Source organism: Streptomyces sp. NPDC051740, assembly GCF_044453165.1.
GTDB classification, from domain to species: Bacteria; Actinomycetota; Actinomycetes; order Streptomycetales; family Streptomycetaceae; genus Streptomyces; species Streptomyces atrovirens.
The window spans coordinates 56659-111961 of the sequence record NZ_JBITCL010000001.1; the positions used below are offsets into that span (position 1 = coordinate 56659).

59 protein-coding genes and 1 pseudogene (2 of these 60 running past the window's edge) are annotated in these 55303 nt (G+C 69.8%); 37 read left to right on the top strand and 23 right to left on the bottom strand.

Features of this window, described 5'->3' with window-relative positions; all coding sequences use genetic code 11:
* From ACIA6T_RS00255 to ACIA6T_RS00315, 13 genes are all read right to left on the bottom strand, one after another.
* Positions 1–415, bottom strand: the 5' end (the start) of a protein-coding gene (locus tag ACIA6T_RS00255; protein ID WP_399444336.1) for a hypothetical protein. It extends 842 nt beyond the left edge of the window; 415 of the gene's 1257 nt are visible here — the first part of the coding sequence; the start codon lies at positions 413–415; its stop codon lies beyond the left edge, outside the window.
* Positions 416–448: 33 nt separating this feature from the next.
* Positions 449–913, bottom strand: coding sequence for an RDD family protein (locus tag ACIA6T_RS00260; RefSeq protein WP_399444337.1), 465 nt, complete (start codon positions 911–913; stop codon positions 449–451).
* Positions 914–917: 4 nt separating this feature from the next.
* On the bottom strand, positions 918–1184 hold the full coding sequence (locus ACIA6T_RS00265; protein WP_399444338.1) for a hypothetical protein: 267 nt from the start codon (positions 1182–1184) through the stop codon (positions 918–920).
* Complete coding sequence (locus ACIA6T_RS00270) at positions 1181–2032, bottom strand: hypothetical protein (RefSeq protein ID WP_399444339.1); 852 nt, start codon at positions 2030–2032, stop codon at positions 1181–1183. The genes ACIA6T_RS00265 and ACIA6T_RS00270 overlap by 4 nt, the downstream gene beginning before the upstream one ends.
* Positions 2033–2074: 42 nt before the next feature.
* Positions 2075–3112, bottom strand: a complete 1038-nt coding sequence (locus tag ACIA6T_RS00275; protein ID WP_399444340.1) for a hypothetical protein — start codon at positions 3110–3112, stop codon at positions 2075–2077.
* A 41-nt stretch (positions 3113–3153) separates the two neighbouring features.
* Positions 3154–4236, bottom strand: coding sequence for a hypothetical protein (locus ACIA6T_RS00280; protein WP_399444795.1), 1083 nt, complete (start codon positions 4234–4236; stop codon positions 3154–3156).
* Complete coding sequence (locus ACIA6T_RS00285) at positions 4233–4904, bottom strand: hypothetical protein (RefSeq protein ID WP_399444341.1); 672 nt, start codon at positions 4902–4904, stop codon at positions 4233–4235. Before ACIA6T_RS00285 ends, ACIA6T_RS00280 begins: the two co-directional genes overlap by 4 nt.
* A 312-nt stretch (positions 4905–5216) precedes the next feature.
* Positions 5217–6143, bottom strand: a complete 927-nt coding sequence (locus ACIA6T_RS00290; RefSeq protein WP_399444342.1) for a hypothetical protein — start codon at positions 6141–6143, stop codon at positions 5217–5219.
* A 120-nt stretch (positions 6144–6263) separates the two neighbouring features.
* Positions 6264–7519 (bottom strand): IS3 family transposase gene (locus ACIA6T_RS00295; protein ID WP_399444343.1). Its coding sequence is split into 2 segments (ribosomal slippage): positions 6264–7237 and positions 7237–7519, totalling 1257 coding nucleotides; the frame shifts between segments, so codons are not numbered across the junction.
* A gap of 12 nt (positions 7520–7531) precedes the next feature.
* A complete protein-coding gene (locus tag ACIA6T_RS00300; protein WP_399444344.1) occupies positions 7532–7888 on the bottom strand; it encodes a hypothetical protein in 357 nt (118 codons plus the stop codon).
* Positions 7876–8550: a hypothetical protein gene (locus tag ACIA6T_RS00305; RefSeq protein WP_399444346.1), complete on the bottom strand. Its 675-nt coding sequence runs from the start codon at positions 8548–8550 to the stop codon at positions 7876–7878. Before ACIA6T_RS00305 ends, ACIA6T_RS00300 begins: the two co-directional genes overlap by 13 nt.
* A gap of 241 nt (positions 8551–8791) precedes the next feature.
* Positions 8792–9358, bottom strand: a complete 567-nt coding sequence (locus tag ACIA6T_RS00310; protein ID WP_399444796.1) for a transposase — start codon at positions 9356–9358, stop codon at positions 8792–8794.
* Complete coding sequence (locus ACIA6T_RS00315) at positions 9274–9870, bottom strand: transposase (protein ID WP_399444347.1); 597 nt, start codon at positions 9868–9870, stop codon at positions 9274–9276. Before ACIA6T_RS00315 ends, ACIA6T_RS00310 begins: the two co-directional genes overlap by 85 nt.
* Before the next feature lie 237 nt (positions 9871–10107).
* On the opposite strand from ACIA6T_RS00315, the gene ACIA6T_RS00320 reads away from it, so the two are divergent.
* On the top strand, positions 10108–10647 hold the full coding sequence (locus tag ACIA6T_RS00320) for a Uma2 family endonuclease (RefSeq protein ID WP_399444348.1): 540 nt from the start codon (positions 10108–10110) through the stop codon (positions 10645–10647).
* 148 nt (positions 10648–10795) lie between these two features.
* On the top strand, positions 10796–11395 hold the full coding sequence (locus ACIA6T_RS00325; RefSeq protein WP_399444349.1) for a hypothetical protein: 600 nt from the start codon (positions 10796–10798) through the stop codon (positions 11393–11395).
* A 101-nt stretch (positions 11396–11496) separates the two neighbouring features.
* Here the strand turns inward: ACIA6T_RS00325 and ACIA6T_RS00330 are convergent, their stop codons facing one another.
* The 3 genes from ACIA6T_RS00330 to ACIA6T_RS00340 all read right to left on the bottom strand — a co-directional run bounded on the left by ACIA6T_RS00330 (position 11497) and on the right by ACIA6T_RS00340 (position 14014).
* Positions 11497–12168, bottom strand: a complete 672-nt coding sequence (locus tag ACIA6T_RS00330; RefSeq protein WP_399444797.1) for a hypothetical protein — start codon at positions 12166–12168, stop codon at positions 11497–11499.
* 162 nt (positions 12169–12330) lie between these two features.
* Positions 12331–13290: a hypothetical protein gene (locus tag ACIA6T_RS00335; protein ID WP_399444350.1), complete on the bottom strand. Its 960-nt coding sequence runs from the start codon at positions 13288–13290 to the stop codon at positions 12331–12333.
* A 7-nt stretch (positions 13291–13297) separates the two neighbouring features.
* The gene (locus ACIA6T_RS00340; protein WP_399444351.1) at positions 13298–14014 is read right to left on the bottom strand and encodes a hypothetical protein; all 717 of its coding nucleotides are present in this window, start codon (positions 14012–14014) and stop codon (positions 13298–13300) included.
* Positions 14015–14479: 465 nt separating this feature from the next.
* Between ACIA6T_RS00340 and ACIA6T_RS00345 the strand changes: the two genes are divergently transcribed.
* The 10 genes from ACIA6T_RS00345 (at position 14480) to ACIA6T_RS00390 (ending at position 21607) form a co-directional block, all read left to right on the top strand.
* Positions 14480–15205: a hypothetical protein gene (locus tag ACIA6T_RS00345; protein WP_399444353.1), complete on the top strand. Its 726-nt coding sequence runs from the start codon at positions 14480–14482 to the stop codon at positions 15203–15205.
* Between the two features lie 17 nt (positions 15206–15222).
* Positions 15223–16080 (top strand): hypothetical protein, encoded by an 858-nt coding sequence (locus ACIA6T_RS00350; protein WP_383613593.1) that lies wholly within the window; start codon positions 15223–15225, stop codon positions 16078–16080.
* Positions 16077–17384 carry a CpaF family protein gene (locus ACIA6T_RS00355; RefSeq protein ID WP_399444354.1) on the top strand — a complete coding sequence of 436 codons (1308 nt, stop codon included), beginning with the start codon at positions 16077–16079 and terminating at the stop codon, positions 17382–17384. The genes ACIA6T_RS00350 and ACIA6T_RS00355 overlap by 4 nt, the downstream gene beginning before the upstream one ends.
* A 55-nt stretch (positions 17385–17439) precedes the next feature.
* Complete coding sequence (locus tag ACIA6T_RS00360) at positions 17440–18402, top strand: type II secretion system F family protein (protein ID WP_399444798.1); 963 nt, start codon at positions 17440–17442, stop codon at positions 18400–18402.
* Between the two features lie 14 nt (positions 18403–18416).
* Positions 18417–19328 (top strand): type II secretion system F family protein, encoded by a 912-nt coding sequence (locus tag ACIA6T_RS00365; protein WP_399444799.1) that lies wholly within the window; start codon positions 18417–18419, stop codon positions 19326–19328.
* Between the two features lie 64 nt (positions 19329–19392).
* Positions 19393–19644, top strand: coding sequence for a hypothetical protein (locus ACIA6T_RS00370; protein ID WP_385045511.1), 252 nt, complete (start codon positions 19393–19395; stop codon positions 19642–19644).
* A gap of 23 nt (positions 19645–19667) precedes the next feature.
* Positions 19668–20117 carry a TadE family protein gene (locus tag ACIA6T_RS00375; protein WP_399444356.1) on the top strand — a complete coding sequence of 150 codons (450 nt, stop codon included), beginning with the start codon at positions 19668–19670 and terminating at the stop codon, positions 20115–20117.
* Positions 20118–20555 carry a TadE/TadG family type IV pilus assembly protein gene (locus ACIA6T_RS00380; RefSeq protein WP_385045516.1) on the top strand — a complete coding sequence of 146 codons (438 nt, stop codon included), beginning with the start codon at positions 20118–20120 and terminating at the stop codon, positions 20553–20555. It abuts the gene before it with no gap.
* A complete protein-coding gene (locus ACIA6T_RS00385) occupies positions 20552–21019 on the top strand; it encodes a pilus assembly protein TadG-related protein (protein ID WP_399444357.1) in 468 nt (155 codons plus the stop codon). The genes ACIA6T_RS00380 and ACIA6T_RS00385 overlap by 4 nt, the downstream gene beginning before the upstream one ends.
* Positions 21020–21379: 360 nt before the next feature.
* Positions 21380–21607, top strand: a complete 228-nt coding sequence (locus tag ACIA6T_RS00390) for a hypothetical protein (RefSeq protein WP_399444358.1) — start codon at positions 21380–21382, stop codon at positions 21605–21607.
* A 43-nt stretch (positions 21608–21650) separates the two neighbouring features.
* Here ACIA6T_RS00390 and ACIA6T_RS00395 read toward each other — a convergent pair whose 3' ends face one another.
* Genes ACIA6T_RS00395 through ACIA6T_RS00405 form a run of 3 tightly spaced genes read right to left on the bottom strand, consistent with a single transcriptional unit; the run spans position 21651 to position 22998 of the window.
* Positions 21651–21977, bottom strand: coding sequence for a hypothetical protein (locus tag ACIA6T_RS00395; protein ID WP_399444359.1), 327 nt, complete (start codon positions 21975–21977; stop codon positions 21651–21653).
* Positions 21974–22171: a DUF397 domain-containing protein gene (locus tag ACIA6T_RS00400; RefSeq protein WP_399444360.1), complete on the bottom strand. Its 198-nt coding sequence runs from the start codon at positions 22169–22171 to the stop codon at positions 21974–21976. Before ACIA6T_RS00400 ends, ACIA6T_RS00395 begins: the two co-directional genes overlap by 4 nt.
* Before the next feature lie 8 nt (positions 22172–22179).
* Positions 22180–22998, bottom strand: a complete 819-nt coding sequence (locus ACIA6T_RS00405) for a helix-turn-helix domain-containing protein (RefSeq protein ID WP_399444361.1) — start codon at positions 22996–22998, stop codon at positions 22180–22182.
* Between the two features lie 269 nt (positions 22999–23267).
* On the opposite strand from ACIA6T_RS00405, the gene ACIA6T_RS00410 reads away from it, so the two are divergent.
* From ACIA6T_RS00410 to ACIA6T_RS00435, 6 genes and pseudogenes are all read left to right on the top strand, one after another.
* Entirely contained in the window at positions 23268–23693 is a 426-nt protein-coding gene (locus ACIA6T_RS00410) for an ATP-binding protein (protein ID WP_399444362.1), read from the top strand.
* 27 nt (positions 23694–23720) lie between these two features.
* Positions 23721–23969, top strand: a pseudogene (locus ACIA6T_RS00415) (hypothetical protein); the annotation flags it as partial.
* Between the two features lie 128 nt (positions 23970–24097).
* On the top strand, positions 24098–27052 hold the full coding sequence (locus ACIA6T_RS00420) for a BTAD domain-containing putative transcriptional regulator (RefSeq protein WP_399444363.1): 2955 nt from the start codon (positions 24098–24100) through the stop codon (positions 27050–27052).
* A complete protein-coding gene (locus ACIA6T_RS00425) occupies positions 27049–27879 on the top strand; it encodes a prepilin peptidase (RefSeq protein ID WP_399444364.1) in 831 nt (276 codons plus the stop codon). Before ACIA6T_RS00420 ends, ACIA6T_RS00425 begins: the two co-directional genes overlap by 4 nt.
* A gap of 69 nt (positions 27880–27948) precedes the next feature.
* Complete coding sequence (gene mqnC / locus ACIA6T_RS00430; protein WP_399444365.1) at positions 27949–29148, top strand: cyclic dehypoxanthinyl futalosine synthase; 1200 nt, start codon at positions 27949–27951, stop codon at positions 29146–29148.
* 7 nt (positions 29149–29155) lie between these two features.
* Entirely contained in the window at positions 29156–29755 is a 600-nt protein-coding gene (locus ACIA6T_RS00435) for an imidazolonepropionase-like domain-containing protein (protein WP_399444367.1), read from the top strand.
* Between the two features lie 131 nt (positions 29756–29886).
* Here the strand turns inward: ACIA6T_RS00435 and ACIA6T_RS00440 are convergent, their stop codons facing one another.
* Positions 29887–30912: a chitinase gene (locus ACIA6T_RS00440; RefSeq protein ID WP_399444368.1), complete on the bottom strand. Its 1026-nt coding sequence runs from the start codon at positions 30910–30912 to the stop codon at positions 29887–29889.
* Between the two features lie 187 nt (positions 30913–31099).
* Here ACIA6T_RS00440 and ACIA6T_RS00445 point away from each other — a divergent pair, with 187 nt between their 5' ends.
* The 4 genes from ACIA6T_RS00445 to ACIA6T_RS00460 are packed head-to-tail and all read left to right on the top strand — an operon-like array spanning position 31100 to position 35641.
* Positions 31100–31471: a hypothetical protein gene (locus tag ACIA6T_RS00445; RefSeq protein ID WP_399444369.1), complete on the top strand. Its 372-nt coding sequence runs from the start codon at positions 31100–31102 to the stop codon at positions 31469–31471.
* Positions 31468–33729, top strand: a complete 2262-nt coding sequence (locus ACIA6T_RS00450) for a bifunctional polysaccharide deacetylase/glycosyltransferase family 2 protein (protein ID WP_399444370.1) — start codon at positions 31468–31470, stop codon at positions 33727–33729. Before ACIA6T_RS00445 ends, ACIA6T_RS00450 begins: the two co-directional genes overlap by 4 nt.
* Positions 33729–34949, top strand: coding sequence for an acyltransferase (locus ACIA6T_RS00455; RefSeq protein WP_399444371.1), 1221 nt, complete (start codon positions 33729–33731; stop codon positions 34947–34949). The genes ACIA6T_RS00450 and ACIA6T_RS00455 overlap by 1 nt, the downstream gene beginning before the upstream one ends.
* Positions 34946–35641 carry a demethylmenaquinone methyltransferase gene (locus tag ACIA6T_RS00460; RefSeq protein ID WP_399444372.1) on the top strand — a complete coding sequence of 232 codons (696 nt, stop codon included), beginning with the start codon at positions 34946–34948 and terminating at the stop codon, positions 35639–35641. The genes ACIA6T_RS00455 and ACIA6T_RS00460 overlap by 4 nt, the downstream gene beginning before the upstream one ends.
* Here ACIA6T_RS00460 and ACIA6T_RS00465 read toward each other — a convergent pair.
* Complete coding sequence (locus ACIA6T_RS00465; protein ID WP_399444373.1) at positions 35628–35969, bottom strand: PASTA domain-containing protein; 342 nt, start codon at positions 35967–35969, stop codon at positions 35628–35630. The two genes, ACIA6T_RS00460 and ACIA6T_RS00465, sit on opposite strands and share 14 nt — an antisense overlap.
* A gap of 119 nt (positions 35970–36088) precedes the next feature.
* Positions 36089–36595: a GNAT family N-acetyltransferase gene (locus ACIA6T_RS00470; protein WP_399444374.1), complete on the bottom strand. Its 507-nt coding sequence runs from the start codon at positions 36593–36595 to the stop codon at positions 36089–36091.
* Positions 36596–36693: 98 nt separating this feature from the next.
* Here ACIA6T_RS00470 and ACIA6T_RS00475 point away from each other — a divergent pair, with 98 nt between their 5' ends.
* Positions 36694–37977, top strand: a complete 1284-nt coding sequence (locus ACIA6T_RS00475) for a geranylgeranyl reductase family protein (RefSeq protein WP_399444375.1) — start codon at positions 36694–36696, stop codon at positions 37975–37977.
* A gap of 133 nt (positions 37978–38110) precedes the next feature.
* Positions 38111–39802 carry a hypothetical protein gene (locus ACIA6T_RS00480; protein WP_399444376.1) on the top strand — a complete coding sequence of 564 codons (1692 nt, stop codon included), beginning with the start codon at positions 38111–38113 and terminating at the stop codon, positions 39800–39802.
* Between the two features lie 279 nt (positions 39803–40081).
* Here ACIA6T_RS00480 and ACIA6T_RS00485 read toward each other — a convergent pair whose 3' ends face one another.
* On the bottom strand, positions 40082–40915 hold the full coding sequence (locus ACIA6T_RS00485; protein WP_399444377.1) for a C40 family peptidase: 834 nt from the start codon (positions 40913–40915) through the stop codon (positions 40082–40084).
* Positions 40916–41882: 967 nt separating this feature from the next.
* On the opposite strand from ACIA6T_RS00485, the gene ACIA6T_RS00490 reads away from it, so the two are divergent.
* The 13 genes in view from ACIA6T_RS00490 to ACIA6T_RS00550 are tightly spaced (at most 14 nt apart) and all read left to right on the top strand, a layout consistent with a single transcriptional unit that may run on beyond the window.
* On the top strand, positions 41883–42242 hold the full coding sequence (locus ACIA6T_RS00490) for an NADH-quinone oxidoreductase subunit A (RefSeq protein WP_003974383.1): 360 nt from the start codon (positions 41883–41885) through the stop codon (positions 42240–42242).
* A gap of 13 nt (positions 42243–42255) precedes the next feature.
* Positions 42256–42810, top strand: coding sequence for an NADH-quinone oxidoreductase subunit B family protein (locus ACIA6T_RS00495; RefSeq protein WP_016640165.1), 555 nt, complete (start codon positions 42256–42258; stop codon positions 42808–42810).
* Entirely contained in the window at positions 42807–43559 is a 753-nt protein-coding gene (locus ACIA6T_RS00500; RefSeq protein ID WP_399444378.1) for an NADH-quinone oxidoreductase subunit C, read from the top strand. Before ACIA6T_RS00495 ends, ACIA6T_RS00500 begins: the two co-directional genes overlap by 4 nt.
* The gene (locus ACIA6T_RS00505; RefSeq protein ID WP_385045579.1) at positions 43556–44878 is read left to right on the top strand and encodes an NADH-quinone oxidoreductase subunit D; all 1323 of its coding nucleotides are present in this window, start codon (positions 43556–43558) and stop codon (positions 44876–44878) included. Before ACIA6T_RS00500 ends, ACIA6T_RS00505 begins: the two co-directional genes overlap by 4 nt.
* Positions 44875–45744: an NADH-quinone oxidoreductase subunit NuoE gene (gene nuoE, locus ACIA6T_RS00510; protein WP_399444379.1), complete on the top strand. Its 870-nt coding sequence runs from the start codon at positions 44875–44877 to the stop codon at positions 45742–45744. Before ACIA6T_RS00505 ends, nuoE begins: the two co-directional genes overlap by 4 nt.
* Complete coding sequence (gene nuoF, locus ACIA6T_RS00515; protein WP_399444380.1) at positions 45744–47093, top strand: NADH-quinone oxidoreductase subunit NuoF; 1350 nt, start codon at positions 45744–45746, stop codon at positions 47091–47093. The genes nuoE and nuoF overlap by 1 nt, the downstream gene beginning before the upstream one ends.
* Positions 47090–49618 (top strand): NADH-quinone oxidoreductase subunit G, encoded by a 2529-nt coding sequence (locus tag ACIA6T_RS00520; RefSeq protein WP_399444381.1) that lies wholly within the window; start codon positions 47090–47092, stop codon positions 49616–49618. Before nuoF ends, ACIA6T_RS00520 begins: the two co-directional genes overlap by 4 nt.
* Positions 49615–50991 (top strand): NADH-quinone oxidoreductase subunit NuoH, encoded by a 1377-nt coding sequence (gene nuoH / locus ACIA6T_RS00525; RefSeq protein ID WP_399444382.1) that lies wholly within the window; start codon positions 49615–49617, stop codon positions 50989–50991. The genes ACIA6T_RS00520 and nuoH overlap by 4 nt, the downstream gene beginning before the upstream one ends.
* Entirely contained in the window at positions 50984–51625 is a 642-nt protein-coding gene (gene nuoI, locus ACIA6T_RS00530; protein WP_399444383.1) for an NADH-quinone oxidoreductase subunit NuoI, read from the top strand. The genes nuoH and nuoI overlap by 8 nt, the downstream gene beginning before the upstream one ends.
* Positions 51622–52479, top strand: coding sequence for an NADH-quinone oxidoreductase subunit J (locus ACIA6T_RS00535; protein ID WP_399444384.1), 858 nt, complete (start codon positions 51622–51624; stop codon positions 52477–52479). The genes nuoI and ACIA6T_RS00535 overlap by 4 nt, the downstream gene beginning before the upstream one ends.
* On the top strand, positions 52476–52775 hold the full coding sequence (gene nuoK, locus ACIA6T_RS00540) for an NADH-quinone oxidoreductase subunit NuoK (protein ID WP_004927567.1): 300 nt from the start codon (positions 52476–52478) through the stop codon (positions 52773–52775). The genes ACIA6T_RS00535 and nuoK overlap by 4 nt, the downstream gene beginning before the upstream one ends.
* A 14-nt stretch (positions 52776–52789) precedes the next feature.
* A complete protein-coding gene (gene nuoL, locus ACIA6T_RS00545) occupies positions 52790–54754 on the top strand; it encodes an NADH-quinone oxidoreductase subunit L (RefSeq protein ID WP_399444385.1) in 1965 nt (654 codons plus the stop codon).
* Between the two features lie 5 nt (positions 54755–54759).
* Positions 54760–55303 carry the 5' end (the start) of an NADH-quinone oxidoreductase subunit M gene (locus tag ACIA6T_RS00550; protein ID WP_399444386.1) on the top strand. It continues 1028 nt past the right edge of the window, so only the first 544 of its 1572 coding nucleotides appear in the window; its start codon is at positions 54760–54762; its stop codon lies off the right edge, out of view.

Below are 55303 nucleotides of genomic sequence, written 5' to 3' on the forward strand. Positions count from 1 at the left end.
TCCACAGGCTGTCTCCGGTAGCCAGGTAGATGGACCCGTCGGATGCCACCGCTGTCTGTTCAGCTGTCTGATTGTCGACTCCGGTGAGAGGGATCCTGGTTGTGGAGCCAGAGGTCGCCCGCTTCCACATCACCATCCCCTGGTCCTCCTGGGTGAACAGGTAGACCGTGCCGTCAGCCGCCGCCGCGAGCCCACTGAACGAGCCTTGAATCGCGAGTCCCGTGCCCTGAGGGGAGCCTCCGACTGCTTTCTTCACTTTGGACCCGCCGCCGAGCACGAAGGTGACGTTGACCGGGGGGCTGCCCGCGTCGCCGGAGGCCGCTCGGTAGATCCCGAACGCGGACACGGTCGCGAGGGCGACGCCGAGGCCGATCAGGGCCCGGCGCCGGCCGCGCGGAAGGGAGGTGAAAGGCATCACAGAGCTCCGTCTCTTCTGTCCATCGGTAACTCAGGAACGCACTGCGCGGCGCACGATACGCATGCCCACCGCGTCTTGTTGCTCCACATTGCTGTCCGTTGCCAGATGGAGAGGAACGAAGACGATCAACCAGTAGAAGCCGAAGAGCCATCGCCCCACGAGACGGACGAATCCGGCACGGCCTCCGTCGGATGACCGGACGACCCGTAGGCCCGCGACCAACTTTCCGAGACTGGCTCTCGTCGCCAGCGTGAGCAGGACCTGGTTGGCGAAGGACAGGGCGATGATCGCTCCAGCCACGGGCCCCCAGAACCCAGGAGACGCCGGTTGCAGTTCCGTCACCCCGGAGCCTGCGGCCGTGCCGACGGCGACTGCGGCTCCCGCGACGCCACCACCCATGAGAGCGATGACGGCGTCCAGGGACACAGCGGCAAGACGACGTGCCTCGGATGGTGATGCGGTGACCCCGGAAGCGGCCTGGTTCCTGGCTGTCATCGGGCTAACTCCCGTTCGCCGTCTTCTTCTTGTCGGCTTCTTCCTGCTCCACCCGCTTCAGCGCACTGGCCATGGCGGCCCGTGCATCGGTCAGGGCTTTCTTGATCTCTTTCTTGTGCTTGGCGAACTCGCTGCGGAAACGCTCGCTCTTCGGCCCTTTCCAGGTGTCCTCTCCACAGAGGAGCTGCACGTTGTCGACGGCACGATCGAGCTCGTCCGCATACTTCTTGAGCTTGCGCAGGTCCTCTCGGCACTCGGCCTCCCGGTTCACTTCTCCTCCGGGCCGTCAGGAAGGGTGATGAGGCGCCTGATCATCCTGTTCAGAGTGGACTTGCCGACCGGGCGGGCCTCGATGCCCTTGGGCGCGTTCGGCTGTTCGACGAACACGGTCCAGAGTGCACGGTCCGTCGCGTACGTCGTCAGCAGAGGGCCGGGCGCATCGGAGAGGAGGACGATCTGTCCGACCACGAGGGCGGAATCGATTGCCTCGCCGAGGAGGCGTCCCACGTTGTCGTCGGCGATCTGCTGTGGCGTGAGCTGCTGGGTCCGGCCGTCCTTGTCCGCCACATCGAAGGGGTCCACGAGAAGCTGCACCACGTGAGCGGCGTCCTTCGCGGAGCCGGCGAGCGTGAATATGTGCAGGCCACCCGCGGTGACTCGCTCCACGAGGTAGAGATCCGCCGAGTGGATGTAGACGACGGCGTGGGTGACCCCGCCGGATGTGTGCTGCTCGACCACGAGCGCTCTGGACGCCGTGCGTCGCAGAGTCAGAGCGAGGCTCACCTCGGGAGTGATCCGCAGATCGAATCCGACACCGGAGGGAGTGTCCGCCGCGGCCTCGGCTGCCGCGTCCTGGGCCTGCCGTAGGACGGCATCCAGTTCATCGATGTTGGCTACCTCCACCACCTCTCGTGAGACGAGGGAGCGCAGTGCGGTGACGTAGGACCACTCCCGCTCCTGCGCGGAGAGCTCCGTGAGTCTCGGGGTGGGAGCGACGCACTCGTCGAGAGACTCCGGGTCGAGGACCGCTATCTCCTCGTCCGTGAGTCTCAGAAGGTGCTGGCTTCCGCCCTCAGCCAAAGCTTCCCCCAGGATCGTGCGAAATTCCTGGAGATCCATGTCGATTTTACGACTGTGCATGATTATTGATCCGATACTCGGTTACCAGAACTTGTATTTACGAATGGTGTTGGGGACCAGGTTCGTGACAGCGCTCTTGGCGCCGTTGACGATCTCCTCGGCTTTGTCCTTGGTCTCGCCTGCCCATTCAGTAGTGGCTTTCCATGCGTCCTTGGCGCCGGCTGTAATGTCATCGCCCCATTTGTCCCAGGCCCAACTGCCCAGGAAGTAGGCGCCGGTCACACCGAGAGCGACCCAGCCGACGACCGGTACCGCCGCCGCCACCGTCGCGGACGCGCCGAGCGCGGTGGCCATGCCGGCACCACCGAGCACGGCAACGGCGCCGGCTGCTTCGATGCCGCCCATGCCTCGGTCCACCCAGCCCTGTGCCCCCTGGTGGTCAGGGATGAACATCTGCTTCACGCCGTGCAGGACACTGAGAGGCAGGAGCACCCTACGGGCCAGCACTCCCGTCCCAGGCGCTTTCTGGAAAAGTTTCGAGGCGTAAGGGATCTTGAGGCGCATGGCGGTGTTACGCACCGCCTGCTGCCACTGCCAGGGTTCCTTGTACAGATTGCGCAGTCGTTGCGCCTGGAGAAGCTCCTTCAGCAACTCCCCGCGAGTGGCGCGGATGCGGGCAGCTTCCGATCCGAAGTACTTGTTCAGTTCATAAACGGCACGAGCCCCGTCGATGTTCTGCCCCTGTGCCCACATCTTGTACAGCCGGAGCGAGCCTTCGATCGCGGTGGGGATCTTGAGGAGCTTCAGAGGGGTCTTGATGTCCTTGAGTGTGCCGTCCTTGAACTCCTGCCAGGTCTCCAGCGCACCGGCCAGCCCGGCGAACGTCAGGACGGCCTCGGGGTCGTCCTGCGCGATGCCCAGGCGGCGCCGGATGTCCTTCGCCTCGTCGCTCGCCCATTGAGCTTTCTTGGGGAAGTCCGAGACTCCCTCGGCCGTGGCATTCCACTTGGCCAGAATGCCACTGATCAATCCTCCCTGAATGCTGAGGGTTCCGCCCATCACATCGACGGCAGCCCCGAGTTTGGGAGCCTGGACCTCGTCCATGCCCTTGAAGCCCACGACTACGCTCCTTGGTTGTACTGGAAATGCCCGGATGATATTCAGCGGTTGATGGCTTGGATTTCCTGGACGGTGACGTCCTGGTCGTTGCCGAAGGTGCCGTCAGGAAGGTCACCGCCGGCGCCGCCAGTTCCGGTCCAGGCGATCTCCCACGTGATGGTGGCCTGAAGGTTGTAGGTTCCGTTGCCGGAGGAGCGGAGGTAGGTGATTCCGCAGGGCGGGGTCCGGTCGGCCTTGCCCTTGGCGTAGGGCTCGCCGATGGAACCGTCGGCGTTGATGGTGCACTCGCCCGAGGCGGGGTAGGTCTCGGCGTCGTCGGTGCCCGGCTCCAGCTTGAGGGAGACCGGCTTGGCGGTCGTCGTGGCCTGGAGGGCGAAGCCGGGGACGGCGATGGACGCCGTGGCCTGGACCTCGTCGAAGACGGCCTTGTCGAGCCAGGCCCAGGTCGGCAGGTTGACCTTGGTGGTTCCCTCGGGCTTGAGACTGACCTCGGTGTCGGGCAGCTGCATGTGCTGGTAGGCGAGGGCGGCGAGTATCTCCGGGGTGATGGCCTCCTCGTACTGGGGTGGCGGGGCCTCGCCGTTGTCGACCCAGAAGGGGAGGTCGGTGCAGGAACTCCGCTTGAGGAGGTCGGGCTCGTTGGGGTTCTCGACACCGGCCCAGAACATCCCCTCGCCGTCCTTCTCGACGTTGTAGTCCTTGTAGCCGGGGGTGTCGGTCCAGCCGTAGTCGTCCTCGTAGTGGCGCTGCAACTCGTTGAGTGCCGCGCCCGCGTGGCCGCCCATGCCGGGCGCGTTCATCTGGCCTTCGATGTCCTTGGACATCTTTTTCTTGAAGTCCTTGGCACCGAGGTACGGGGCGTACCAGCAGGGCGGTGGCGTCCAGTTGACGTCGGCGGACGTCACATTGCCGGCGCCGCCGTTCTTGGCGACGGAGCCGGAGTACTGGATGCGGGCGGCGGCGTAGATGCCGGTTTCGTCGTTGCCGCCGGACTGTTCTGTGTTGGAGCCCTGGGTGTTACTCGGCTGCTCTCCCGCGTAGGCCGGTTCCGCGAAGGCGACGCCCAAGGCCAGTGTCAGGGCAGCCGCGCCGGTGCTGAGGGCCGTACGCCGTGACCTGATCACTGGCACTTCGCAGCCTTCCCCTCGACGTACACCTTGGACGCCTGCCACAAACCTTCACCAGTCGGGTACTTGACCATGATGATTTTGAAGTAGTCGAAGTCCGTGATGCTGGGCGTACCCTTCAGGACCTTTCCGGTCTTGACCTCTTTGGAGTAGAACTTGCTTGAGTCCACGCAGAACGCGACCTCCACCGAGTTGCCGTTCGACGCGGACCGGGTGGTCGCCTGGTAGTGGCGCCGGGTGCCGGTTGCCGTCCAGTCACCTTCGAGCCTGGCGTCGATCTGCGTCCTCGCGTACTTCAGGCCATCGCCCGTGGAGTAGGCGACCAAGGCGGCGTCCTCGGTCGTGCGCTTGTCGACGCCCCGGTAGATGGCGCGGACGTAGTTGGCCGCGTCTTCTATGGCCGCCGCCTCGTTCTCGTCCTCCGGCTTTTCCCAGTCGAAGACCAGGTTCATGTCCGCGGGCAGGGACACGTCCACGCCGTCCGGCTTGTCCTGTGCCGGTGCTCCCGAGGGATCCGCCGACTTGCTCGGCTTCTCCGTTCCCTGGTCGGCGCCGGCGATCTTGTCGCTGTCGCCGGACTTGTCGTCCCCACCTCCGCAGGCCGTCAGCATCAAGGTCGCGGTGGCGGCGAACGCGACGGCAACGGGCAAAGTGCGACGCTTCACAGTGGGCTCCCCGTGAGACGAAACGTTTCCAGTGCAGTGACGATATCGGTGGGGTTCTCGGTTTCACCAACGCGAACTGTCCAACAAACAGACCGAAACGACAGTTACCGGAAGCTTCGACGGAACACAGGGCGGGGAGCTGCTCCGCCTGCGCTGCTGTCGTGGTCTTCATCTCACACCGCCTTCTGCGAAGGCGGTGTGAGGAAGTGGTGACCGAGCCGGATCCCGTGCTCTGACCGCGCGAACGGGATGGCGTCCATGGGCGCTATCCCGTGTTGCGCCCGACCTCGGCAGGACGGTTCAAGGACGGGTTCACGAGCCTGATGGGCCCTCGTGGAGCCGTACGGTGGCGGCGATTTTCCGCACGGTCGCGTCCGGTACCTCGTCGGTCACGCCCTTGGCCCCGAAGAACGACCAGGAGACCAGGCCGCCTTCGGTGTCCTTGAAGGCGAATGTCAACGCTTTGCCCTTCGTTGTGCACTTCTTGGAATTTTCCACGCCTTCGGACCAGGCGGTGCCCAGAGTGCCTTCGATGCCGGAAGTGGTGGTGAACGGCTCCGCGGTGGCCGACTTCACCTTTGCCTCGTCGGGCTGGGCATACCGCCCGTACACCCAGGCTTTCGGGTCGGCGGCGGCTATTTCCTCGGTACTCCGGGCGTCGCTGTTGCGCCTGGAGCCCGCCGCGGCCAGCGGTGCGTGCTCCAGATCGCCGTTCCTGTCGTCGTCCGAGCTGCACCACTCTTCCTGGAGGAAGGCGGGGGCGCGCATCGCGATCAGCGGCTTGTCCTCCGGGTCGTCGTTCTCGGAGGCGTACGTGACCCAGTCGGTGGACTTGGGTGCCCACTGCGGCGGAACGTCGAACGCGATACCCGCACTCGGGTTCACCACGACCTTCCAGCCCTCGACCGTGGCGGTTTCGGTGTCTGTGTCCCGAGGGCTGCTGGAACTTCCCTGCGGCGAAGTGGGCTTGGTGGGACCCGGGCCCGCCTCGTTGTCCTTGCTGCCACCGAGCAGGGCGTAGCCGGTCACCGCCGCCGCGACCACGACAACTGCTGCTGCCATGACGGCGATGAGCTTGGTCCGGTTCCGGCCGCCGTCCATCGGTGGGGCCTGTGGCATGCCGGCCGGCTGCGTCGGCGCGTTCCACGGCTGGGGCTGCTGGTACGGGTTCGCCTGCTGCCCGGCCGAGGGCTGCTGCGGTTTTTGCCCGCCCCCAGGCGGCTGCTCTCCTGACCACATACGCCGAAACGATACGGTGGTCAACTCTGACGCGTGGCCGCGGGGTGAGGTTCCCTCTCTACTCGAGAGGGGCTGATCAGCTGGTCAGTGAACCGTTCCGGGTTCGGTAGAGACTTCAGATTATGGTTGTGACCTGGGGTTTCGGGGTTTCGGGGTTTCGCGGTAGTAGTTGGCCTCGTATTCGGCGGGTGGGATGTGCCCGATTTCACCATGAAGCCGGCGGTGGCAGTACCAGTCGATCCACTCGGCGGTGGCGAGTTCGACCTGGGAAAGGGTTCGCCAGGGCCGTCCGGGCTTGATCAGTTCGGTCTTGAACAAGCCGATCGTGGACTCCATGAGGGCGTTGTCGTAGGCGTCGCCAACCGAGCCGATCGAGGCCGCTATGCCGACGGCGTCCAGGTGCTCGGCGAGCCGGAAACTCGTATATTGCGACCCGGCATCGGAGTGATGTATCAACTCACCTGCCTGGTGCGGCTGTTCGTCGCGGTCGCGTTGCCACAGAGCCATGTCCAGGGCGTCCAGAACGAGCCTGGTCTCCTTCGACAAGGCAGCAGACCAGCCGACGATCCTGCGGGAGAAGGTGTCCACGACGAAAGCGACGTAGACCACTCCCGACCACGTGCTGATGTGGGTGAAGTCCGCGACCCAGCACCGGTTGGGGGCCGGCGCGACGAAGTTGCGGTCCAACAGGTCAGGCGCCCGCTCGACGGAGCCGTCCGGGATCGTGGTGATGATCTTTTTCCCGCGGACGGCACCGGTGATGCCGAGCTCGCGCATGAGGCGTTCGACCGTGCACCGGGCCACGATGTGGCCCTGGCGGTGCAGCTCACGCCAGATCTTCCTGGCCCCGTAGACACGGTAGTCGGCCTCGAAGATCTGCTGGATGAGCGGCTTCAGCTCGGCGTCGCGGACAGTGCGGGCAGACGGGGCCCAAAGTCGCTTGCGGTGGACGTAATAGGTGGAGGGGGCGATCTTGCAGTCGTGCTCGGTGAGCACACGGCAGATCGGCTCGACACCGCCGAAGCGGGCCCGGTACTCGTCGATGAACGCTACGAGCGTGTGTGTGGCCGGTCGAGCTCGGCCGCGAAGAAAGACGCCGCAGCCTTCAAGATGTCGTTCGCCCGCTTCAGCTCGGCGATCTCCTTCTTCATCGCCTTGATCTGAGCGGACTCCTCCGTGGTCGTCCCCGGCCGCTGCCCGGAATCGACCTCGTCGCGCCTGACCCAGTTCCGCAGGGTCTCGGCCGAACCGATGCCCAGCTTCTGGGCGACCGCTCGCAGCGCGGCCGACTCGTTCGGATAGTCACCACGGACCTCGGCGACCATACGGACCGCTCGTTTGCGCAGCTCAACGGGATAGGAGGAGGGACGTGCCATGACTCGATCCTTTCACGGAATCGAGTCTCTACCGAACCCGGAACGGTTCACACCGGAGATCTGCTTGTAACCGGACTCGGTCTCCTTGGCGAACTGCTTCGCAGTCCACTTGGGTGCCAGCCAGCATGCCGGGGGCGTCCAGGAACCTCCCGCGACCGTCACGGATCCGGCGGCGGGGCCGGAACCGTTCTTCGAGGTGTCGTACGAGATCGCCGTGGCCCTGGCGTAGAGGTCGTCGCCCTTGAGACCGGCATCGGTTTCCGTGCCCTTGTCGACGGGGCCGCCGGCGAACGCACTGTGCGCGGGTGCCAGGAGCAGAGTGGCTGCGAGGTTGATTGTGCACAGGCTGCGGTGGGTTACGCCTTGCACTGCGTGGCCTCCTTCTGGACCTCGATGGTGTCAGTGGTCCACAGGCCTTTTGCCTCCTGGGACGCCGTCATGACGATGTCGAAGAAGTAGTAGTCCTTGTCGCTCGGCTCGGTTTTGAGGATCTTTTTGGTCTTGACCTCTTTGCCGTAGAACTTCGAGTCGTCGTCGCAGAAGGAGACCGATGCGCGGCTGCCGTCGCCCGCCATCTCGACCTTGGCCCGCGTGTAGCGTTGGACTCCGGTGATGGTCCAGCCGCCGTCGACGTACTGCTGAATCTGCTTCTTCGCATACGCCTGGGCGCTGCCGCCGGGTGTGGAGTAGAACTTGTACCCCGCGTCCTCCGCGTCCTGTCGAACGATGCCGTAGTTGATGGCACGCACGAAGTTCTCCGCGTCGGTGAGTGCCGCTGCCTGCTTGGCGTCGGACGGCACGGCGCGGTCGAACTCCATCGTGAAGTCCGAAGGGAAGACCATCTTCGGACGCTTGATGTCCGGGGTGTTCTCGGACGTACTGGGCGATGTCGAGGGACTGGCGTTGCCGGTGTCGGCTCCGGCGATCTTGTCGCTGTTGTTCGAGCCGTCGTCTCCGCTGCCGCAGGCCGTCAGCAACAGGGCTGCTGTTGCGGCGAACGAGGCGGCAACGAGCAAAGTGCGGCGCTTCACAGTGAGCTCCCCGTGAGACAAAGGTTCAGTCAGGAGTACAGACGCTAGCCATGAGGTTGCTGGTTTCGCCAGAGCGAACCATCCCGAGAATCGGGGCATTTCGGTTGTTCGATGTCATTGTTGCGATGAGCTGTGTCCTGATTATGCCCAGGCGAGCGACGGGCCCGGACGTCTCGATGTGCTGCCTCCGGAGCCGTCGCTGTTCCTGTGAGTGCTTCCGCTCGTTACTGACTTCGGCTGGTCAAGGTGATGTGGGTTCGTCGAGGATCAGGCCGGTGCCGGCTATGAAGCCGTCGAGGGTGCCGGGCCGGTACTGAAGGCGCTTGAGCCGGTTACGGACGAGGGCTTCGAGCCGGTCGAGCGCGACCACGGCGAGGTTGGCCAGGCTGCGCTTGACGTGAGCCCATACCCACTCGACGGGGTTGAGGTCGGGCGAATAGGCGGGCAGCAGGAACACCGTCAGCCACTCACGCTCGTCGATCAGCTCGCGCATGGCGCGGGAGACGTGGGTGTTCAGCCGGTCCCAGACCAGCACGATCGGTGCCTTGACGAGCTGGTGGACGCCGTCGACGAGCGCGATGAAGTCCCGCTCGCCCATGCTGCGGCGTGCGCTGCTGCCCGCTCGGTGAGTGCGCAGACGGTGGCACAGCCGGGTGCGCGAGCCCGGCCGTATCGCGATCAGCCCGGCCACCGACAGACGCCCCGAGCGGCGCCCGCTGACGGTCACGACCGGGGTGCGCCCTCGCCGGCCCCAGGTGCGTCCCCGGGGCGGCTTCCGGGTGAACCCTGCTTCGTCCTCGAAGCAGATGTAGCCCCCGCAGGCCGCCCGGGCCCTTTTACCTCCGCCCAGGTCCCCTCCTTCCACGCGGTCACGGCCTGCTCGTCGCGCTCGGCAACCCTGCGTGCGGGCACCTGCGGACTGAAGCCGAGCCGGTGCATCAGCCTCGTGGCGCCGGAGACGCTGTAGGAGACGTGGAACTTTCTGCCGATCAGCGTGGCCACCCTCGAGGCGGTCCACACCTGGTCCTCCACCCAGCCGTGGGCAGCCGGGCCCTCATCGAGGTACGCGGCCAGTTTCTCCAGGCAGCGCGGGGACAGCCGGCAACGGGATCCGCTCGGGCCGCGGGAAGCAAGAGCTTCACGACCGCCATCCCGCCACAACTGGTGCCAGTGGTAAGCCGACTTCACGCTCACCCGCAGCCGCCGTGCGACCTCCGACGGCTTGATCTCCTGCTCGAACCACTCGGCCGCCTGCATCCGTACTGATTCACGGCGCCGACGTCCCGCAGGGGACAGCCCGCCCCCATCCGCATATCTCACACCACACGGATACAGCCGCCCACCCACACCCATCAGAGGCTTCGCAAAGATTCACCCCGACGAGCTGAAGTCAGTATGGCGCGGGCACGCGCACGGCGGGTACGTCAGCGAACAGGGGAGCGGTTCCACTCAGTCGCCGACCAGGAGCAGGAGTAGCCGGGCCGGCCGGTCGGAAGCCGCCCCCGTCCCGCCCCGGCCAGCCATAATGCCGGTAGGAGGTGAGCTGCCGTGTCAGTGATGAGCGAGCTGATCGAGCGGGGTGCCGTCCCCGAGGGGTACAAGGTCGAGGTGTTCGACGGCAGGGTGATCATGACGCCACAGAGTCCGGAGCAGGACTGGACCGTTTCCGACGTCAAGGACGCGGTCAAAGCCTCCGGCATCGCGCGGGAACGTGTCTTCGGTGACGTGCTCATCATGTTCCCCGGGGAGAACGACGCGGCGCCGGATCTGACGGTCGTCGACTTCGATGCCGAGCGCCGGAAGAACAGCTATTCGTGCCTCGACGTGCTGGCGGTGGTCGAGGTCCCGTCGGAACCGGAGGACGAGAAGGACTACGTTCGGAACGTCCGGAAGTACGGTCGCTTCGGGATCGACTTCTACATGATCGCCGACCCTTTCAAGACGATGGTCACCTTGATGTCGGAGCCGCACGCCTCGGGATACGGGCGGGTCGTCGAGGTCCCGTACGGCGAGCCGGTCAGTTTCACGCTGGCCACCGGGGAGCGGGTCGAGATCGACACAGGGACCTTCCCGACGCGTGATGCGGGGGGAGCGTGACCTCGGACCGGTGCCTGGGCTGCTGCGGGCAGTTGCGGCGATACCGCGCTCGTTAGGGTGATCCCTCGGACACGAGAAGTGTGACTGAGGGGGCGAGTGCCACGTGGCAGAGGGCATATCCGGGGCCGGTACGGGCGTCCGGTGGCGGGTGGATGCGATCCGTTGGCTGCTGTTCAGTCTGGTGTGTGCCGGTGGTTCGCTCGGGCTGTCCTGGGTCGGGCCGGTCGTGCCGTTGCCGAGTCTGTTGCGGGGAACGGGGCTGGCCCTCGCGATCCTGGTGCTTCCGCTGACCTCGCTGCTGGTGCCGTTGCTCATGCTGCGGCGGGTACCGCGCAAGCAGCGGAAGGTGGCGTGGCAGCTGTTCTTTCCGCTGCTGGCCGGGATTGCCATGGGAATATTCGGCAGCACCGCCGGTGACGAGGCCGCGCTGGCGGACCGGGGCGTGTGGGCCGACGCCGTGGTCGTACGCATGGAGGACACCGGGACCAACCGTTGCGACCTGCGTATGGTCGACGGCCGTGAGATCCCGCTCTCGCTCTCGGAGGGCGATGGCTGTGAGAACTGGGTGTCGAAGGGCGACAGGCTACGCGTACTGTACGACCCCGAAGGCGTCGCCAGCCCGACCGGGGACCCGGACAGTAGCTCGTACGGAGGGTTTCTCGGGTCCCTCTTCGCGCTGGCCGTCGTGATGGGTACCTGGGGTGGCGTGCGGCAGAGCAGATGGGATCGTGAGTACGACGGCAAGTGACCGGGCGACGGCCGGGGCGGCCCTGTTCTTCGGCACCGGGAGCACGCGGTGGCTCTCGCATCACATCGCGCCGGTGCTGAGGACCATACGTCGTGACCTGGTCATTGGCACTTCGCCGCCTTCGCCTCGACGTACACCTTTGACGCCTGCCACAGAGGTTCTCCGGTGGGGAGCTTGACCATGATGATCTTGAAGTGGTCGAAGTCCTCAAGCCTGGGCTCTGTCTTCATAACTTTTCCGGTCTTGACCTCTTTGCCGTAGAACTTGCTTGAGTCCACACAGAACGCGACCTCCACCGAGTTGCCGCTCGACGCGGACCGGGTGGTGGCCTGGTAGTGGCGCCGAGTGCCGGTTGCCGTCCAGTCGCCTTCGAGTCTGGCGTCGATCTGTGTCCTCGCGTACTTCAGACCGTCGCCTGTGGAGTAGGCGGTCAGGGCCGCGTCCTCGGTCGTGCGTTTGTCGACACCCCGGTAGATGGCGCGGACGTAGTTCGCGGCGTCGTCCATGGCGGCAGCTTCGTTCTCGTCCTTCGGCATGTCCCAGTCGAAGACCAGGTTCATGTCTGCGGGCAGGGACACGTCCACGCCGTCCGGCTTGCCCTGTGCCGGTGCTCCCGAGGGTTCCGCCGACTTGGTCGGCTTCTCCGCCCTCTGGTCGGCGCCGGCGATCTTGTCGCTGTCACCGGACGTGTCGTCCCCGCCTCCGCAGGCCGTCAGCATCAAGGTCGCGGCGGCGGCGAACGCGGCGGCAACGGGCAGAGTGCGGTGCTTCACAGTGGGCTTCCAGTGGGACAGAAGTGCGGTCAAGAACAATGACGGTATCGGTGCGGGCTACGGTTTCGCCGGGACGGTAGTCCCCGCGAAGTAGGTGGCTCGGTACGTCACACCAGTCGGGGCGGCTGGAGTGCTTCCTCGGCCCGCGAAGCGTCGGCTGTGTCAGTCGAAGCCTCCCTTGGGAAGCTCGAGTGTTCGCAATTCGACCCATCGGCCGAGCCGTTCGTTTCGCGATGCCAGCGTGAACAGGGCGACGAGCGCCGGAAGGCTGACCAATGACACGGCCCAGGCCGGGAAAAACCAGCCGAGTTGGGCCACGCACAGGCAGCAGAGCAGGAGGGCGGTCGCCGTGCGGGTGAGTGAGGCCGCGAGGCGGGTCGTCTCGGCGCGGGCTTCGGGGGCGCGCTGGAGGCGGGCACCGATCAGCATGCCCAGCGCGGCGCCCGCGTGGAAACCCCACAGGATGCCGCCCGGGAAGAACATCGCAAAGGAGCCGGCCCAGGGAAAGCTGAAGTTCCTGCCGATCAAAGCGCCGATGAAGACCCCGTTGAACACCCACGAAAGCAGTGCCACGGCGGCGAGATGGCTGCGTACCTGGCCGCCCGGAGTGTCACTGTCTTCTCCGGGCACCGGACGGAACACCGCTCCCGAGCAAGCCGCGCAGACCGGAGTGGCCAGCACCAGCATGGTCAACGCGCCGAGCAGGCCACCGCTCTTGCCCGGACCGCCGGGCGGTGGGAAGAGGCTTTGCACCTGCCAAACGGCGACCGCCACGAGCAGGACGTACAGCCAGTAGCTGGCCAGCAGTGCCCAGCCCGCCGCGATGCGCGCCCCGCGCAGGCGCGCCACCGGCGTCTGCAGCAGGCCGCCGACGGGCACGGCGAGCAGTGCCCAGGCGACGAGCACGCCTTCGGTGGCGCGGTCCTGAGCTCGGACCTTTTCGTAGAGGGCCGGCGATGAGGGCAGGCCGAGGGATTCGGGAGCCAGCGTCAGCACCAGAGCGAGCGTCAGTGAGACGATTCCGGCAGCCGTGCCCGTGGTGATCCGCAGAGCTCTGACGCGCTTGACGCGTGCTTCGGAGGAATCGGAGCCGAAACCCGAGCCCGTTCCTGTGGCGGTCATCGGTGCGTCAGCCCAGCTTCCCGTTCTGCGCCTTCACCACCGCAGGAGCCAGCTTCGCGTCGCTCGGTCTGGCGTTGGCGATGGCAGCGCCGTTGACCGAGAAGTAGACGCCGAGGACCTCGCCCGCGCGGACGACCTGGGTGTGCATGGTGTGCGGGGCGCCGCGGAAGGTCATCGTGGACGTGAAGCCGAGCGTCTCGTCGCCCGCCGGGGTGACGTCCTCCGGCGTGACGGAGTCGTACGCGCTGGTGCCGCCGCTTCCCTTGGCCGTGAAGCCGTCGCCGCAGGCCGCCACGGCCTTCTTCACGTCGGCCAGGGCGGACTGTGCCCCACCGGAGGCGTAGGTGGTGAGCGTGATGTAGGTGTGTGCGCTGTTCAGGCCCTTCGCCTCGTCCGCCAGCACGCGCGTGAGGTCGGCCTGTGGTTCGCCGAGCGGGAGCTGGTTGATCGCGTACGCCAGGGGGGCGCAGGCCGGCTTGTCGAGGGTGACGTCCTCCGGCGACTTGGCGAGGGCGAACTTGTCACTGTGCTCCTGCACCGAGAAGCCCTTCACGTCGGTGGGCGCGACCATGAGTTCGGCCAGCTTCTCGGCGGGGGTGGGCCGCTTCGACTGGGAGGCGGAGGGGCGGGGTTCGCCCGTCGCCTTGTCCGACTCATCCTCCCCGCCGCACGCGGTGAGCGACAGCACGGTGAGCAGGGACAGGGCTGACGCGGTGCGGTTCAAGTCAAGCTCTCCTCAAAGTGTTTGCGCGGTGTCGTCCCGTACGTCCCGGCACCGGTCCGGGCGAAGATCATGGCATGGCCGTCCGGCTCCCCCGTGAGTGAATCGTGCAGGGCTCATGTGCGGTGCGTGATGAGCCGTATGTCCTCCGTGGCCGGCGGGATGGCTCGGCGGTTCGCTTCCGCACAGGTGGTCGGTCGGTCTCAACTGGGTTGTTCAACAGTGAAATTGCAGATCAGTAACGGTGTGCGCGGTGGGGTGCGTGAGACGGACTCCGCCTTGAGGGGCTTATGTGTGGCTGATACGGTGCGATGGCTTGACACTCACCCCCAGCGTTGGCTATTCGCCCGGTTCGGGCGGGTGGGTCCAACCCGTCGCGCATGTCCGTGCGTGAGCGGACGTGGGTGAAGTATCCGGAATTTCAGGGAACTTGGCAGACATCGTCTTGGGTGTACGGGGAGCGGTTGCGTGAAGATCCAAGAGCGTACGGGGGCGGGCGCCGGCCGTTCCGCCGCACCGGCCGGGCCGGCGGTCGGTGACCGGCTTCCCACTCCGCCCCGCGAGCGCAAACCGGCGCTGGCCGCGCTGGCGGTGCTGCTGATCCTGGTCGGTGCGCTCGGTGCCACGATGCTCGTGCTGCAGGTCGGGGAGCGGATCGAGGTCATCAAGATCACCAAGGAGATCCCGGCCGGGCAGAAGGTCACCGATGCCAACACCACGTCGGTCATGGTCGCCGAGGACCCGGGCATCCACTACGTCGAGTACAACAGGCTCGACGCCCTCAAGAAGTTGAAGGCCGTCAGCACGATCCCGGCCGGTGTCGTCGCCGTCGGTGAGATGTTCGGCGAGGAGGCCAAGGTCCCCTCGGGCAAGGCCCTCGTCGGGCTCTCCCTCAAGGAGGGGCAGTACCCGGCCGGTCTGGAGAACGGGGACGCCGTCGCCGCCTACCGCGTCGGTGGTACCTCACGCTCCGACTCCGACGCCGACAGCGGTTCCTCCGGCTCCACCGGCGGTGGCAACACCCTGATCGTGGACGAGGCGCGGGTGAACTCCGTACCGGCGGAGCAGAGCGGTGACATCGTCAGCAGCACCAACAAGGCAGTGACGCTGCTCGTCGACAACGCCGACGCCGCGGCGCTCACCCAGGCCGCCTCCAACGGCGAGGTGGCACTCGTCCTCGTTCCTGGCAACTAGAAGGCGGCACCCGACCCATGGCCCTCATCGCCCTCGCCGCCGACAAGGGTTCCCCCGGCGTCACCACCGCGGCCGTCGCCCTCGCGGCGGTCTGGCCGCGGCGGGTGCTGCTCGCCGAGACCGACCCGGCGGGCGGTGACCTCGTGTACCGCAGCGCCGCCGCGCACGGCGGGCCGCTGAACCCGAACACCGGGATGCTGTCCATCGCCGCGACCGCGCGGCGCGGGCTCGTGCCCGACCAACTCTGGGACCATGTCCAGCCGTTGAGCGGCGGGCTGGAAGTGCTCGTCGGGCTCGGGATCGCCGAGCAGGCCGCCGGGCTCGCCGGGCTGTGGCCGACGCTCGGGCACGCCTTCGCCTCGCTCGCCGACTCCCCGCACGCGCCCGCCGACGTCATCGCCGACTGCGGGCGGATCAGCGGGGACACCCCGGCCGTGGAGCTGTTCCCGCACGCCTCCCTCGTCCTGCTCGTCTCGCGCACCGAGCCGGAGGCGCTCGCACGGGTACGGGACCGGGCCGCCGCGCTCGCGGGCAAGCTGCACGGCGGGCCGCGCGGTGCCGCGACCCTCGGCAACCCGGTGATCGGCGTCGTCCTCGTCGCCGACACGGGCAACGCGGCCAAGCTCGCCTCCCAGGTCAACGACATGCTCGTACACGCGCAGACCGGTGCCCGGGTGGTCGGCACCCTCGCCGACGACCCGGCCGGTGCCGAGCAGTTGGCCGGGCGCAGGCGCGGGCGGCTCGACAAGTCGCTGCTGATCCGTTCGGCGCGCAAGGTGACGGCCGACGTGTACCAGCAGTACGGCGCCGCGTGGGCGGCCCAGGCGCAGGCGCAGGTTCAGCAGCCGCCCCAGGCGCACGGGGCCGGGCGATGACCGCTGTCGACCATCAGCTGGTCAAGCGGTTCCGTCAGGACGCCGGCGACCGGATCGCCGAACAGCGCCGCCTCGACCAGGTCAACGGCGTCACGCCGATGTCCACCGAGGACGAGCGGCAGTACGCCCGTGCCGTCATCGCCCAGATACTGGAGGAGTACGCCCGCGCGGAGATCAACGCGGGCCGTACGCCGCTGGACGCCGAGACCGAGGAGCAGTACGCGGCCGCCGTGCACGCCGCCTTGTTCGGGGTCGGGCGGCTCCAGCCGCTGCTGGACGACCCCGAGGTCGAGAACATCGACATCAACGGCTGCGACCAGGTGTTCGTCGGCTACTCGGACGGGCGCGAGGTGCGCGGTGACGCCGTCGCCGAGACCGACGAGGAGCTCATCGAGCTGATCCAGGTGCTGGGCGCGTACTCCGGTCTGTCGTCCCGGCCCTTCGACTCCGCCAACCCCCAGCTCGACCTGCGGCTGCCGGACGGTTCGCGTCTGTCGGCCGTCATGGACGTGACGCGGCGGCCCGCGCTGTCCATCCGGCGTGCGCGCATGGGCAAGGTGTTCATCTCCGACCTCGTCGGCAACGGGACGCTGACCCCCGAGCTCGGCCACTTCCTCGCCTGCGCCGTCCGCGCCCGCAAGAACGTCATGATCGCGGGCGCGACCAACGCCGGCAAGACGACCCTCCTGCGCGCCCTCGCCAACGAGATCCCGCCGCAGGAGCGGCTCATCACCGTCGAGCGGGCGCTGGAGCTCGGGCTCGACACGTTCCCCGACCTCCACCCCAACGTGGTGGCGTTCGAGGAGCGGCTGCCCAACTCCGAGGGGCAGGGCACCATTTCCATGGCGGAGCTGGTGCGCCGGTCGCTGCGCATGAACCCCTCCCGCGTCATCGTCGGTGAGGTGCTCGGCGACGAGATCGTGACCATGCTGAACGCGATGTCCCAGGGCAACGACGGTTCGCTGTCCACGATCCACGCCAACAGCTCCAGCGAGGTCTTCAACCGTATTTCCACCTACGCCCTGCAGGCGACGGAACGGCTGCCCATCGAGGCCAGCCAGATGCTGATCGCGGGCGCCGTGAACTTCGTCGTGTTCATCCAGCGGCGCAACGAATACCAGAGCGGCGGCCGCCTCCAGCGCATGGTCACCTCCGTGCGCGAGGTGAACGGCGTCGACGGACGGGTGCTGTCCAGCGAGGTGTTCGCGGAGGCCCCCGACGGGCGGGTCACCGCGCACGCCCCCATAGCCTGCCTGGAGGAACTGATGGCCTACGGCTACCGGCCCAGCGGAATGTGGGGGTGAGCCGGTGAGCACCTCCACCACCACCCCGCTGGCCGCGCTCGACTCGCTCGGCGCCATGGGCGGACTGTTCTCCACCACCGTCCTGTACGCGCTCGCGTGCGGTGTCGCCGTCGGCGGCGGACTCGCCCTGCTCGCCGTCGCCGTACGCGGACTGCCCGCCAAGCCCGAGCACGAGAAGCAGAAGGCGAGCGAGCGGGCGAACGAGCTGGTCCGGTTCGCCGGCCGGCGCGGCTCCCTCGCCGCGATCGTCGGCCTCGCCGTGCTGCTGCTGACCCGCTGGACGGTCGCCGGCATCGCCGCCGCCGTCCTCGTCTTCTTCTGGGACCGCCTCTTCGGCGGGGCCGGGGAGGAGAAGGCCGCGATGCGGCGCGTGGAGGCGCTGGCCTCCTGGACCGAGTCGCTGCGCGACACCATCGCCGGCGCGGTGGGCCTGGAGCAGGCCATCCCGGCGTCCGCGCGGGCCGCCGCGCCCGTGCTGCGCCCGCACCTCGACGCGCTCGTCGACCGGCTGCGCTCCCGCACCCCGCTGGCCGAGGCGCTCCAGCAGCTCGCCGACGAGATCGACGACGCCTCCGCCGACATCATCGTCGCCGCCCTCATCCTCAACGCCCGGCTGCGCGGACCCGGTCTGCGGCAGGTGCTGGGCGCGCTCGCCAAGTCGGCGCGCGAGGAGGTCGACATGCGGCAGCGCGTGATGGCGCAGCGCGCCTCCACCCGGCGGTCCGTGCAGATCGTCGTCGCCGTGTCGATCGCGTTCGTGCTCGGACTGTCCGTCTTCAACCGGGAGTTCGTCGAGCCGTACGGCACGGCGGTCGGGCAGCTCGTACTGGCCTGTGTCTGCGCTCTGTTCGCGCTCGGCTTCTGGTGGCTGCGCAAGCTGTCCACCATCGAGACGCCCGAACGGTTCCTGGTGCGTGACGAGTCGGGGGTGCGGTTGGTGCGTCCGCGTACGCCCGGTGCCGCACCGGCCGCCCAGCAGCAGGCGCCGCTCCAGCCGGAAGAGGGGGTACGCCGGTGAGCGACCAACTGACGATGCCGGTCGTCGTCGGCGCGGTCATCGGACTGGGCATCTACGTCCTGGTCCGCGCGCTGATGCCGACCAAGCGCAGTGCGATCTCCCAGGTCGCCCGGATCGACGCCATGCGGGCGCGGGGAACGGCGTACGGGTCGGCGCGGACGACGGCGCAGGACACCGGCCGTCTCGGCTCGCTGCGGGCCGGAGTGGGCGTGCGGATCGCGGAGTTCTACCTGCAGCAGGGGTGGGAGCAGCGCTCGCTGCGCGCGGACCTCGCCGTCCTGGACCGCAGCTGGGAGAAGTTCCTGGCGACCAAGGTGCTGCTGTCGGTCGCGGGTCTGTTCTTCGGCCCGTTCCTCTTCGCCATCGTCTGGACGCTGGCCCTGGCCGACAGCCCGGTCATCCCGGTGTGGATGGCCCTGCTGTGCGCGGCGCTGTTCTTCTTCCTGCCCGACCTGGAGGTGCGCCGGGACGCCGCCGAGAAGCGGCGCGACCTGCGCCGGGTGATCGGTGCGTACCTGGACCTGGTGTCGATGAGCCTGGCCGGCGGGCGGGGCCTGCCGGAGGCGCTGATGGCGGCGGCCGAGGTGTCCGACGGCTGGGCGACGCAGCGCATCCGCAACGCCCTCGCCGACGCCCGGATCACCGGCATCAGCCAGTGGCAGGCGCTGGGGCAGCTCGGGGAGGAGCTGGGCGTGGAGGAGCTCAAGGACCTCTCCGCGTCGCTGGCGCTCGTCGCGGACGACGGCGCCAAGGTGCGCGAGTCCCTCGCCTCCCGCGCCGAGACCATGCGGCACCGCGAACTCGCCGAGATCGAGGGCAGTGCGGGTGAGAAGTCCCAGTCGATGCTCGTGGCGCAGCTGCTGCTGTGCGCGGGGTTCCTCGTGTTCCTGATCTTCCCTGCGGCGATGCGGGTGTTCCAGGTGTGAGAACCGCGGACCGTGAGCCGTACGTCAGAACTCCCGTGAACCGAATTCGAGAGGACAACGCGTCATGAACGGACGTACCTTCCACACCGGCATCCCCGCCGTGGACTTCCTGGTCACCTTCATGCGGGCCCGCGTGGAGCGCGCCCGCTCCGGCGAACTGGACCGCGGTGCCTCCGCGGTGGAGTGGGTCATCATCTCGGCGGTCGTCGTGGCGATCGTCGGCGTGGTGGCCGCGATCATCAACGCCGCGCTGAGCGAGGGCGCCAACAAGGTCGGCGACTGCATCAAGGGCGCCCAGGCGAGCGGCACCTGCTGACGGCCGTCACTTCTCTCACGGGGATGTCGGTGCGCGTACGCCGCTGGGTACGCCGACGGGTGGAGGCCGCCTCCGCCCGCGGCGATTCCGGCATGACCGCGATCGAGTTCGTGTTCCTCACGCCGGTCCTGTTCTTCATGATCTTCGCGACGGTGCAGTTCGCGCTGTACTTCTTCGCCGATCACGTCGCCCAGGCGGCGGCGCAGGCGGGTGCGCGCAAGGCGCGTGCCACGGCGGACGCCCAGCCGGGCGGCTGGCGGGGCGAGGCGCGGGGTGTGGTGGACAGCTACATCCGGCAGCTCGGCCCGCAGCTGGTGCTGGGCCCCGACGTGCGGCTGCTCCAGCCGGAGCAGGACACGGTGGGCGTGGAGATCACGGCCCGCGTCCCGACGGTGTTCCCGGGCCTGGACCTGACGGTGCACGCGCAGTCGGTGGGGCCGGTGGAGCGGTTCGTGCGGGAGGGGGAGAACTAGATGAGGTTTCCCCTGGGGGACGGGGGCGTCGTGCGGTCGGACGACGACCGGGACCGGGGCCTGTCGACCGTCGAGGTGGTCATCCTCGCGCCGGTGATGATCCTGTTCATCCTCGTCCTGGTGGCCTTCGGGCAACTGGTCGACGGGCGCGGCGCGTTGGACGGAGCGGCACGGGACGCGGCCCGCGCGGGCTCGATCCAGAAGGACCACGGTACGGCGATGGCGGAGGCGCGGGCGGCGGCGGAGGCCAACCTCGCGGACGTCTGCTCCGGTCCGGTGAGCGTCGTGCAGACCAGCCAGGGCTTCGAGCCGGACACCATCTTCACGGTCGAGGTGAGCTGCGAGGTGCGGGGTCTCGCCATGCTGGGCCTGGACATCCCGACGACCCTGAACGCGAGCTTCAGCTCGCCGCTGGACCCGTACCGGAGGACGGCGTGAGAGCGGCAGCACGTGTGAGGGCGTGGGTCTCGGACCGCGGTACGCGGCTGGACGACCGCGGCTCGGGTGCCGGCGCGGTCATCATCTTCGCGCTGGTCTTCCTCTCCCTGGCTGCCTTCGTCATCGACGGCGGGATGTCCATCTCCAAGCGGGAGCGTGCGGCGGACATCGCGGAACAGGCGGCCCGTTACGCCGCCCAGGACATCGACCGCGAGGCGCTGTACGACGACGTGGGCGGCCCGGCGCCGATCAACCACGAGAACTGCGACGCCCGGGTGAAGGCGTTCGCCCGCGAGATGGGCATGTCCGGCCCGGACATCGCGGCGACGCACTGCGTGGCGGCGACAGTGGAGGCGGTGGAGGTCGAGGTGCAGCTGACGTACGCGCCGGTCTTCACGGGCGTGTTCTACGGCGGGGACGTGGTGGTGCGCGGGCAGGCGGTCGCGGAGAACGAGGTCGGCTGAGGCCGCGGCCGGCGCCGTCGCCAAACCTTCCACGGACCTGCACACCGTTCACCGCGGGGCCGCACGGGAAAGGGACGGAGCGCGCGGATCGGTCCGGATGCGGGGAGCGTGCCACCGGAGGCCCTCCGTAACCGGTGGGTAGCGTGAAGGCGCGGGCCTTTTCCATGACCGCATTCCCATATTCGTGGATTCGACGGCGCGGCGGGGGTGCGCGTCGGTCGTGCGCCGCTGGTCGGCCGTTCCACGGCGTGCTTGGATCAGTGCGCGGCTCCCGATCCCATTGCTCCGGATTCCCCTCACTCCGGATTTCGGGTGTGCCTTTCCGCTCCCATTCGTCGAAACAGAAGGGAAAGACCTGTCATGAACTTCGTCCCCCAGGTCGAAACCGCCGAGATCTCCGACGCGGACCTGGACAGCGTCTCCGGTGGCCAGTCCGTCTCCGCCGGCGTCGACGCCGGTGTGGCCGTCGTCGCGGACCACGGTTCCGTCGGTGTGGGCGTGTACGCCGAGGCGGGCCCCCTCTGCGTCTCCGCCGGTCTCGGCGCCTCGGTGGGCCACGCGGGTGCCGTGCGCACCACGATGCTCTGAGTTTTCTCCCGGGCCCCGGTCTGTTCGCAGGCCGGGGCCCGGCTCATTTCTTCTCGCGCTTGTCCTCGACCTTCATCTTCTCGTTGACCTGCTTGGTGAGTTCGTCCTCGAGCTTCTTGAACTCGCGGACCACGGCGTCGGACATGCCGGCGAGCGCGTCGAGCTGCTGGGTGATGTCCTCGCGGCCGTCCTCCCAGTTGGACTCGAAGTCGGAGAGCGCGTCGTTGACGCCGCCGTCGCCGATGTCGTCCCGGTAGGACTCGAAGAGCTTCTTGGTGTGGTTCATCCGCGTCTTGAGGGACCGCAGGCGGCGCCCGTAGTCCTCCATCTCGGTCAGCGGAAGCGCGAGGTCGCTTTTCCCTTTGCTCATGCCGGTGCACCACCTGACTTGAGGGCTTCGATGAAGGCGTGGAAAGCGGGGGCGGGGAAGGAGAGGGGGGCGCGGGTGGGGTGTTTGGAGTCGCGTATGGCGATTCGGGTGCGCAGCGGTGCGATCTCCACGCAGGTGTTGCCGTCGCCGCCGCCGGAGAACGAGGACTTCCGCCAGTGCAGGGGCTCGGTCATGACTCGTCTCACAGCTCCTTCGTCAAGTGGTGGATGAAATCCAGCGAAGCTGCGGGGTCCAGCGACGCCCTTTTTGCTTTACGGAACAGTGTTCGAAGCTGATTCAGTTGAGGTTCTGCGTCGATGAAGGCGGTCCCGGTGGGGAAGTCCCGCAGCACGGTGTCCAGTTGGGGCACAGGACCGCATGCGTGCATCATCGAGGCGTCGGCACCGGCGAAGCCGTCCTGGTTGGTGGGGATGACGCGTACGGCCGCGTGACCGTCCTCGATCTGCGTCAAGATCTGACGGAGTTGCGCCTGGGCCACCCGACGGTCGGCCACGCGGACCCGGAGGGCGAACTCGTGGATGATCGTCTCGTACGGTGTCGGGTCGTCACCCTCGATCACGGCGCGCCGCCTCATCCGGTGTTCCACGCGAGGCGCCAGTTCGCTCTCGGATAGGCCCGGCATCATGTAGGTGTACACCGCGCGGGCGTAGTCAGCGGTCTGAAGCAGCCCGGGAACGTGCGTGACCACGATCTCGCGCAGGGCCGTGGCATGGTGCTCGACCTCGGCAGTGTCCAAGAACACCGGGGGCAGCACTCCCCGGTACTCCTCCCACCATCCGTGGGTGCGGTCGGTGGCCATCGTGGCGAGTGCGTCGATCAACCCCTCGTCCGTGCAGGCGTAGTGCGCCGCGAGGCGACGTACCCGCTTGGCGCTCACACCGGCGACGCCGGACTCGATCTGACTCATCTGCACGGAGTCGGCGCCGAGCAGCTCCGCGGCCTCTCTCGACTTCATGCCCATCGCCTCGCGCAGTTTGCGCAGCTCGGCACCCAATCGCACCCTGCGGGCCGTGAGATGTCTCTTCGGTGGCAACCCATGCCTCCTGGTCTCAAATGCCTGGCCCACGTACCTCGTTCGAGGGTCAGGATACGGCAGGCGCTTGCGATTTCCTAAAGTTAGGAAATACCGTCGGTGATGCGACGCACACTCTGCGGCACTCGGGGTCCCGGAAGCGCACCGCTCCGCCATGCCATGGCGGACGCGGCGGAGCCACCGCCCGTTCGCTGCCGTCGACCAGCCATGTCCCACCCCCTGACAGGAGTCCACGCATGCCCGAACCAGGCGTCGAAGAGGCCGCCACTCCCTGGGAGTACACCCTGTCCGTCCCCAACGACCCACGTGCCGTGACCATCTGCCGCCGCACTCTCCGGTTGATCCTCACGATGCACGGCCTGATCGGCCTCGTCGACACCGCCGAACTGCTGGCGACGGAGCTGGTCGCCAACTCCGTACGGCACACGAAGGGGCCGGCGGCGCTGCGCGTGCGCTGGTCGGACGGTGTGCTGCGGATCGGCGCGTGGGACACGGACCCGGAACCGCCCGAGCCGCCGGGGCGCTGGGAGCAGCTCGCCGAGGCGGAGGAGGGGCGCGGACTGGCCCTGGTGCGGGCCTGCGCGGATCTGTGGGGCTGGCAGCCCCACGCGCGGGACGGCAGCCGGGGCAAATACGTGTGGTGTGACCTCGTCGCGGCCTGACGCGTTGATCACACGGACCAGGAAGGAGAACTGATGGCGGCGATCCACTACTTCTTCCGGCACCCGGTGGCGGAGCAGGTGCGCGAGGAGGGTCGGGAAGAGGGGCGGGTCGAGGATCGTGCCGCGATGACGCTGCGCATCCTGGAGTGGCGGGGAATCCCCGTGCCCGACGCCGTACGGGAGCGGGTTCAGGTCTGCGCCGACCTCGATCAGCTCGAGCTCTGGGCCCGGCGGGCCGTTCACGCCACCCGGGCCGAGGACCTGTTCAGCGGTTGATCGACCGGTCTGCCGGTGCCGTCGGGGAAGTCACGACGGGAGGAGGCCTTCGACTGCGGCCGTTCGAGTCAATAAGATCCCCGTAGGCTCAGCAGACCCTCCTCCCAGACGACTTCAGGACACCCGCCATGCCGCGACGCCGCAGTCCCAGCCCGTCCAGCTCGACGGCTCCGAGGAACCGGACACCGCAGCCGGTGCGGGTGCGACGGCGGTCGTTCGGGGACTTCGTCAAGGCGTTCCTCGCCTTCGTGGCGTTGCTCGTGCTGCTCGTCGGGGTGCCGCTCGCGTTGGCGACGCAGGCCGGCTGGCCGCTCCCGAAGACGTTCGAGCCGATGGAGTGGCTCAAGCAGGACGTCTCCGTCGAGACCTTCCTCTCCATCCTGACCTTCGTCGTCTGGCTCGCCTGGGCGCAGTTCACCGCGTGTGTGCTCGTCGAGATGAAGGCCGCGCTGTCGGGGGTCGGGGTGCCGGGACGGGTGCCCGGGGCCGGGCCCAGCCAGCTGCTCGCCCGTCAGCTCGTCGCCGCGCTGCTGCTCGTCGGCGCGACCGCCGCCAGCTTCGCTCCGGGGCTGGGCCAGCTCGGGCAGGGCCCCGACGACAACCAGCGGCCCGCCGTGGCCGCCGCCGCCCAGCAGACCCCCGGCCTCTTCGCCCAGCAGCAGGAGCAGGCGGCCGGTGCCGCCGCCGCGCTCGCCGAGCAGGCGTCGCACGCCGAAGCGGCGGCGGGCAGTACCGCCAAGCAGCAGGGGGACACGAAGTTCTACCGGATCCAGCCGCCCGAGGGGCGTCACCACGACTCCCTCTGGGAGATCTCCGAGCGGCACCTCGGTGACGGGCGCCGGTACAAGGAGATCTTCGAGCTCAACAAGGACCGTACCCAGCCCGACGGTTCCAAGCTGTCCGAGGCCAGTCTGATCCGGCCCGGCTGGATCATGGAGATGCCCGGCGACGCGCGCGGCGGCGACCTCGTCGAGATGCCGGACGAGGCACCCGAGGTATCGCCCGAGGTGCGGCAGCAGATCCGTGACTACGACAGGACCGGGGAGCACGCGCAGGGCGGTGGTGGTAGCGGCAGCGGCAGCGGTGCCGCTCATGTCTCCGTTCCCGAGCAGCGGCCCGCTCCCGCTCCCGCGAACGACAACGCCGGTCACCGGCAGCCCGCCCGGCAGCACGCCACCCCCGCCCACGACTCCTCCTCCTTCGGCCTCCCCGAAGCCCTCCTCGCCGCGCCCCTCCTCGCCGCCGGTCTCCTCGGCGCGCTCGGGCACCGGCGGCGGCAGGCGCTGTGGCAGTCGGCGTTCGGCGGTATCGGCGGGCGGCGCGGGATGGAGCCGCCCACGCCGACCGGGGACGCCCAGGACGTCCAGGACGCGCTGCTGGTCGGCGCCGACCCCGAAGGCGTACGGCTGCTCGACCGGTCGCTGCGCGGGCTCGCCGCGTCCCTCGCCGCCGAGTCCCGCCCGCTGCCCACCGTCTACGCGGCCTGGCTCAGCAACGGCGACCTGCACCTCCAGCTCGCCCAGCCGTCCGGGAAGCCGCCGGCGCCCTGGCAGCACGGGCAGGACCAGACGTTCTGGACGCTCGCCAAGGACGACGCCGTACGGTACGAGGACGTCGACACCGCCGCTCCCTACCCGGGCCTCGTCAGCCTCGGCACCATGGACGACTCGCGGCTGCTGCTCAACCTGGAGTCCGTCCCCGGCATCGTCTCGCTGAGCGGCGGCGAGGCCGACCGGGCCGCCGTGTTCGCCTCCGTCGCCGCCGAGCTGGCCACCAACGGCTGGTCGGACCGGATGACCATCACCCTCGTCGGATTCGGCGAGGAGCTGACCCCGCTCGCGCCCAACCGGCTGCGTCACCTCGACGGCATCGAGGCGCTGATCGAGACCATGGAGGCCGAGACGCGGCAGCGGCGGGGGGCGCTCGGCGCCGCCGGGCACGATTCCGTGCTCACCGGGCGCACCGGCCCGGCCCAGCACACCCGTTGGGCCCCGCACCTCGTGCTGCTCGCCGCCGAGCCGTCCGCCGAGGACGCCGTCACGCTCGCCGAACTCGCCGCCGACGCGAGCCGCCTCGGCATCGGTTACCTCGTCGGCACCGGCAGCGGCGATCTGCCGGGCGCCGCCTGGGAGATGGAGATCACCGGCGAGGGCAGGCTGCTCGCCCCCCTCCTCGGCCTCGAACTCGACGCCCAGCTCCTGCCCGCCGCCCAACAGCGCGCGGTGGTCGAGCTGTTCACCGACGCCGACCCCGAGCACGGACCGGACGGGCCGGGCGACACCCCGCCGTTCCTCGTCGACATCAGCGAGCAGGGGCGGCCCGCCGTCTACGCGCGCCTGGTCGGACCGTACGAGATCATCGGCCTGGACGCCCCGGACGGCGAGCGCAGCGCCCTGCTGCACGAGGCGCTCGCGCTGCTGCTCCTGCACCGCGAGGGAGTCCACCCGCGCGTGCTGTCGTCCGCGCTGTGGCCGCGCGGGGTCACCGACGACGTGCGCGAGGCGCTGATCGAGCGGCTGCGCGCCTGGCTCGGCACCGACCCCGACGGCACCCCCCGCCTCGGCACGGACTCCACCGGACGGCTCACCCTCGCCAAGTCCGTCGTCTCCGACCTGGACGTGCTGCGGTCGCTGTACCACGAGGCCACCCAGGGCAAGGGCGTCGACAGCCGGGCCGTACGCGGCCGGCTGCTCACCGACGCGCTGGTGCTGGTGCGCGGGCCGCTGCTCGCCGACCGGCCCGAGGGCCGCTACCGCTGGCTCACCCACGAGATCGTCGACGCCCAGCTCCCGCTGCTCGTCGCGGACACCGGACTCGCGCTCTCCGAGTTCCACCTGGAGAAGAACCGCGCGGAGAAGGCCATCGAGGCGCTGAACGCCTCGCTGCGCACCGCCCCGGCCGACGAGCGGCTGTGGAACGAGCTGCTGCGCGCCACCCACGCCCTCGACGCCCCCGAGCGGCTCGCCGCCCTCGCCGCCGACCTCGTCGGCCGCGCCGGCGCCCGCGGGCTGCCGCCGCGCACCGAGGCGCTGCTCGACGAACTGCTGCCGACCTGGCGCGACACGGTCGCGGCGGCGGGATGAGCGACCACCTGAGCGAGCATCTCAGCGCCTACCTGGACGTCTGGCTGATCGCCGCCGCCGCGCTGTGGGGCGCGGCGGCCGGCGCGGTGCTGCCCCGCGCGGCCTACCGGTTCTCCGCGCCGGCCGGCGAGGCGTGGCGCACCGAGTGCCCCGGCGGGCACCCGGTCCGCGGCTGGCTCGGACGAGCCCGCTGCGGGGAGTGCGCCCCGCCGGGGACCGTGACCGGGCCGACGTACGACGCCACCACCGGCACCAAGTACCACCGGGCGCCGCCGGGGGTTCGCTACGGACCGGGCCGCCCGGTACTCGCCGTGGTGACCGCCCTGGTCTGCGCCGCCCTCGCCGCCGCCACCGGCACCCGGCCCGAGCTGTCCGTCTGGCTGCTGCTCGCGCCCGTCGGGGTGCTGCTGGCGGTGGTCGACTTCCGGGTGCAGCGGCTCCCCGACCCGCTCACCCTCCCCCTCGCCGGAGCCGCCCCCGCCCTGCTCGGCCTCGCCGCCCTCGCCCCCGAGCACGCGGGGGAGTGGACCACCGCCCTGCTGGGCGCGCTCGCGCTGGGCGCCGGCTACTTCGTGCTGTTCCTCATCAACCCGGGCGGCATGGGCTTCGGCGACGTCAAGCTCGCGCTCGGCGCGGGCGCCGTCCTCGGCTGGTACGGCTGGCCGACCGTGATGCTCGGCACCCTCGCCGGGTTCGTGTTCGGGGCGCTGTACGGGGGTGCCCTCGTCGTCGCCCGGAAGGCGGGACGCAAGACGGCGATCCCGTTCGGTCCCTTCCTGATCAGCGGGGCCTTCGCGGGGCTGCTGATCGGCGCGTACGCGGCCTGACGTCAACCGGTACGACCGGCTGACGTACGCTGGATCGGTCCGTCCACACCTTTCGCGAAAGGGACACCGGTGACCGAGAAGGCCGACCTTCAGCCCATCCTCGACCGTGCCGCCGCCGGTGGGCGGATCACCCCCGAAGAGGCCCTCGACCTCTACCGCGACGCCCCGCTGCACGCGCTGGGCGCCGCCGCCGACGCCGTGCGCAGGCGCCGGTACGCCGGTACGGAGCACATCGCGACGTACATCATCGAGCGGAACATCAACTACACGAACGTGTGCGTCACGGCGTGCAAGTTCTGCGCCTTCTACGCGGCCCCCAAGGACACCGCCAAGGGCTGGACCCGCGACCTCGACGACATCCTGCGGCGCTGCGCCGAGACCGTCGAGCTCGGCGGCACGCAGATCATGTTCCAGGGCGGCCACCACCCGGACTACGGCGTCGAGTACTACGAGAAGCACTTCGCCGCCATCAAGAGGGAGTTCCCGCAGCTCGTCATCCACAGCCTGGGGGCGAGCGAGGTCGAGCACATGGCGCGGATCAGCAAGGTGAGCGTCGACGAGGCGATCACCCGGATCCACGCGGCCGGGCTCGACTCCTTCGCCGGCGCGGGCGCCGAACTGCTCCCCGCCCGTCCCCGCAAGGCCATCGCGCCGCTCAAGGAGTCCGGCGAGCGCTGGCTGGAGATCATGGAGATCGCGCACAACCTCGGCGTCGAGTCCACGTCCACCATGCTCATGGGGACCGGCGAGACCAACGCCGAGCGGATCGAGCACCTGCGGATGATCCGTGACGTACAGGACCGCACGGGCGGCTTCCGCGCGTTCATCCCGTACACCTACCAGCCCGAGAACAACCACCTGAAGGGCCGCACCCAGGCCACGCTCTTCGAGTACCTGCGGATGATCGCCATCGCCCGCGTCTTCCTCGACAACGTGGCCCACATCCAGGGTTCCTGGCTGACCACCGGCAAGGAGGTCGGCCAGCTCTCCCTGCACTACGGCGCGGACGACCTCGGCTCCATCATGCTGGAGGAGAACGTCGTCTCCTCCGCCGGCGCCAGGCACCGTTCCAACCGGATGGAGATCATCGACCTGATCCGCAAGGCGGGGCGGGTCCCGGCCCAGCGGTCGACGACGTACGAGCACCTCGTCGTCCACGACGACCCGGCGAACGACCCCGTCGACGAGCGCGTGGTCTCCCACATCTCCTCCACCGCCATCGAGGGCGGCACGGCCCACCCGGAGCTGAAGCTCCTGTCCGCCAACTGACGCCCCCGTGCTGACCCTTCACACCGCCGACGCCTCGCCCGGGACCGCCGTCGTGGTCGACGGCGCGCACATCGCCGCCGTCGGCCCGTACGAACGGCTCGCCGCCGGTCATCCGGGCGCCCGGCTGCGGCGGTGGCCCGGCATCCTGACGCCCGGTCTGCTCAACCCCTACGGTCCGGAACTGCTGGAGCAGGCGTACCACCCCGACCCGCGCGAGGCGGACCGGCTCGGTACCGAGCCGGTGTTCGGGGAGCGCGCGCGGGCACTCCTGGCCGCCGGACCGTCCGCGCGGGGCGCCAGCGCACGCCGCGGAGTACAGCGCATGCTGGCGCACGGAACGGTCGCGGTCGCCGGTGAGCTGCGCGGCCGCGAGGCCCTGGACGCGGTGCGCAGGGCAGGGCTCGCCCTGGCGGGGCGTCCGGCCGCACTGCCCGGGCCCGCGGCGCTCTCCCCGGTTCCTCTCGTGCTGCTGCCGGGTCTCGGCGCCGGGAGACCCGCGCGGTTCGCGGTGTTCGACGTGCCCGACCGGGACGCCCTCGTGCGGGACGGCGCGTCCACGTGCGTGGCCACCGTCGTGGGCGGCCGGCTGGTGTACCGGCGGCGCTGACCCGTGGTGGTGCCGGCTCGTGGTGGTGCCGGCTCGTGGTGGTGCCGGCTCGTGGTGGTGCCGGCTCGTGGTGGTGCCGGCTCGTGGTGGTGCCGGCCCGTGGTGGTGCCGGCCCGTGGTGGCGTCGGCCCTCACCCCGCGAACGCCTCCCCGAACGCCCCGTCCTCCTGCTCCACCCCGCTGCAGTTCGTCAACGCGTCATCCGCGGAGGCGTCCTCCCCGCACTCCGTGTCCCGGAACGTCGACCACATCGACACCCACGCGATCCCCTTCTCCTCCGCGAACGCCCGCACCTCCGCCGCGTCCGCGAGCGTGAACGTCTCCCCCTCCACGTCGTTGACGCCGAGCATCGAGGTGAGCGCCATGCCCCGCCAGGCATCGGCCTCCGACAGCCCGAAGACCTCCTGGAGCTGGGCGTTCGCCGCCTCGGCGGAGGTGAGGGCGTACTCGCCCATGTCACCGTCGTAGGACTCGCCGTAGTTCATCGTCATGAGGTTGACGGTGGAGACCTGGGCGCCGTGGTTGTTCGCGGACGCCAGCAGGGCCAGCCCGTCCTCGTCGAGCCCGGACGGCATGACCGGGAGCGTGAACGTGACCTCCAGGTCCGTACGTTCCTCCTGGAGCAGCGCGATCGCCTCCGAACGCAGGTCCACGGAGGCGGAGTCGGTGAGTTCGTCGCCCTCGATGTCGAAGTCGGCGCGGGTGGCGCCGGCCGCGTCCAGCGCGGCGCCGTACGCCTCCGCCAGCTCCGCCGCGGTGTCGCAGGTGGCCGCCAGTTCGTCCCCGGAGGCGCCGCCGAAGGAGACCCGGACGTCGGCGCCGGACCCGGTGAGCCCCGCGATCCGGGACGTCACGCTCTCGTCGTCGATGTCCTGGGTGCCGTTCCAGTACGGGGTGCAGCCGCTGCCGGAGGAGATCACGAACGCCAGGTTGTACGTCGTGGGGGAGCCCGCCGAGTCGGTGTCGGAGGCCGCCGAGGCACTGACGTACGGGGCGTACGCGGTGACCGGCGCGGACGACGACGAGGCCGAGGGGGCGGGATCCGCCGGGGCCGCGTCCGTCGTGGTGTCCCCGGCGGAGCAGCCGGCGGTGGCCGCGACCAGGGCCAGGGCCGGGAGGAGGGCGAGCCCGGCAACGGACTTCAGTGGACCGCGCATCGTGCTCGTTCCATTCGTGAGACGTCGGGTGGACGGCCAACGTGGCACACGGGTCTGTGTGCTTTCTGAGGATGTACGCCCGGTTCCCGGATGATTCTCAGGGGACGGAGAGGTTCGCGGCCTTCCCACGGGAGACTCACAGGGAACGCCAGGTTTTCCCTACACAACGGCCTCTACCGTCCGGGCCATGCATTCCGATCCCGCCACCGAAAGCCGCGCCGCCGCGCGCGGCCGTCGCCGCAAACGCCCTGACGGGCCCGGCGAAGGACCCGTCTTCGTCGACTCCTCCGGACGCCGGGCCAGGCTGCTGCGCCGGATCGGTCTCCTCCTGGGGACCGTGTGCGCCGGATACGCGGTCGTGCTGGGTATGGCCTTCATGGGCATCGGCACCTCGGTCACGCCGGCCTCGCTGCTGCCGTTCGGGGTCGGACAGGGACAGGCCGGTCCCGGTGGCGGCGCGGGTCCGCAGGGCGGGACGGCCCCGACCGGCGCACCGCCGTCCCCGCCGGCCGGCACCCCGGGCGCCACCACCGTACCCACCCCCTCGACGACGTCATGACCGCCGCGCCCCCCGCGCGCGGCCGGCGCCGCGCCCCCACCCGTATCGAGCGCGCCGCCGGGCGGGCCGCCGCGCTGCACCGGCCGCGGGTCCTCCTCGCGCTGCTGCTCCTGCTCGCCCTGACCTGTGTGATGCTGCTCGACGGCTATCTGCGGGCCGAGGTCGGCGACGACCAGCGGGTCCGCACCGGGGCCTCGTCCTCCGAGGTGCCCGACGAGGTCCTCGACGGCGGCCCGATCCTCAGCTTCCCCGGCGGGCAGGCCGAGACCACCTCCGTCCCGGACAAGACGATCGTGCTCACCTTCGACGACGGACCGGACCCCACCTGGACACCGAAGGTCATGGAGGTCCTGGAGGAGTACGACGTACCCGGCACGTTCTTCGTGGTCGGCTCGATGGTGTCGCGCCACCCCGACATCGTGAGGGACCTGGTCGACCAGGGCAACGAGATCGGCGTCCACACCTTCACCCACGTCGACCTGTCGTACCAGAGCTCCGCCCGCGTCACCCGCGAGATGGAGCAGACCCAGCTCGCGCTCGCGGGCGCGGCCGGGATCACCTCCACGCTGTTCCGGGCGCCGTACTCCTCCAAGCCGGACGCCATCGACAACTACAGCTGGCAGGTCTACCAACAGCTCGGCGAGGAGGGGTACACCAGCGTCTTCATCGACACCGACAGCGAGGACTGGAAGGAACCGGGCGTCGCGAAGATCGTCGAAGGGGCCACCCCGGAGGACGGGGAGGGCACCTCGGTGCTCTTCCACGACTCCGGCGGCGATCGCACGCAGACCGTCGAGGCGCTGGCGGAGTACATCGAGAACATGCAGGCGGAGGGCTACACCTTCACCACCGTCAGCGGTGCCCTGGCCGAGCAGCGGCAACAGCAGCAGCCCGCCGGGGCCGACGGGTCCGGAGCGGGCGGGCCCGCCGCCGGCGCTCCGTCCGGCACCGGCAACCAGCTCCAGGCCTCCCACCGCACCGCCACCGGCACGACCCTCTACGAGGGCAAGGCGCTCATCGCGGCCGTCACCGTCGCCGAGTGGACGGTGCCCGCGCTCTCGGCCGGCCTGGTGATCGTGGGCGTGGCCGTCATGGGGCGGTTCGGTCTGATGCTCGTCCTCGCCCGGCGCCACCACCGGCAGCGCAACAGACGCCGCTTCAGCTGGGGGCCGCCCGTGACCCGGCCGGTCAGCGTGATCGTCCCGGCGTACAACGAGAAGGAGTGCATCGAGAACACCCTGCGGTCGCTGGCCGGGAGCACCCATCCGATCGAGATCGTCGTCGTCGACGACGGCTCCACGGACGGCACGGCGGAGCTCGCCGAGGGACTCGGACTGCCCAACGTCCGGGTGATCCGGCAGGAGAACGCGGGCAAGCCGGCCGCCCTGAACAACGGCATCCGCAGCGCCCGGCACGACATCGTCGTGATGATGGACGGCGACACCGTCTTCGAACCGGACACCGTGGGCCGTCTGGTGCAGGCCTTCGCCGACCCGTCGGTGGGCGCCGTCGCGGGCAACGCCAAGGTCGGCAACCGCTCCACGCTCATCGGGGCCTGGCAGCACATCGAGTACGTGATGGGCTTCAACCTCGACCGGCGCATGTACGACCTGCTGCGCTGCATGCCGACCATCCCCGGCGCGATCGGCGCGTTCCGCCGCGAGGCGGTCCTCCAGGTGGGCGGGATGAGCGAGGACACCCTCGCCGAGGACACCGACATCACCATCGCGCTGCACCGCGAGGGGTGGCGGGTCGTCTACGAGGAGCACGCCCGCGCGTGGACCGAGGCCCCCCGGTCGCTGCGGCAGCTGTGGTCGCAGCGCTACCGCTGGTCGTACGGCACCATGCAGGCGCTGTGGAAGCACCGCAAGTCCCTCACCGACAAGGGTCCTTCGGGACGGTTCGGGCGGGTCGGCATGCCGCTGGTGGTGCTCTTCCAGATCGTCACGCCGGTCTTCGCGCCGCTCATCGACGTGTTCACCGTGTACTCGATGATCTTCGTCGACTTCCGGGCGGCCCTGCTGGCCTGGATCGCCGTCCTGGCCGTGCAGCTGGTGTGCGCGGCGTACGCCTTCCGGCTCGACCGGGAGAAGTACCGGTACCTGCTGATGATGCCGCTGCAGCAGTTCGCGTACCGGCAGATGATGTACCTCGTCCTCATCCACTCCTGTGTCACCGCCCTGACCGGCGGCCGGCTGCGCTGGCAGAAACTGAAGCGGACGGGTGAGGTCGGGATGCCGTCGGGGACGGGCGGCTGATGGGGGCGCACAGCAGGGGGGCCGCACGGGACACACGGGCCGCACGGGCCGGCCGCCCGGAACCGGCGGCCCCGGCCGGCCCGGCGACCGGCCCGTCGTCCCCGGCCGCCCCGTCGTCCCCGGCCGGCCCGTCGTCCCCGGCCGGCCCGTCGTCCCCGGCCGGCCCGTCGTCCCCGGCCGGCCGCGACGGGTACTTCGACCTCCTGCGCGCGGTGGCCCTCGTCCGGGTCGTGACGTACCACACCTTCGGCTGGGCCTGGGCGGGGATGGTCTTCCCGTCGATGGGGGTGATGTTCGGGCTGGCCGGCACCCTGATGGCCAGGTCGCTGCGGCGCCCCGCGCTCACGGTGGTCCGGGGCCGGGTCCGCCGCCTGCTGCCGCCGTTCTGGTTCTGGGGCTTCTTCGTGGTCACCGCGATGCTGGTGCACGGCTGGGTGCCGGGGTGGCAGATCGTGTACTGGATCGTGCCGCTCGGCGACCCGCCGGGCAGCGCCCGGGCGGAGCAGGCCTGGGAGATCGTCTGGTACCTGCGGACGTACCTGTGGTTCGTGCTGCTCTCCCCGCTGCTGCTGCGGGTGTTCCGGCTGTCGCCGGTCGTGGTGCTGGTGCTGTCGCTCGTCCCGGTCGTCGTCCTCACGTACGTGTGGCAGCCGCCGGAGGGGCGGCTCGGCAGCGCCCTCACCGACCTCGCGACGTTCCTGTTCTGCTGGCTCCTCGGCTTCGCCCACCACGAGGGGGTGCTCCGGCGGCTGCGCCCCCTCGCCGTCGCCGTGGCGTCGCTCGCCGCGCTCGCGTACGGCGGCTGGTACGCCCTCACCCACCAGTCCGCGTACGGCGGCACCTACGACCTGGACGACAACCCGCTCGCGCAGGCCTTCTGGTCGGCCGGATTCGTGACGCTGCTGATGTACGCCAAGGAGTACGCGGGCCTCGTGGGACCGTCCCGCTCCCGGCTGGTCACCGTGTTCAACGCGCGCGCCGTGACGATCTACCTCTGGCACGAACTGGCGCTGATCCTGGCCGTGCCGCTGATCGACCGGTTCTGGGAGGTGCCCGCGTTCGAGAAGTATCTGCCGCTGGAGAGCCAGTGGTTCATGTTCGGCGTCGGCTGGGTCCTGATCGGGGGCTTCGTGCTCGCGTGCGGCTGGGTCGAGGACGTCGCCGCGCGCCGGAAGCCGACGCTCCTGCCGGGCGGGCGGGCTGCAAGAATGGGCGCGTGACCCGCGCATCCCTGGAAAAGCAGCCGCACGAAGTCGCCTCGATGTTCGACGACGTCGCGGAACGATACGACCTGACGAACGACGTGCTCTCCCTCGGCCAGGACCGGCGATGGCGCAAGGAGGTCGCGAAGGCCGTCGACGCCCGGCCCGCGCAGAAGATCCTGGACCTGGCGGCCGGCACGGGCACCTCGTCGATGCCCTTCGCCCGCGCCGGCGCCTACGTCGTGCCCTGCGACTTCTCGCAGGGCATGCTCCGGGTCGGCAAGCGGAACAACGCCTGGCTGCCGTACACGGCCGGCGACGCGACCCGGCTGCCCTTCAAGGACGACGTCTTCGACGCCGTCACCATCTCCTTCGGGCTGCGCAACGTGCAGGACACGGACGCGGCGCTGCGCGAGATGCACCGGGTGACCCGGCCCGGCGGGCGGATCGTCATCTGCGAGTTCTCGCAGCCGACGTGGGCGCCGTTCCGCACCGTCTACACCGAGTACCTGATGCGCGCGCTGCCGCCGGTCGCCCGGTCGGTGTCGTCCAACCCGGACGCGTACGTCTATCTCGCCGAGTCCATCCGCGCCTGGCCCGACCAGCCCGCACTGGCCGGACGGCTGCAGGGCGCCGGCTGGTCGAAGGTGGCGTGGCGCGACCTCACGGGCGGGGTGGTGGCGCTGCACCGGGGGTTCAAGGAGAGCTGAGCAGCACCGCGTGGGGCAGGGCGGGCTCCTCCAGTTCCCGCTGGAGCCCGCCCGTCGGCGGCACCGGCCCGCGCGGCTCGCGCACCCCTCCGCAGCCCTCGCCCTCACCGAAGTCGAACCACACGTGGACCACGGAGTCCCGCGGCACCTCCGTGCCGGGCTGCGGATACTGGCGTACGACGTAGTCGACGACGGCGAGCCGGAAGTCCGGCCGGTCCGGGGCGTGCACGGACAGGCCCCGGGCCCGGGCCGACTCGCGCGCGTCCACGGCCATCAGTCCGACCAGGCGCGGCACGCGCACTTCGGGCGTCGGTGTCCTGGGTGTCATACGCACGGACGTCACCCCCAAGCGGTACCGGCAGAGTAGACCCGGTGCCGGGCCCGCCGGAAGCACCAAGTGGCTTTCCGTGACAATTGATTACCCAGAGTGATGACCGGGTGTCGGGGTCACAGGTCCAGCCGGTAGCAGTGGGCCTCCCGCGGGTCGGACGGGATCGTGAACGTCTCGGCGAGGCGCATCCCGAGCCGCCGGGTGACCGCTATGGAACGGGAGTTGCGGGCGTCCACCATCGCCACCACGCCCGTCAGGCCCGCCGCCGTCACCCGCTCCAGCGTCTGCCGGGCCGCCGCGGTGACGTACCCCTTGCCCCAGTGCTCCCGCGCGAGCCGCCAGCCGATCTCGATCTCGCCCGCCGGGCCCCAGTCGCGTTCCCACGGCTGGGCGCCGGTGAAGCCGATGACCCGGCCGGACCCGTCGAGCATGGTCCACAGGCAGAAGCCGAGCTGGGCGTCGTGCCGGCGCTGGCGGGCGGTGAGCTCCTCGTAGACCGACAGCTCCGCCGACGCGCCGCCGTGGAACTCCATGACGTCCGGGTCGTCGAAGATCCGGTGCCAGACGAAGGCGTCCTCGTGGGTGGGGACGCGCAGCCGTACGACGGGGAGAGCTCGGTTCACGGGGGCAGCCCTTCAGCCGGGTGATCACTCGTGCTGAATAGACTGCCTGTGTCCAGTGCCGGTCGGCACGCAGATTTCGAACTTGGGGAGATCCCGCCGTGACCGAGCCCCTCTCCGACAACACCGCCGATGTGATCGTCGTGGGCGCGGGGCCAGCCGGCTCCACCACCGCGTACCACCTGGCCCGGTCCGGACTCGACGTGCTCCTGCTGGAGAAGACCGAGTTCCCGCGGGAGAAGGTCTGCGGCGACGGCCTCACCCCGCGCGCCACGAAGCAGCTCGTCGCCATGGGCATCGACATCTCCGAGGAGGCCGGCTGGCTGCGCAACAAGGGCCTGCGCATCATCGGCGGCGGGGTCCGCCTCCAGCTCGACTGGCCGGAACTCGCCTCCTTCCCCGACTACGGCCTGGTCCGCAAGCGCGACGACTTCGACGAGCAGCTCGCCCGGCAGGCCCAGAAGGCGGGCGCCCGGCTGTACGAGCGCTGCAACGTGAGCGGCCCGATCGTCGACGACCGCACCGGGCGCATCACCGGTGTGAAGGCCAGGCTCGGCGAGGAGAAGAGGGAAGTCACCTTCCACGCCCCGCTGGTCGTGGCCGCCGACGGCAACTCCACCCGGCTGTCCCTGGCGATGGGCCTGCACCGCCGTGAGGACCGTCCGATGGGCGTCGCGGTCCGTACGTACTTCACCTCGCCGCGCCACGACGACGACTACCTGGAGTCCTGGCTGGAGCTGTGGGACCGCCGCGGTCCGCAGGACCGGCTGCTGCCCGGCTACGGCTGGATCTTCGGCATGGGCGACGGGACGAGCAACGTCGGTCTCGGCGTGCTCAACACCTCCGACTCCTTCAAGGAGCTGGACTGGCGCGAGGTCCTCAAGGCCTGGTGCGCCTCGATGCCGGAGGACTGGGGCTACACCCCGGACAACATGACCGGCCCGATCCGCGGTGCCGCGCTCCCCATGGCCTTCAACCGCCAGCCGCACTACACGCGCGGCCTGCTGCTGGTCGGCGACGCGGGCGGACTGGTGAACCCCTTCAACGGCGAGGGCATCGCCTACGCCATGGAGTCCGGGCAGATCGCCGCCGACGTGATCGTCCAAGCCCACGCGCGGGCCACCCCGGCCCAGCGGGAGATCGCGCTCCAGCGCTATCCGCGCGTGCTGAAGGACACCTACGGCGGCTACTACACGCTCGGCCGGGCCTTCGTGAAGCTCATCGGCAACCCGAAGATCATGCAGATCGCCGCCCAGCGCGGACTGACCCACCCGATGCTGATGAAGTTCACCCTGAAGCTGCTCGCCAACCTGACCGACCCGACGGGCGGCGACGCGATGGACCGCATCATCAACGGCCTGAGCAAGGTGGCGCCGAAGGCGTGACCGGTCCGGGGGTTCTGACGGGTCGTCCGATCGTGATCATCGCGTAATACGCCGGTGGACAACTGATCGGCCGCGGCCGGGGTCGTACGGGACGTAACCACTCAGGCACGTCCCGTACGACGAAAGAGCTTCCATGACACAGCAGGCAAAACGGCGGCCCGGGCCGCTCAGAGCCCTGGGGCTGGTGGCCGCCGCGAGTCTGGTCGCGGCCGGCGCCGCGGGCACCGCCCGGGCGGCCGACGAACCCCTTCCCGTGACCATCACCGGCGAGGACCGGGTCGACCTGTCGCTGGGGTCCGGCGACGGCGACTCCACGGAACCGCAGATCGACCTGCGGCTGAACGTCCCGGGGGAGGAGTTCGAGGGCGACGGCGTCGTCCCGACCGTGTTCACCGGCGACTACACGATCCGCATCGACGCCACCGAGCTGGAGGGCGTCGCCTCGGTGGACCTCCCCTGTGACGTCGACGGTCTCGTCGCCACCTGCACGGGCTGGGAACTGTACGCCGGGCAGCAGTACAACCGCGTCGGCAAAATCCGGCTCGACCTCGACGACGACAGCGAGGCCGGGGACTTCGGCAGCATCAAGGTCACCGGCGAGGGCGAGGGGCTGGACTTCACACCGCTGGACATCGACGTGCTCGTCGGCGGCCCCGAGTTCCTGAACCACAAGCTGCCCCTGCCCGGTGATCTGAAGGCGGGTGATGTCTACAAGGCTCCCGTGGGTCTGCGCAACGTGGGCACCATGCCCGCCGAGGGCGCGGTGCTGCGGTTCCACGGCTCGCGCGGGGTGTCCTTCCCCGACTCGTTCGGCAACTGCGCCTACTCCGAGGTGACCACCGGCCCGCTGCTGCACCAGGGCACCGACGTCATCTGCACGTTCCCGGACACCATCGAAGCCGGTGCGGCGTACGCGCTCGCCGAGCCGCTGAAGGTGGGCACCGCGGACTTCGCGCTGCGCGACATCTTCACCTACTCCTTCACGGCCGTCCCCCCGGGCGAGGCGGCCGGACTGCGAGCGGCGAAGGACTACCGGCAGGGCAACGGAGCGGACCTCGAGCTGAAGCAGGTCGCCGACGCCGACCCCGCGGACTACACCCGGTACGCGGATCTGGACCTGCCCACGACGAACACCTACGACCTGGAGCTGACCGGCGCCTCGCTGGACGCCGAGGCCGGGGACACCGTCACGGCGGAGATCGGCTTCCGCAACCACGGGCCGGCCTGGATCAGCGCCCTGCGGTCCGGCGGCGAGTCCTTCTCCTTCACGGTGGAGGTTCCCGAAGGGGCGACCGTCACCAAGGCGCCGGAGAAGTGCCGGGAGACCACCCTCGCCGAGGACGAGAAGGGCTACCGCTGCTGGGTGAGCACCCCGCTGCTGGAGGACGCCGAGTTCACCTACCCGTTCGAGCTGCGGGTCGACCGGGTCGTCGAGAACGCCAAGGGCGAGGTGGCGCTTCCGGAGTCGGGCGACCCCGCCGAGCCGGAACTCGCGAACAATTCGGCCTGGATCGTCCTGAACGGCTCGGCTGAGCAGACGGACGGCGGAACGGGTCAGAACGGCGGCGGCGCCACGCCGTCCGCCTCGCCCTCGCCCTCGCCCTCGGCCTCCCCCTCGTCCGGTTCCGGGCAGGACGGCGGCTCCGGTTCCTCCGGTTCCGGCACGAACGGCACGTCCGGTGACGTCCAGGGCGGTCTGGCGTCCACCGGTGCCGGCGGGGTGGCGCTGACCGGCGGGGCGGCGCTGCTGGCGCTGGGCCTCGGCGCGGGCGTGACGGTGCTGCTGCGTCGCCGGGCACGGCAGACGGGCGGGGCCATCGCCTGAGAGGCGTGAGCGAGCGTCCGCGCGGCGCGAAGCCGTGAGCGGCGCTGTGGGCGGCCGGGGTCCGGAGGACGGGCTCCGGCCGTCGGCGTCCGTACCGGGGCGCCGTGAGGGGCCGTCACGGGACCGCACGGCGCCCGGTCGGTACGCACCGGCGCCGCCAACCCGCCCGAGCGGCAGGACGATTCGGGCAATCGGGCGATCTCGGCCCGGCGTGCGGGGACGCCGGAGGGCCGCTGCCCCCGAGCGGCAGCGGCCCTCCGGCCCATGACGGGGCGCGGCTCAGAGCACGCGCACGGCACCCGACGCGGGGTAGCCGGAAAGGTCCTGGATGACGACGCCCTTGGAGGGGTTGGCCGCGTCCAGGTACTGGCCGCCACCGATGTAGACACCCACGTGGTACGCGGAACCCTTGCCGCCCCAGTAGAGGATGTCGCCGACCTGGAGGTTGGACAGCGAGACATCGGTGCCGACCATCGACTGGTCCTGCGAGACGCGCGGCAGGTCGACGTTGACCTGCTTGAACGCGGCCTGGACCAGGCTGGAGCAGTCCCAGGCGTTGGGGCCCGAGGCGCCCATGACGTAGGCGTCGCCCACCTGTGCCTTGAGGAAGGCGATGACCGTCGCGACGCTGCCGCTGGCCGGCGCGGAGGCGGTCGTGGCGGTGGCGGTGGCGGTGAGGGTGGTGCGCTCGGCGCTGCGGGCGGCACGCTCGGCGGCGGCCTTGCGGGCCTCCTCGGCGGCCTTCTTCTTCGCCTCGGCCTTCTTCTTGGCCACGGCGAGGTCGGCCTTGGCCTCCTTGGCGGCCTGCTCCGCGGCCGCGTCACGCTCGGCCCGCAGCTGGTAGTTCGCGGCGGCCTGCTGGGTGGCGTCCGCGGACTGGGCGACCTGAGCGGCCAGGTCCGCCGTCAGGGTGGGCAGTTCGAGGGTCTGCGTCACCGGCTCGGCAGCGTTCGCCGAACCCGACGCCCCGGCCACTGCCAGGGTGCTGAGGACGCCACCGGCAACTCCGGCCCGCATCGCCATCGTGGACTGGGCGGTGCGGCGGGGCTTCCGGTGGCTGCGTATGTGAGCGGTGTGGGACATGGGAACAACCGGTACCAGGCGCTGCTTCATATCTTCAAGAAACGTGTGCTGCGCCACAGTTGTTCAATCGGGACTCCGAATCCCGGGCGTGTCGCTTTTTATTGACGCCCTAACGGACATTGCGGACGCCCGTGATCGGCCCGTGATCACGTACTTTCATCGTTACGTCCGAATTGCCCCGCGCCTACCACTGGTTGAACTGGTTGGCCAACCCCTCCTCTCATGCGCCTCTCATGAATGTGGCGGAGGTCACGGAACGATTGCCCGCGCCGCCGCGTCGGGGAGCGCCGGCCGCGCCTTGGCCGGCTGTCGGGATCGATGTGGGCGTCGATGCGGGGATCGCCGGCCGGGCCGGCGGTCGGGGTGGGGGTCGGACCGGCGGCCGGGACGGCGGTCGGGGTGGGGGTCGGACCGGCGGCCGGGACGGCGGTCGGGGTGGTGGCTGGACCGGCGGCCGGGCGGTGGACGGATCGACGGTCGTGGCGATGGTCGGGGCGATGGCCGGACCGCGTCGCCGGGACTTCGTGAACGCGTGCACACGTCCACATCCCGCCCCCGACCCCCTCTGATGTGTGAACGCTCCCCTATCAAGAGATCAGGTCCAGCACCAATTTGCATGCACGGGAAGCCTCTTGATATGGAGGCAGACCCTCTGAGCTGCACTGACCAGTCAAAATGTCACCTTTGGTGATCACGTGGATGCTTGGCGTGTGAAGATCACCGCTCATCCGACTTCATGATCGTTCGTCAGGTGGTGGAGATCACAAAGCTTGTGCAATACCCCGTGTCGCAGATCACAGACTCACGGGCATAGGATGCGGAGCGGTTGGGCTTGTGACCTGCTTCACATGTTCTCGATCTTCGCCGGGGCGGGCGTGGTTCGTGGGGCAGTTGAGGCGGCGAAGCCCGCTGCACAACCTCCCCCAGGGGCTCGGCTTCGCTCGCCCCCGGGGGGACCCCCATTGCAGTCAATGCCGACTGAGAGGAGCGAGGAGCGGTGAACGCGTATGCGCCCATCCTCGTACTGGGAGCCCTCGGGGCAGGCTTTGCGATCTTCTCCGTGGTCATGGCCACGCTGATCGGTCCGAAGCGGTACAACCGCGCCAAGCTCGAGGCCTACGAGTGCGGTATCGAACCGACCCCCACGCCGGCCGGCGGCGGGCGCTTCCCCATCAAGTACTACCTGACGGCGATGCTCTTCATCATTTTCGACATCGAGATCGTCTTCCTCTACCCCTGGGCCGTCACCTTCGACGCCCTGGGGATCTTCGGGCTCGTGGAGATGCTGCTCTTCGTGCTCACCGTCTTCGTCGCGTACGCGTACGTATGGCGGCGCGGCGGCCTGGAATGGGACTGAGGGGCCACTAGTCATGGGACTCGAAGAAAAGCTGCCGAGCGGATTCCTGCTGACCACCGTCGAGCAGGCCGCGGGCTGGGTGCGCAAGTCGTCCGTCTTCCCCGCCACGTTCGGCCTCGCCTGCTGTGCCATCGAGATGATGACCACCGGCGCCGGCCGCTACGACCTGGCGCGCTTCGGCATGGAGGTCTTCCGCGGCTCGCCGCGGCAGGCGGACCTCATGATCGTGGCCGGGCGGGTCAGCCAGAAGATGGCGCCGGTGCTGCGGCAGGTCTACGACCAGATGCCGAACCCCAAGTGGGTGATCTCCATGGGGGTCTGCGCCTCCTCGGGCGGCATGTTCAACAACTACGCGATCGTGCAGGGCGTCGACCACGTCGTCCCGGTCGACATCTATCTCCCCGGCTGCCCGCCCCGCCCCGAGATGCTGATGGACGCCATCCTCAAGCTCCACCAGAAGATCCAGACCTCCAAGCTCGGCGTGAACGCCGAGGAGGCCGCCCGCGAGGCGGAGGAGGCGGCGCTCAAGGCCCTGCCCACGATCGAGATGAAGGGGCTGCTGCGATGAGCGACGCGAACGGCGCGGGCGGGTCGAACGGGGTCAACCCCGAGAAGGACCTCTCCGCCGAGAACCTCCCCGGCCAGCGCGGACAGGGCGGCGAGGAGATCCGCGTCCAGCGCGGCATGTTCGGCGCCGACAACGGCGGCGACACCTCCGGCTACGGCGGACTGGTCCGCTCCGTCCGGCTCCCGGGACCGGCGTCCCGCCCCTACGGCGGCTGGTTCGACGAGGTCGCCGACGAGCTGGAGGGAGCCCTGGAGGAGCAGGGCCTGCTCCCGGAGAACGCCATCGGGAAGACGGTCGTCGACCGCGGCGAACTCACCTTCCACATCGAGCGCGAGCACCTGGTCCGGGTCGCGAGGACCCTGCGCGACGACCCCGCCCTGCGCTTCGAGCTGTGCACCGGCGTCAGCGGCGTGCACTACCCGAACGACAAGGGCCGCGAGCTGCACGCCGTCTACCACCTGCGCTCGATCACCCACAACCGGCTGATCCGCCTCGAAGTCAGCGCCCCCGACAGCGACCCGCACATCCCGTCGCTGTTCTCCGTCTATCCGACGAACGACTGGCACGAGCGCGAGACGTACGACTTCTACGGCATCGTCTTCGACGGTCACCCGGCCCTCACACGGATCATGATGCCGGACGACTGGCAGGGCCATCCGCAGCGCAAGGACTATCCCCTCGGCGGCATCCCCGTCGAGTACAAGGGCGCCCAGATCCCGGCTCCGGACCAGCGGAGGTCGTACTCATGAGCACTTCGCACGCCTCCCCTCGGGAGACCACCGAGGGCACCGTGTACACGGTCACCGGCGGAGACTGGGACGAGGTCGTCGAGACCGCGGCCCGCGCCGACGACGAGCGCATCGTCGTCAACATGGGCCCGCAGCACCCGTCCACCCACGGAGTGCTCCGCCTGATCCTGGAGATCGACGGCGAGACGGTCACCGAGGCCCGCTGCGGCATCGGCTACCTCCACACCGGCATCGAGAAGAACCTCGAGTACCGCACGTGGACCCAGGGCACCACGTTCGTGACGCGCATGGACTACCTGACGTCGTTCTTCAACGAGACGGCGTACTGCCTGGGCGTCGAGAAGCTCCTCGGCATCGAGGACCAGATCCCGGACCGGGCCACCGTCATCCGGGTGCTCCTGATGGAGCTGAACCGGCTCTCCTCCCACCTGGTGTGCATCGCCACCGGCGGCATGGAGCTCGGCGCCACCACGATCATGATCTACGGATTCCGCGATCGTGAACTGATTCTCGACCTCTACGAGCTGATCACCGGCCTGCGGATGAACCACGCGTACATCCGCCCCGGCGGACTCGCCCAGGACCTGCCGCCCGGCGCGGTGGACCGGATCCGCGAGTTCGTGAAGACGATGAGGAAGAACCTCCCGGAGTACGACAAGCTCGCCACCGGGAACCCCATCTTCAAGGCCCGCATGCAGGACGTCGGCTACCTCGACCTGGCCGGCTGCATGGCCCTCGGCGCCACCGGCCCGATCCTGCGCTCCACCGGCCTGCCGCACGACCTGCGCAAGGCACAGCCGTACTGCGGATACGAGACCTACGACTTCGAGATCCCGACCGCCGACACCTGTGACTCCTACGGCCGCTTCCTGATCCGGCTGGAGGAGATGCGCCAGTCGCTGCGCATCGTCGAGCAGTGCCTGGACCGGCTCCAGCCCGGACCGGTCATGGTCGCCGACAAGAAGATCGCCTGGCCCGCCCAGCTCGCCCTGGGACCGGACGGACTGGGCAACTCCCTCGACCACATCAAGAAGATCATGGGCACCTCCATGGAGGCCCTGATCCACCACTTCAAGCTGGTCACCGAGGGCTTCCGCGTCCCGCCGGGACAGGCGTACGCGGCGGTCGAGTCGCCCAAGGGCGAACTCGGGGCGCATGTCGTCTCCGACGGCGGCACCCGTCCCTACCGGGTCCACTTCCGCGACCCGTCCTTCACCAACCTGCAGGCCATGGCGGCGATGTGCGAGGGCGGCCAGGTCGCCGACGTCATCGTCGCCGTCGCGTCCATCGACCCCGTGATGGGAGGCGTCGACCGGTGACCACCTCTTCTTCGGAGCGGTCCGAGCGGGGCGTCAGCCTGGGCATGCCCGAACTGCCCGCACCCGCCTACCCGGACGACGTCCGGGCCCGGCTGGAGACCGACGCGCGCGAGGTCATCGCCCGCTACCCGGACTCCCGGTCCGCCCTCCTGCCGCTGCTGCACCTCGTGCAGTCCGAGGAGGGCCACGTCACGCGCACCGGGATGCGGTTCTGCGCGGAGATGCTGGACCTGACCACGGCCGAGGTGACCGCGGTCGCCACCTTCTACACCATGTACCGGCGCCGGCCGAGCGGTGACTACCAGGTCGGGGTGTGCACCAACACCCTGTGCGCCGTCATGGGCGGCGACGCGATCTTCGAGGAGCTCCAGGAGCACCTGGGCGTCGGCAACGGCGGGACCACCGACGACGGCAAGGTCACCCTGGAGCACATCGAGTGCAACGCGGCCTGCGACTTCGCGCCCGTGGTGATGGTGAACTGGGAGTTCTTCGACAACCAGACCCCCGAGAGCGCCAAGCGCATGGTCGACGACCTGCGCGCCGGCCGCCCGGTCGAGCCCACGCGCGGGGCGCCCCTGTGCACCTTCAAGGAGACCGCCCGCATCCTGGCCGGTTTCCCCGACACGCGCGAGGGAGCCGTCGAGGCCACCGGCAGCGCGGGACCCGCCTCCCTGATCGGCCTGAAGCTGGCCAAGGGGGAGGCCGCCCCCGCGCGCGTGGTGCACCCGCGCGGTGAGGCGCCCCGGGACACCCCGCCGCACGAGCCGTCACCGACGGAGCACCTCAGCTCGCACGACGCGCCGCAGGACACGTCGGCCTCCGACCCGGCCCACCCGTCGGGTCCCACCGCCGAGGAGGGGGAGTGATGACCTTGGCACCCGAACTCAAGGACATGAGCCCGGAGAAGCTGCTCGCACCCGTGCTGTCGGCCTTCTGGGACGAGGACGAGTCCTGGACGCTGGACGTCTACAAGAGGCACGAGGGGTACGAGGGGCTCCGCAAGGCGCTCGCCATGTCACCGGACGACGTCATCGCGTACGTCAAGGAGTCCGGTCTGCGCGGGCGCGGCGGCGCCGGCTTCCCGACGGGGATGAAATGGCAGTTCATCCCCCAGGGGGACGGAAAACCCCACTACCTGGTCGTCAACGCCGACGAGTCGGAGCCCGGAACGTGCAAGGACATTCCGCTCCTCTTCGCGAACCCGCACAGCCTCATCGAGGGCATCGTCATCGCCTGTTACGCCATCAGGTCGTCCCACGCCTTCATCTATCTGCGGGGTGAGGTCGTACCGGTGCTGCGGCGGTTGCACGAGGCCGTGCGCGAGGCCTACGCGGCCGGCCTCCTCGGCGAGAACATCCTGGGCAGCGGACTCGACCTCGAACTCACCGTGCACGCGGGCGCGGGCGCGTACATCTGCGGTGAGGAGACCGCGCTGCTCGACTCGCTCGAAGGCCGCCGGGGTCAACCGCGGCTCCGTCCCCCCTTCCCCGCCGTCGCGGGCCTCTACGCGTGCCCGACCGTGGTGAACAACGTCGAGTCGATCGCGTCGGTTCCCGCCATCATGAACCGGGGCAAGGAATGGTTCCGCTCGATGGGCAGCGAGAAGTCCCCCGGCTTCACGCTCTACTCCCTCAGCGGCCACGTCGCCAACCCCGGACAGTACGAGGCGCCCCTCGGCATCACGCTGCGCCAGCTGCTGGAGATGAGCGGCGGGATGCGCCCGGGCCACCGGCTGAAGTTCTGGACGCCGGGCGGCTCCTCGACGCCGATGTTCACCGACGAGCACCTCGACGTCCCCCTCGACTACGAAGGAGTGGGCGCCGCGGGTTCCATGCTCGGCACGAAGGCCCTGCAGTGCTTCGACGAGACGACCTGCGTCGTCCGCGCCGTCACCCGCTGGACCGAGTTCTACGCCCACGAGTCCTGCGGCAAGTGCACGCCCTGCCGCGAGGGCACGTACTGGCTGGTCCAGCTGATGCGGGACATCGAGGCCGGCAAGGGACGGATGGCCGACCTCGACAAGCTGAACGACATCGCCGACAACATCAACGGCAAGTCCTTCTGCGCCCTCGGCGACGGCGCCGCCTCACCGATCTTCTCCTCGCTCAAGTACTTCCGCGAGGAGTACGAGCAGCACATCACGGGCCGGGGCTGCCCCTTCGACCCGGCCAGGTCCACGGCCTGGGCCGACCACCGTACGGAGGTGAACGCATGACCGTTCAGCAGTCCACAAGCGGCTCCGCCGCGGGCGAGCGCGCCTCCGGAGGCGGAGAGGCGGCGGTCCCGCCCGAGGACCTCGTGACGCTGACCATCGACGGCGCCGAGACCAGCGTGCCCAAGGGCACCCTGGTCATCCGGGCCGCCGAGCAGCTCGGCATCGAGATCCCCCGGTTCTGCGACCACCCGCTCCTCGACCCGGCCGGCGCCTGCCGCCAGTGCATCGTCGAGGTCGAGGGCCAGCGCAAGCCCATGGCGTCCTGCACCATCACCTGCACCGACGGGATGGTGGTGAAGACCCAGCTCTCCTCGCCGGTCGCGGAGAAGGCCCAGAAGGGTGTGATGGAGCTGCTGCTCATCAACCACCCGCTGGACTGCCCGGTCTGCGACAAGGGCGGCGAGTGCCCGCTGCAGAACCAGGCGATGTCGCACGGCAACGCCGAGTCCCGCTTCGAGGGCAGGAAGCGCACCTACGAGAAGCCCGTCCCGATCTCCACGCAGGTGCTGCTCGACCGCGAGCGGTGCGTGCTGTGCGCCCGCTGCACCCGGTTCTCCCACCAGGTCGCCGGCGACCCGATGATCGAACTGATCGAGCGGGGCGCGCTCCAGCAGGTCGGCACCGGCGAGGGCGACCCCTTCGAGTCGTACTTCTCCGGCAACACCATCCAGATCTGCCCGGTCGGCGCGCTCACCTCGGCGGCGTACCGGTTCCGCTCCCGCCCCTTCGACCTGATCTCGTCGCCGTCGGTGTGCGAGCACTGCTCCGGCGGCTGCGCCACCCGCACCGACCACCGGCGCGGCAAGGTCATGCGGCGGCTCGCCGCGTACGACCCCGAGGTCAACGAGGAGTGGATGTGCGACAAGGGACGCTTCGCGTTCCGGTACGCGCAGCTGCGGGACCGTCTCGACACGCCGCTGGTCCGCAACCCGGAGGGTGAGCTGGAGCCGGCGTCCTGGCCGGACGCGCTGCGGATCGCGGCGCAGGGCCTGCTGGCCTCGCGCGGTCGCACCGGTGTCCTGACCGGCGGCCGGCTCACCGTCGAGGACGCCTACGCGTACAGCAAGTTCGCGCGGGTGGCGCTCGCCACCAACGACATCGACTTCCGCGCGCGCGTGCACAGCGCCGAGGAGGCCGACTTCCTCGCCGCGCGGGTGGCGGGCCGCGGCCGTGACCTCGACGGCACGGGCGTCACGTACACGCACCTGGAGAAGGCGCCCGCGGTCCTGCTGGTCGGGTTCGAGTCCGAGGAGGAGGCGCCCGGCGTCTTCCTGCGGCTGCGCAAGGCCTGGCGCAAGCACGGACAGAAGACGTTCGCCCTGGCCACGCACGCCACGCGCGGGCTGGAGAAGGCCGGCGGCACGCTGCTGCCGGCGGCTCCCGGCACCGAGACCGAGTGGCTGGACGCCCTGGCCGGCGGCGTCGGCCTGCAGGGCGACGGGGCCGGGGCCGCCGAGGCGCTGCGGGGCGAGGGCGCGGTCATCGTCGTCGGTGAGCGGCTGGCGGCCGTACGGGGCGGTCTGACCGCGGCCGTCCGGTTCGCCGCCGCCACCGGCGCCCGGCTGGTGTGGATCCCGCGCCGGGCCGGTGAGCGGGGCGCCGTGGAGGCGGGCGCGCTGCCGGCGCTGCTGCCCGGCGGCCGCCCGTCGACCGACCCGCGCGCGCGTACGGAGATCGCCGCCGCGTGGGGCGTCGCCGAACTGCCGCACCGCTACGGCCGCGACACCGGACAGATCGTCGAGGCGGCGGCACGCGGTGAGCTCCAGGCGCTGCTGGTCGCCGGCGTGGAGGTCGCCGACCTGCCCGACCCGGCACGTGCGCGTGCGGCGCTCGCCGAGGCCGGGTTCGTGGTGTCGCTGGAGCTGCGGCCCAGCGAGGTCACCGAACTCGCCGACGTCGTCCTGCCGGTCGCCGCGGTCGCGGAGAAGACCGGCACCTTCCTCAACTGGGAAGGCAGGGTCCGCATGTTCGAGGCGGCGCTCAAGCCCGACCAGATGACCCGGCGGCTCGCGCCCACCGACGCGCGCGTGCTGCAGATGCTGGCCGACGCCATGGACGTCCACCTGGGGCTGCCGGACCTGCGCACCATCCGCGCGGAGCTCGACCGGCTCGGTGCCTGGGACGGCCCCCGGGCCACCGACCCGCTGGAGACCGCGGGCGCGCTGCCCCGGCCGGCCGCCGGGGAGGCCGTGCTCGCCGGGCACCGGCTGCTGCTCGACCACGGCCTCCTGCAACTCGGCGACGAGGCGCTCGCCGGCACCCGGCACGCCGCCCACGCGCGCGTGTCGGCCGCCACGGCCGCCGAGGCCGGCGTCAGGGACGGCGACCTGCTCGCGGTGACCGGCACCGCCGGAACGGTCCGGCTGCCCCTGGCCGTCACCGAGATGCCCGACCGCGTGGTGTGGCTCCCGCTGAACTCCGTCGGCGGCGGCGTCGCCTCCGGCACCGGGGCACTGCCCGGCTCACTCGTCCGTATCGGCCCGGCGACGCCCGCCGACGAGGCCACCGAGGAGGTGGAGGCATGAGCCCGTACCTCGCCGCTGAAGACCTCTCGATGTTCGGCACCGACCCCTGGTGGCTGGTCGTCGTCAAGGCGGTGTTCTGCTTCGCCTTCCTGATGGTGACCGTGCTGATCTCCATCGTCATGGAGCGCAAGGTCGTCGCCTGGATGCAGCTGCGCATCGGCCCCAACCGGCACGGCCCCTGGGGCATGCTCCAGTCGCTCGCCGACGGCGTGAAGCTGATGCTCAAGGAAGACGTCGTCGTCAAACGCGCGGACAAGGCCGTCTACGTCCTCGCGCCGATCGTCGCGGCCATCCCGGCCTTCATGGCGTTCGCGGTGATCCCCTTCGGCCCGGCCGGCAACGAGGTCTCGATCTTCGGCCAGCGCACCGCCATGCAGCTCACCGACCTGCCGATCGCGATGCTGTACATCCTCGCGGTCGCCTCGGTCGGCATCTACGGCATCGTCCTGGCGGGCTGGAGCTCCGGCTCCACCTATCCGCTCCTCGGCGGCCTGCGCTCCTGCGCGCAGATGATCTCGTACGAGATCGCCATGGGCGCCGCGTTCGCCTCCGTGTTCCTCTACTCGGGGTCGATGTCGACGTCGACGATCGTCGAGACGCAGACCGACCGCTGGTACATCCTGCTGCTGCCGGTCTCCTTCCTCATCTACATCGTGACGATGGTCGGCGAGACCAACCGCGCCCCCTTCGACATGCCGGAGTCCGAGGGCGACCTGGTCGGCGGCTTCAACACCGAGTACTCGTCGATCAAGTTCGCGATGTTCATGCTCGCCGAGTACATCAACATGGTGACCGTCTCGGCCGTCGCCGTGACCCTCTTCCTGGGCGGCTGGCGGGCCCCGTGGCCGGTCAGCACGTTCTGGGAGGGCGCGAACCACGGCTGGTGGCCGATGCTCTGGTTCACCGGCAAGCTCCTCTCCCTGCTGTTCGGATTCGTGTGGCTGCGCGGCACGCTCCCGCGCGTGCGCTACGACCAGCTGATGAAGCTCGGCTGGAAGGTCCTCATCCCGGTCTCCCTGGTGTGGCTGATGCTCGTCGCCACCGTGCGGGCGCTGCGGAACGAGAACTACGACTTCGCCGACATCGCCCTCTACATCGGTGGTGCCGTCCTCGCCCTCCTGCTGCTGTCCTTCGTCGCCGACCTGTTCCGCGGCAAGGGGAAGGAGGCCGGACAGCCCGTCGGGGGCCCGCCCGCCTTCGACCCCATGGGCGGTGGATTCCCCGTACCGCCGCTGCCGGGACAGGAGTCGCCGCCGGTGCCGCGACGCCGCTCGCGCCGGGAGCGGGAGCTGATTGTCAGTGGTGCCCCCGATACTCAGAGTGACGGATCTCCGGTCGGATCCGCGGATGGAAAGGAGGCGTCCGATGGCTGAGGAGCCCAAGGAGACCGCACCCGGTTTCCTGAACCCCGTGGCCGGCTTCGGCGTGACCTTCAAGGCCATGTTCAAGAAGCGGCTGACCGAGCAGTACCCGGAGCAGCAGAAGACCACCGCTCCGCGTTTCCACGGACGGCACCAGCTCAACCGCCATCCGGACGGTCTGGAGAAGTGCGTCGGCTGCGAGCTGTGCGCCTGGGCCTGTCCCGCCGACGCGATCTACGTCGAGGGCGCGGACAACACCGACGAGGAGCGCTACTCGCCCGGCGAGCGGTACGGCCGCGTCTACCAGATCAACTACGCCCGCTGCATCCTGTGCGGGCTGTGCATCGAGGCGTGCCCCACGCGCGCGCTGACGATGACCAACGAGTTCGAGCTGGCGGACTCCAGCCGCGCCAACCTCATCTACACCAAGGAGCAGCTGCTCGCCGGTCTGGAGGAGGGCATGGTCGACTCCCCGCACGCCATGTACCCGGGCACCGACGAACAGGACTACTACCGGGGCCTGGTGACCGAGGCCGCGCCCGGCACGGAGCAGCAGGCCGCCCACTCCGAGGGCGAGGCCGTGCAGGAGGCCGACTCGACCTTCGGTCCGGAGGAACCGGCGTCGGAGAAGGTGATCGGGCGATGACCGGGCAGCTCGCCGCCGCGGCGACTCTCTCCGCCGGCACCTCCACCGGAGAGGCCTTCCAGTTCTGGGTCCTCGGCACGGTCGCCGTGATCGGCGCCCTGTGCACCGTCTTCATGAGGCGGGCCGTGCACAGCGCGCTCTGCCTCGCCGGCACCATGATCATCCTGGCGGTGTTCTACCTGGCCAACGGCGCCTACTTCCTGGGCGTCGTCCAGATCGTCGTCTACACCGGCGCGATCATGATGCTGTTCCTGTTCGTGGTGATGCTGGTCGGCGTCACCGCGGCGGACTCCCTGAAGGAGACCATCAAGGGCCAGCGCTGGCTGGCCCTGCTGTGCGGGCTCGGCTTCGGCGTCCTGCTGATCGGCGGGATCGGGAACGCCTCGCTCAGCGAGTTCAACGGCATCGGCGAGGCGAACGCGGGCGGCAACGTGGAGGGCCTGGCGGCCCTCCTCTTCACCAAGTACGTCTTCGCCTTCGAGATCACCGGCGCCCTGCTCATCACGGCCGCCGTCGGTGCCATGGTGCTCACCCACCGGGAGCGCACCGAGCGCGCCAGGACGCAGCGGGAGCTGGCCGAGCAGCGCGTGCGCGACGGCAAGTACCTGCCGCCGCTGCCGGCGCCCGGCGTGTACGCCCGGCACAACGCCGTGGACATCGCTGGCCTGCTGCCCGACGGCACCCCGTCGGAGCTCACCGTCAGCAAGACGCTGCGGGAGCGCGGCCAGATCCGTGACGTGTCGCAGGAGGCGATCAACGACCTGCGGGCGATGGAGCAGCGCGCGGAAGAGCGCCTGGGGCGCACCGCGATCGACGCGCCGACCTTCAAGCGGACCGAGGAGGCGTCGAAGTGAACCCCGTGAACTACCTGTACCTGGCCGCGCTGCTGTTCACGATCGGCGCCACCGGCGTACTGATCAGGCGCAACGCGATCGTCGTCTTCATGTGCGTCGAGCTCATGCTCAACGCCTGCAACCTCGCGTTCGTCGCCTTCTCCCGGATGCACGGCAACCTCGACGGCCAGATCATCGCGTTCTTCACGATGGTCGTCGCCGCCGCGGAGGTCGTGGTCGGGCTGGCGATCATCGTGTCCCTGTTCCGTTCCCGCCACTCGGCCTCGGTCGACGACGCCAGCCTGATGAAGCTGTGAGGGGCTGCTGAATCGTGGAGAACCTGATTGCGCTGCTGGTGGCGGCGCCCCTGCTCGGAGCGGTGGTCCTGCTGTGCGGCGGACGCCGGCTGGACGCCGTCGGCCACTGGATCGGCACGCTGCTCGCGGCCGTCTCCTTCGTGCTCGGCCTGGTGCTGTTCACCGACCTGCTGGGCAAGGGCGCCGAGGAGCGCACCGTCACGCAGCACCTGTTCAGCTGGATCCCGGTGGAGGGCTTCCAGGCCGACGTCGCCTTCCGGCTCGACCAGCTGTCGATGACGTTCGTCCTGCTGATCACCGGCGTCGGCTCGCTGATCCACCTGTACTCCGTCGGGTACATGGAGCACGACGAGCGGCGCCGCCGCTTCTTCGGCTACCTGAACCTGTTCCTCGCGGCGATGCTGATCCTCGTCCTCGCCGACAACTACCTGCTGCTGTACGTCGGCTGGGAGGGCGTCGGTCTCGCCTCCTACCTGCTGATCGGCTTCTGGCAGCACAAGCCCAGCGCGGCGACGGCGGCGAAGAAGGCCTTCCTGGTCAACCGCGTCGGCGACATGGGCCTGTCCATCGCGATCATGCTGATGTTCCTGTGGTTCGGCACCTTCGCCTTCGGGCCGGTGCTCGGCACCCTGGAGGAGCCCGGCCTCGCGGGGCAGGCCGGTGAGGGCAAGCTCACCGCGATCGCGCTGATGCTGCTGCTCGCCGCCTGCGGCAAGTCCGCCCAGGTGCCGCTGCAGTCCTGGCTCGGGGACGCGATGGAGGGCCCGACCCCCGTCTCGGCCCTGATCCACGCCGCGACCATGGTGACGGCGGGCGTGTACCTGATCGTCCGCTCCGCGGCCGTCTTCAACGGCGCCCCGGACGCCCAGCTGGTCGTCACCGTCGTCGGCGCGGTCACGCTGCTGTTCGGTGCGATCGTCGGTTGCGCGAAGGACGACATCAAGAAGGCGCTGGCCGGCTCGACCATGTCGCAGATCGGCTACATGGTGCTCGCCGCCGGCCTCGGCCCCATCGGTTACGTCTTCGCGATCATGCACCTGGTGACGCACGGCTTCTTCAAGGCCGGGCTGTTCCTCGGCGCCGGCTCCGTGATGCACGGCATGAACGACGAGGTCGACATGCGGCGCTACGGCGGCCTCCGTAAGTACATGCCGGTCACGTTCGTCACCTTCGGCCTCGGCTACCTCGCCATCATCGGCTTCCCGGGCCTGTCCGGCTTCTTCTCCAAGGACAAGATCATCGAGTCCGCGTTCGCCAAGGGCGGCACCGAGGGCTGGATCCTCGGCGCCTGCGCCCTGCTGGGCGCGGCCATCACCGCGTACTACATGACGCGCGTGATGCTGATGACGTTCTTCGGCGAGGAGCGCTGGCGCAACGCGCCGACGCCGTCCCCGGCGGAGCCGGACGTGGAGCCCGCCGCCAAGACCGGTGGCGAGTACGAGCCGCCCCATCCGCACGAGTCCCCGAAGGTCATGACGGTCCCGATGATCGTGCTGGCCGTCGGGTCGGTCGCGGGCGGTGCCTTCTTCAGCATCGGCGACCGCTTCATGCACTGGCTGGAGCCCATCACCGGCCACGACCACGGTCACGCGCCGATCAGCGCCATGACGGTGACCGCCTCCACGGTCGCCGTGATGGTCATCGGTGTGGCGGTCGCCTGGGCCCAGTACGGGCGCCGTCCGGTGCCGGCCGTCGCCCCGCGCGGGTCGCTGCTCACCCGGGCCGCCCGGCGCGACCTGCTCCAGGACGACTTCAACCACGTGGTCCTGGTCCGCGGCGGTGAGCACCTCACCCGCTCGCTGGTGTACGTCGACCACACCCTGGTCGACGGGGTCGTCAACGGCACGGCGGCCTCCATGGGCGGCCTGTCCGGGCGGATGCGCAGGCTGCAGAACGGCTTCGCGCGGTCCTACGCGGTCTCGATGTTCGGCGGCGCGGCGGTCCTCGTCGCCGCGACCCTGCTGATGAGGGCGGTCTGATACCGATGTCCTTTCCTCTGCTGACGGCGACGGCGGCGCTCCCGGCCATCGGGGCGATCGCCACGGCCGCCGTACCGGCCGCGAAGCGCACGGCCGCCAAGTGGCTGGCCCTGCTGTTCTCGCTCGCCACGCTCGTCCTGGCGATCGTCGTCCTGGTGCGGTTCGACCCGGACGGCGACCGCTACCAGCTCACCGAGTCCCACGCCTGGATCGCGGACTTCGGCGTGCGGTACGAGCTGGGCGTGGACGGCATCGCGGTGGCGCTGATCGCGCTGACCGCCCTGCTGATCCCGTTCATCGTCCTCGCGGGCTGGCACGACGCCGACCCGCTGGAGACGGGAAGCAAGAGGTGGCGGCCGACGCAGGGCTTCTTCGCCCTGATCCTGGCCGTCGAGGCGATGGTGATCCTCTCCTTCGAGGCCACCGACGTCTTCCTCTTCTACATCTTCTTCGAAGCCATGCTCATCCCGCTGTACTTCCTCATCGGCGGCTTCGGGGACCGTGCCCACGAGCACGGCGAGGAGACGGCGGCGACGCAACGGTCGTACG

Excerpts from the sequence above, each read along its gene's own strand:
- ACIA6T_RS00260 (WP_399444337.1), bottom strand. The coding sequence starts at position 913 with ATGACAGCCAGGAACCAGGCCGCTTCCGGGGTCACCGCATCACCATCC.
- ACIA6T_RS00270 (WP_399444339.1), bottom strand. The coding sequence starts at position 2,032 with ATGGATCTCCAGGAATTTCGCACGATCCTGGGGGAAGCTTTGGCTGAG.
- ACIA6T_RS00290 (WP_399444342.1), bottom strand. The coding sequence starts at position 6,143 with ATGTGGTCAGGAGAGCAGCCGCCTGGGGGCGGGCAAAAACCGCAGCAG.
- ACIA6T_RS00320 (WP_399444348.1), top strand. The coding sequence starts at position 10,108 with ATGAGCGAGCTGATCGAGCGGGGTGCCGTCCCCGAGGGGTACAAGGTC.
- ACIA6T_RS00335 (WP_399444350.1), bottom strand. The coding sequence starts at position 13,290 with ATGACCGCCACAGGAACGGGCTCGGGTTTCGGCTCCGATTCCTCCGAA.
- ACIA6T_RS00350 (WP_383613593.1), top strand. The coding sequence starts at position 15,223 with ATGGCCCTCATCGCCCTCGCCGCCGACAAGGGTTCCCCCGGCGTCACC.
- ACIA6T_RS00355 (WP_399444354.1), top strand. The coding sequence starts at position 16,077 with ATGACCGCTGTCGACCATCAGCTGGTCAAGCGGTTCCGTCAGGACGCC.
- ACIA6T_RS00360 (WP_399444798.1), top strand. The coding sequence starts at position 17,440 with ATGGGCGGACTGTTCTCCACCACCGTCCTGTACGCGCTCGCGTGCGGT.
- ACIA6T_RS00365 (WP_399444799.1), top strand. The coding sequence starts at position 18,417 with ATGCCGGTCGTCGTCGGCGCGGTCATCGGACTGGGCATCTACGTCCTG.
- ACIA6T_RS00370 (WP_385045511.1), top strand. The coding sequence starts at position 19,393 with ATGAACGGACGTACCTTCCACACCGGCATCCCCGCCGTGGACTTCCTG.
- ACIA6T_RS00375 (WP_399444356.1), top strand. The coding sequence starts at position 19,668 with ATGTCGGTGCGCGTACGCCGCTGGGTACGCCGACGGGTGGAGGCCGCC.
- ACIA6T_RS00380 (WP_385045516.1), top strand. The coding sequence starts at position 20,118 with ATGAGGTTTCCCCTGGGGGACGGGGGCGTCGTGCGGTCGGACGACGAC.
- ACIA6T_RS00390 (WP_399444358.1), top strand. The coding sequence starts at position 21,380 with ATGAACTTCGTCCCCCAGGTCGAAACCGCCGAGATCTCCGACGCGGAC.
- ACIA6T_RS00395 (WP_399444359.1), bottom strand. The coding sequence starts at position 21,977 with ATGAGCAAAGGGAAAAGCGACCTCGCGCTTCCGCTGACCGAGATGGAG.
- ACIA6T_RS00400 (WP_399444360.1), bottom strand. The coding sequence starts at position 22,171 with ATGACCGAGCCCCTGCACTGGCGGAAGTCCTCGTTCTCCGGCGGCGGC.
- ACIA6T_RS00410 (WP_399444362.1), top strand. The coding sequence starts at position 23,268 with ATGCCCGAACCAGGCGTCGAAGAGGCCGCCACTCCCTGGGAGTACACC.
- ACIA6T_RS00420 (WP_399444363.1), top strand. The coding sequence starts at position 24,098 with ATGCCGCGACGCCGCAGTCCCAGCCCGTCCAGCTCGACGGCTCCGAGG.
- ACIA6T_RS00425 (WP_399444364.1), top strand. The coding sequence starts at position 27,049 with ATGAGCGACCACCTGAGCGAGCATCTCAGCGCCTACCTGGACGTCTGG.
- ACIA6T_RS00440 (WP_399444368.1), bottom strand. The coding sequence starts at position 30,912 with ATGCGCGGTCCACTGAAGTCCGTTGCCGGGCTCGCCCTCCTCCCGGCC.
- ACIA6T_RS00445 (WP_399444369.1), top strand. The coding sequence starts at position 31,100 with ATGCATTCCGATCCCGCCACCGAAAGCCGCGCCGCCGCGCGCGGCCGT.
- ACIA6T_RS00450 (WP_399444370.1), top strand. The coding sequence starts at position 31,468 with ATGACCGCCGCGCCCCCCGCGCGCGGCCGGCGCCGCGCCCCCACCCGT.
- ACIA6T_RS00455 (WP_399444371.1), top strand. The coding sequence starts at position 33,729 with ATGGGGGCGCACAGCAGGGGGGCCGCACGGGACACACGGGCCGCACGG.
- ACIA6T_RS00465 (WP_399444373.1), bottom strand. The coding sequence starts at position 35,969 with ATGACACCCAGGACACCGACGCCCGAAGTGCGCGTGCCGCGCCTGGTC.
- ACIA6T_RS00480 (WP_399444376.1), top strand. The coding sequence starts at position 38,111 with ATGACACAGCAGGCAAAACGGCGGCCCGGGCCGCTCAGAGCCCTGGGG.
- ACIA6T_RS00485 (WP_399444377.1), bottom strand. The coding sequence starts at position 40,915 with ATGAAGCAGCGCCTGGTACCGGTTGTTCCCATGTCCCACACCGCTCAC.
- ACIA6T_RS00495 (WP_016640165.1), top strand. The coding sequence starts at position 42,256 with ATGGGACTCGAAGAAAAGCTGCCGAGCGGATTCCTGCTGACCACCGTC.
- ACIA6T_RS00500 (WP_399444378.1), top strand. The coding sequence starts at position 42,807 with ATGAGCGACGCGAACGGCGCGGGCGGGTCGAACGGGGTCAACCCCGAG.
- ACIA6T_RS00505 (WP_385045579.1), top strand. The coding sequence starts at position 43,556 with ATGAGCACTTCGCACGCCTCCCCTCGGGAGACCACCGAGGGCACCGTG.
- nuoF (WP_399444380.1), top strand. The coding sequence starts at position 45,744 with ATGACCTTGGCACCCGAACTCAAGGACATGAGCCCGGAGAAGCTGCTC.
- ACIA6T_RS00520 (WP_399444381.1), top strand. The coding sequence starts at position 47,090 with ATGACCGTTCAGCAGTCCACAAGCGGCTCCGCCGCGGGCGAGCGCGCC.
- nuoH (WP_399444382.1), top strand. The coding sequence starts at position 49,615 with ATGAGCCCGTACCTCGCCGCTGAAGACCTCTCGATGTTCGGCACCGAC.
- nuoI (WP_399444383.1), top strand. The coding sequence starts at position 50,984 with ATGGCTGAGGAGCCCAAGGAGACCGCACCCGGTTTCCTGAACCCCGTG.
- ACIA6T_RS00535 (WP_399444384.1), top strand. The coding sequence starts at position 51,622 with ATGACCGGGCAGCTCGCCGCCGCGGCGACTCTCTCCGCCGGCACCTCC.